General features: G+C 46.1%; 58 protein-coding genes and 1 CRISPR repeat array (1 of these 59 only partly in view). Of the genes, 37 read left to right on the top strand and 21 right to left on the bottom strand.

Annotated elements, in window-relative coordinates; translation table 11 throughout:
- The first annotated feature begins 138 nt into the window (after positions 1 to 138).
- The 5 genes from rpmI to PMG25_RS16995 all read left to right on the top strand — a co-directional run bounded on the left by rpmI (position 139) and on the right by PMG25_RS16995 (position 4,059).
- Entirely contained in the window at positions 139 to 336 is a 198-nt protein-coding gene (gene rpmI / locus PMG25_RS17015) for a 50S ribosomal protein L35 (protein ID WP_283768094.1), read from the top strand.
- A 51-nt stretch (positions 337 to 387) separates the two neighbouring features.
- Positions 388 to 744, top strand: coding sequence for a 50S ribosomal protein L20 (rplT, locus tag PMG25_RS17010; protein ID WP_283768092.1), 357 nt, complete (start codon positions 388 to 390; stop codon positions 742 to 744).
- A gap of 240 nt (positions 745 to 984) precedes the next feature.
- On the top strand, positions 985 to 1,512 hold the full coding sequence (locus PMG25_RS17005; protein ID WP_283768091.1) for a tetratricopeptide repeat protein: 528 nt from the start codon (positions 985 to 987) through the stop codon (positions 1,510 to 1,512).
- A 50-nt stretch (positions 1,513 to 1,562) separates the two neighbouring features.
- The gene (gene dnaA / locus PMG25_RS17000) at positions 1,563 to 2,930 is read left to right on the top strand and encodes a chromosomal replication initiator protein DnaA (RefSeq protein WP_283768090.1); all 1,368 of its coding nucleotides are present in this window, start codon (positions 1,563 to 1,565) and stop codon (positions 2,928 to 2,930) included.
- A 106-nt stretch (positions 2,931 to 3,036) separates the two neighbouring features.
- A complete protein-coding gene (locus PMG25_RS16995; protein WP_283768089.1) occupies positions 3,037 to 4,059 on the top strand; it encodes a hypothetical protein in 1,023 nt (340 codons plus the stop codon).
- Here PMG25_RS16995 and PMG25_RS16990 read toward each other — a convergent pair whose 3' ends face one another.
- Both PMG25_RS16990 and PMG25_RS16985 read right to left on the bottom strand, forming a co-directional pair.
- Positions 4,060 to 5,850, bottom strand: a complete 1,791-nt coding sequence (locus PMG25_RS16990; protein WP_283768088.1) for a peptidoglycan D,D-transpeptidase FtsI family protein — start codon at positions 5,848 to 5,850, stop codon at positions 4,060 to 4,062.
- Positions 5,851 to 6,046: 196 nt separating this feature from the next.
- Positions 6,047 to 6,667: a hypothetical protein gene (locus PMG25_RS16985; RefSeq protein WP_283768087.1), complete on the bottom strand. Its 621-nt coding sequence runs from the start codon at positions 6,665 to 6,667 to the stop codon at positions 6,047 to 6,049.
- 173 nt (positions 6,668 to 6,840) lie between these two features.
- On the opposite strand from PMG25_RS16985, the gene PMG25_RS16980 reads away from it, so the two are divergent.
- Both PMG25_RS16980 and PMG25_RS16975 read left to right on the top strand, forming a co-directional pair.
- On the top strand, positions 6,841 to 7,137 hold the full coding sequence (locus PMG25_RS16980) for a DUF3288 family protein (RefSeq protein WP_347178866.1): 297 nt from the start codon (positions 6,841 to 6,843) through the stop codon (positions 7,135 to 7,137).
- Between the two features lie 89 nt (positions 7,138 to 7,226).
- Positions 7,227 to 8,945, top strand: a complete 1,719-nt coding sequence (locus tag PMG25_RS16975; RefSeq protein ID WP_283768085.1) for an ABC-ATPase domain-containing protein — start codon at positions 7,227 to 7,229, stop codon at positions 8,943 to 8,945.
- 257 nt (positions 8,946 to 9,202) lie between these two features.
- Positions 9,203 to 10,056: direct repeats of the CRISPR family, unit length 37 nt; unit sequence GTTGAAACACCCATAAATCCCTATTAGGGATTGAAAC.
- A gap of 221 nt (positions 10,057 to 10,277) precedes the next feature.
- Here the strand turns inward: PMG25_RS16975 and PMG25_RS16970 are convergent.
- Both PMG25_RS16970 and PMG25_RS16965 read right to left on the bottom strand, forming a co-directional pair.
- On the bottom strand, positions 10,278 to 11,951 hold the full coding sequence (locus PMG25_RS16970; RefSeq protein WP_283768084.1) for an ATP-binding protein: 1,674 nt from the start codon (positions 11,949 to 11,951) through the stop codon (positions 10,278 to 10,280).
- 13 nt (positions 11,952 to 11,964) lie between these two features.
- Complete coding sequence (locus tag PMG25_RS16965; protein WP_283768083.1) at positions 11,965 to 12,996, bottom strand: ABC transporter substrate-binding protein; 1,032 nt, start codon at positions 12,994 to 12,996, stop codon at positions 11,965 to 11,967.
- Positions 12,997 to 13,210: 214 nt separating this feature from the next.
- Between PMG25_RS16965 and PMG25_RS16960 the strand changes: the two genes are divergently transcribed.
- Positions 13,211 to 13,372, top strand: a complete 162-nt coding sequence (locus tag PMG25_RS16960) for a hypothetical protein (RefSeq protein WP_283768082.1) — start codon at positions 13,211 to 13,213, stop codon at positions 13,370 to 13,372.
- 9 nt (positions 13,373 to 13,381) lie between these two features.
- Here PMG25_RS16960 and PMG25_RS16955 read toward each other — a convergent pair whose 3' ends face one another.
- Entirely contained in the window at positions 13,382 to 14,737 is a 1,356-nt protein-coding gene (locus PMG25_RS16955) for an FAD-binding oxidoreductase (RefSeq protein WP_283768081.1), read from the bottom strand.
- A gap of 151 nt (positions 14,738 to 14,888) precedes the next feature.
- Here PMG25_RS16955 and PMG25_RS16950 point away from each other — a divergent pair, with 151 nt between their 5' ends.
- From PMG25_RS16950 to PMG25_RS16940, 3 genes are all read left to right on the top strand, one after another.
- On the top strand, positions 14,889 to 15,173 hold the full coding sequence (locus tag PMG25_RS16950) for a hypothetical protein (RefSeq protein WP_283768080.1): 285 nt from the start codon (positions 14,889 to 14,891) through the stop codon (positions 15,171 to 15,173).
- An 11-nt stretch (positions 15,174 to 15,184) separates the two neighbouring features.
- Positions 15,185 to 16,069: an SPFH domain-containing protein gene (locus PMG25_RS16945; protein ID WP_283768079.1), complete on the top strand. Its 885-nt coding sequence runs from the start codon at positions 15,185 to 15,187 to the stop codon at positions 16,067 to 16,069.
- A 306-nt stretch (positions 16,070 to 16,375) separates the two neighbouring features.
- Entirely contained in the window at positions 16,376 to 18,343 is a 1,968-nt protein-coding gene (locus PMG25_RS16940) for a tetratricopeptide repeat protein (RefSeq protein ID WP_283768078.1), read from the top strand.
- A gap of 108 nt (positions 18,344 to 18,451) precedes the next feature.
- Here PMG25_RS16940 and fba read toward each other — a convergent pair whose 3' ends face one another.
- Positions 18,452 to 19,531: a class II fructose-bisphosphate aldolase gene (gene fba, locus PMG25_RS16935; protein WP_283768077.1), complete on the bottom strand. Its 1,080-nt coding sequence runs from the start codon at positions 19,529 to 19,531 to the stop codon at positions 18,452 to 18,454.
- Between the two features lie 137 nt (positions 19,532 to 19,668).
- Positions 19,669 to 20,109, bottom strand: coding sequence for a hypothetical protein (locus tag PMG25_RS16930; RefSeq protein WP_283761818.1), 441 nt, complete (start codon positions 20,107 to 20,109; stop codon positions 19,669 to 19,671).
- Positions 20,110 to 20,290: 181 nt separating this feature from the next.
- Between PMG25_RS16930 and PMG25_RS16925 the strand changes: the two genes are divergently transcribed.
- The 11 genes from PMG25_RS16925 (at position 20,291) to PMG25_RS16875 (ending at position 28,698) form a co-directional block, all read left to right on the top strand.
- Complete coding sequence (locus PMG25_RS16925; RefSeq protein WP_283768076.1) at positions 20,291 to 20,917, top strand: hypothetical protein; 627 nt, start codon at positions 20,291 to 20,293, stop codon at positions 20,915 to 20,917.
- A gap of 69 nt (positions 20,918 to 20,986) precedes the next feature.
- The gene (locus tag PMG25_RS16920; RefSeq protein ID WP_283768075.1) at positions 20,987 to 21,712 is read left to right on the top strand and encodes a hypothetical protein; all 726 of its coding nucleotides are present in this window, start codon (positions 20,987 to 20,989) and stop codon (positions 21,710 to 21,712) included.
- A 151-nt stretch (positions 21,713 to 21,863) separates the two neighbouring features.
- Entirely contained in the window at positions 21,864 to 22,949 is a 1,086-nt protein-coding gene (locus tag PMG25_RS16915) for an AAA family ATPase (RefSeq protein ID WP_283768074.1), read from the top strand.
- 82 nt (positions 22,950 to 23,031) lie between these two features.
- On the top strand, positions 23,032 to 23,652 hold the full coding sequence (locus PMG25_RS16910; protein ID WP_283768073.1) for a Uma2 family endonuclease: 621 nt from the start codon (positions 23,032 to 23,034) through the stop codon (positions 23,650 to 23,652).
- 337 nt (positions 23,653 to 23,989) lie between these two features.
- Positions 23,990 to 24,985 carry a hypothetical protein gene (locus PMG25_RS16905; protein ID WP_283768072.1) on the top strand — a complete coding sequence of 332 codons (996 nt, stop codon included), beginning with the start codon at positions 23,990 to 23,992 and terminating at the stop codon, positions 24,983 to 24,985.
- A 52-nt stretch (positions 24,986 to 25,037) separates the two neighbouring features.
- Complete coding sequence (locus tag PMG25_RS16900; RefSeq protein ID WP_283752296.1) at positions 25,038 to 25,238, top strand: hypothetical protein; 201 nt, start codon at positions 25,038 to 25,040, stop codon at positions 25,236 to 25,238.
- Between the two features lie 175 nt (positions 25,239 to 25,413).
- The gene (locus tag PMG25_RS16895; protein WP_283768071.1) at positions 25,414 to 26,697 is read left to right on the top strand and encodes a DUF2201 family putative metallopeptidase; all 1,284 of its coding nucleotides are present in this window, start codon (positions 25,414 to 25,416) and stop codon (positions 26,695 to 26,697) included.
- A 438-nt stretch (positions 26,698 to 27,135) separates the two neighbouring features.
- Positions 27,136 to 27,372 (top strand): addiction module protein, encoded by a 237-nt coding sequence (locus tag PMG25_RS16890; protein WP_283768070.1) that lies wholly within the window; start codon positions 27,136 to 27,138, stop codon positions 27,370 to 27,372.
- Entirely contained in the window at positions 27,369 to 27,665 is a 297-nt protein-coding gene (locus tag PMG25_RS16885; protein WP_283768069.1) for a type II toxin-antitoxin system RelE/ParE family toxin, read from the top strand. Before PMG25_RS16890 ends, PMG25_RS16885 begins: the two co-directional genes overlap by 4 nt.
- A gap of 41 nt (positions 27,666 to 27,706) precedes the next feature.
- A complete protein-coding gene (locus PMG25_RS16880; protein WP_283768068.1) occupies positions 27,707 to 27,934 on the top strand; it encodes a DUF433 domain-containing protein in 228 nt (75 codons plus the stop codon).
- Between the two features lie 167 nt (positions 27,935 to 28,101).
- A complete protein-coding gene (locus PMG25_RS16875) occupies positions 28,102 to 28,698 on the top strand; it encodes a Uma2 family endonuclease (RefSeq protein ID WP_283768067.1) in 597 nt (198 codons plus the stop codon).
- A gap of 111 nt (positions 28,699 to 28,809) precedes the next feature.
- On the opposite strand, the gene PMG25_RS16870 is transcribed toward PMG25_RS16875, so the two are convergent.
- Both PMG25_RS16870 and hemJ read right to left on the bottom strand, forming a co-directional pair.
- Positions 28,810 to 29,340 (bottom strand): hypothetical protein, encoded by a 531-nt coding sequence (locus PMG25_RS16870; RefSeq protein ID WP_283768066.1) that lies wholly within the window; start codon positions 29,338 to 29,340, stop codon positions 28,810 to 28,812.
- Between the two features lie 208 nt (positions 29,341 to 29,548).
- Positions 29,549 to 30,139: a protoporphyrinogen oxidase HemJ gene (gene hemJ / locus PMG25_RS16865; protein WP_283768065.1), complete on the bottom strand. Its 591-nt coding sequence runs from the start codon at positions 30,137 to 30,139 to the stop codon at positions 29,549 to 29,551.
- A 190-nt stretch (positions 30,140 to 30,329) separates the two neighbouring features.
- Between hemJ and PMG25_RS16860 the strand changes: the two genes are divergently transcribed.
- The gene (locus tag PMG25_RS16860) at positions 30,330 to 30,896 is read left to right on the top strand and encodes a nucleoside monophosphate kinase (protein ID WP_347178856.1); all 567 of its coding nucleotides are present in this window, start codon (positions 30,330 to 30,332) and stop codon (positions 30,894 to 30,896) included.
- A gap of 8 nt (positions 30,897 to 30,904) precedes the next feature.
- The gene (rph, locus tag PMG25_RS16855; protein ID WP_283768063.1) at positions 30,905 to 31,621 is read left to right on the top strand and encodes a ribonuclease PH; all 717 of its coding nucleotides are present in this window, start codon (positions 30,905 to 30,907) and stop codon (positions 31,619 to 31,621) included.
- Between the two features lie 14 nt (positions 31,622 to 31,635).
- Here the strand turns inward: rph and PMG25_RS16850 are convergent, their stop codons facing one another.
- Positions 31,636 to 32,673: an ABC transporter substrate-binding protein gene (locus tag PMG25_RS16850; protein WP_283768062.1), complete on the bottom strand. Its 1,038-nt coding sequence runs from the start codon at positions 32,671 to 32,673 to the stop codon at positions 31,636 to 31,638.
- Positions 32,674 to 32,798: 125 nt separating this feature from the next.
- Between PMG25_RS16850 and PMG25_RS16845 the strand changes: the two genes are divergently transcribed.
- From PMG25_RS16845 to PMG25_RS16825, 5 genes are all read left to right on the top strand, one after another.
- Positions 32,799 to 33,539: an energy-coupling factor ABC transporter ATP-binding protein gene (locus PMG25_RS16845; protein ID WP_347178865.1), complete on the top strand. Its 741-nt coding sequence runs from the start codon at positions 32,799 to 32,801 to the stop codon at positions 33,537 to 33,539.
- A gap of 158 nt (positions 33,540 to 33,697) precedes the next feature.
- Positions 33,698 to 33,901: a hypothetical protein gene (locus tag PMG25_RS16840; protein WP_283768060.1), complete on the top strand. Its 204-nt coding sequence runs from the start codon at positions 33,698 to 33,700 to the stop codon at positions 33,899 to 33,901.
- A 213-nt stretch (positions 33,902 to 34,114) separates the two neighbouring features.
- A complete protein-coding gene (locus PMG25_RS16835; protein WP_283768059.1) occupies positions 34,115 to 35,809 on the top strand; it encodes a methyl-accepting chemotaxis protein in 1,695 nt (564 codons plus the stop codon).
- Positions 35,810 to 35,889: 80 nt separating this feature from the next.
- The gene (locus tag PMG25_RS16830; protein WP_283768058.1) at positions 35,890 to 37,725 is read left to right on the top strand and encodes a serine/threonine-protein kinase; all 1,836 of its coding nucleotides are present in this window, start codon (positions 35,890 to 35,892) and stop codon (positions 37,723 to 37,725) included.
- Positions 37,726 to 37,818: 93 nt separating this feature from the next.
- Positions 37,819 to 38,853, top strand: a complete 1,035-nt coding sequence (locus PMG25_RS16825; protein ID WP_283768057.1) for an SGNH/GDSL hydrolase family protein — start codon at positions 37,819 to 37,821, stop codon at positions 38,851 to 38,853.
- 132 nt (positions 38,854 to 38,985) lie between these two features.
- On the opposite strand, the gene PMG25_RS16820 is transcribed toward PMG25_RS16825, so the two are convergent.
- The 3 genes from PMG25_RS16820 to PMG25_RS16810 all read right to left on the bottom strand — a co-directional run bounded on the left by PMG25_RS16820 (position 38,986) and on the right by PMG25_RS16810 (position 41,508).
- Positions 38,986 to 40,464, bottom strand: coding sequence for a GAF domain-containing sensor histidine kinase (locus PMG25_RS16820; protein WP_283768056.1), 1,479 nt, complete (start codon positions 40,462 to 40,464; stop codon positions 38,986 to 38,988).
- Between the two features lie 108 nt (positions 40,465 to 40,572).
- Complete coding sequence (gene purN / locus PMG25_RS16815) at positions 40,573 to 41,205, bottom strand: phosphoribosylglycinamide formyltransferase (RefSeq protein WP_283768055.1); 633 nt, start codon at positions 41,203 to 41,205, stop codon at positions 40,573 to 40,575.
- Between the two features lie 126 nt (positions 41,206 to 41,331).
- Complete coding sequence (locus tag PMG25_RS16810; RefSeq protein WP_283768054.1) at positions 41,332 to 41,508, bottom strand: hypothetical protein; 177 nt, start codon at positions 41,506 to 41,508, stop codon at positions 41,332 to 41,334.
- 36 nt (positions 41,509 to 41,544) lie between these two features.
- Here PMG25_RS16810 and PMG25_RS16805 point away from each other — a divergent pair, with 36 nt between their 5' ends.
- From PMG25_RS16805 to PMG25_RS16790, 4 genes are all read left to right on the top strand, one after another.
- Entirely contained in the window at positions 41,545 to 42,063 is a 519-nt protein-coding gene (locus tag PMG25_RS16805; RefSeq protein ID WP_283768053.1) for an NUDIX hydrolase, read from the top strand.
- A 60-nt stretch (positions 42,064 to 42,123) separates the two neighbouring features.
- Positions 42,124 to 42,777, top strand: coding sequence for an HAD-IA family hydrolase (locus tag PMG25_RS16800; RefSeq protein WP_283768052.1), 654 nt, complete (start codon positions 42,124 to 42,126; stop codon positions 42,775 to 42,777).
- A gap of 78 nt (positions 42,778 to 42,855) precedes the next feature.
- Positions 42,856 to 43,623, top strand: coding sequence for a YebC/PmpR family DNA-binding transcriptional regulator (locus PMG25_RS16795; RefSeq protein WP_283768051.1), 768 nt, complete (start codon positions 42,856 to 42,858; stop codon positions 43,621 to 43,623).
- Positions 43,624 to 43,628: 5 nt separating this feature from the next.
- The gene (locus PMG25_RS16790) at positions 43,629 to 43,889 is read left to right on the top strand and encodes a MoaD/ThiS family protein (protein ID WP_283768050.1); all 261 of its coding nucleotides are present in this window, start codon (positions 43,629 to 43,631) and stop codon (positions 43,887 to 43,889) included.
- 43 nt (positions 43,890 to 43,932) lie between these two features.
- Here PMG25_RS16790 and PMG25_RS16785 read toward each other — a convergent pair whose 3' ends face one another.
- The 4 genes from PMG25_RS16785 to PMG25_RS16770 all read right to left on the bottom strand — a co-directional run bounded on the left by PMG25_RS16785 (position 43,933) and on the right by PMG25_RS16770 (position 47,262).
- A complete protein-coding gene (locus tag PMG25_RS16785) occupies positions 43,933 to 45,642 on the bottom strand; it encodes an alpha/beta hydrolase (protein ID WP_283768049.1) in 1,710 nt (569 codons plus the stop codon).
- A 149-nt stretch (positions 45,643 to 45,791) separates the two neighbouring features.
- A complete protein-coding gene (locus PMG25_RS16780; protein ID WP_283768048.1) occupies positions 45,792 to 46,154 on the bottom strand; it encodes a hypothetical protein in 363 nt (120 codons plus the stop codon).
- Positions 46,155 to 46,211: 57 nt separating this feature from the next.
- On the bottom strand, positions 46,212 to 46,400 hold the full coding sequence (gene psb35 / locus PMG25_RS16775) for a photosystem II assembly protein Psb35 (RefSeq protein ID WP_283768047.1): 189 nt from the start codon (positions 46,398 to 46,400) through the stop codon (positions 46,212 to 46,214).
- A 142-nt stretch (positions 46,401 to 46,542) separates the two neighbouring features.
- Complete coding sequence (locus PMG25_RS16770; RefSeq protein ID WP_283768046.1) at positions 46,543 to 47,262, bottom strand: response regulator; 720 nt, start codon at positions 47,260 to 47,262, stop codon at positions 46,543 to 46,545.
- A gap of 81 nt (positions 47,263 to 47,343) precedes the next feature.
- On the opposite strand from PMG25_RS16770, the gene PMG25_RS16765 reads away from it, so the two are divergent.
- On the top strand, positions 47,344 to 48,486 hold the full coding sequence (locus PMG25_RS16765; protein WP_283768045.1) for a hybrid sensor histidine kinase/response regulator: 1,143 nt from the start codon (positions 47,344 to 47,346) through the stop codon (positions 48,484 to 48,486).
- A gap of 41 nt (positions 48,487 to 48,527) precedes the next feature.
- On the opposite strand, the gene PMG25_RS16760 is transcribed toward PMG25_RS16765, so the two are convergent.
- The gene (locus PMG25_RS16760; protein WP_283768044.1) at positions 48,528 to 49,013 is read right to left on the bottom strand and encodes an Hpt domain-containing protein; all 486 of its coding nucleotides are present in this window, start codon (positions 49,011 to 49,013) and stop codon (positions 48,528 to 48,530) included.
- Positions 49,014 to 49,228: 215 nt separating this feature from the next.
- Here PMG25_RS16760 and PMG25_RS16755 point away from each other — a divergent pair, with 215 nt between their 5' ends.
- Positions 49,229 to 49,552 carry a sll1863 family stress response protein gene (locus tag PMG25_RS16755; protein ID WP_283768043.1) on the top strand — a complete coding sequence of 108 codons (324 nt, stop codon included), beginning with the start codon at positions 49,229 to 49,231 and terminating at the stop codon, positions 49,550 to 49,552.
- A 76-nt stretch (positions 49,553 to 49,628) separates the two neighbouring features.
- Here PMG25_RS16755 and PMG25_RS16750 read toward each other — a convergent pair whose 3' ends face one another.
- From PMG25_RS16750 to PMG25_RS16740, 3 genes are read right to left on the bottom strand one after another with little or no spacing between them, the layout of a single operon-like run.
- Positions 49,629 to 51,866, bottom strand: coding sequence for an APC family permease (locus tag PMG25_RS16750; RefSeq protein ID WP_283768042.1), 2,238 nt, complete (start codon positions 51,864 to 51,866; stop codon positions 49,629 to 49,631).
- Positions 51,867 to 51,917: 51 nt separating this feature from the next.
- Positions 51,918 to 53,093, bottom strand: coding sequence for a homocysteine biosynthesis protein (locus tag PMG25_RS16745; protein ID WP_283768041.1), 1,176 nt, complete (start codon positions 53,091 to 53,093; stop codon positions 51,918 to 51,920).
- Positions 53,094 to 53,095: 2 nt separating this feature from the next.
- Complete coding sequence (locus PMG25_RS16740) at positions 53,096 to 53,263, bottom strand: hypothetical protein (RefSeq protein WP_283768040.1); 168 nt, start codon at positions 53,261 to 53,263, stop codon at positions 53,096 to 53,098.
- Positions 53,264 to 53,426: 163 nt separating this feature from the next.
- Here PMG25_RS16740 and PMG25_RS16735 point away from each other — a divergent pair, with 163 nt between their 5' ends.
- Positions 53,427 to 54,785 carry a hypothetical protein gene (locus tag PMG25_RS16735; RefSeq protein ID WP_283768039.1) on the top strand — a complete coding sequence of 453 codons (1,359 nt, stop codon included), beginning with the start codon at positions 53,427 to 53,429 and terminating at the stop codon, positions 54,783 to 54,785.
- A gap of 3 nt (positions 54,786 to 54,788) precedes the next feature.
- Positions 54,789 to 55,108, top strand: partial view of a DUF1822 family protein gene (locus tag PMG25_RS16730; protein WP_283768038.1) — the 5' portion only. The gene runs 1,015 nt beyond the window's last position; 320 of the gene's 1,335 nt are visible here — the first part of the coding sequence; the start codon lies at positions 54,789 to 54,791; its stop codon lies beyond the right edge, outside the window.

Below are 55,108 nucleotides of genomic sequence, written 5' to 3'. Positions count from 1 at the left end.
GCTCGGTGCCAGGTTATTCTTTCTCAAAACCCCTTTTCACACAAAGGGGTTTTGTTTGTAGATTTGATTTGCGTCATATTTGTCATATTTTCTGTTATAATAAAAGGCTGTGTTAATTGGTATGGAGTAAAGGAAACTATGCCGAAACTGAAAACGCGAAAGGCAGCAGCCAAGAGATTTAGAGTTACGGGAGGTGGCAAAATCTTACGCCGTAAAGCGAATAAGAATCACTTGCTTGAGCATAAGAGTGCCACTCGGAAGCGTCGTCTTTCTCAAATAACCACGGTTTGTGAGAGAGATGAGGAAAATGTGCGGTTAATGTTGCCTTATCTTTAAGGTACTGTTCTGTCATTGCATCAGAAGTTGAACATATGAGGATAAACGATTATGCCAAGAGTTAAACGGGGTAATGTTGCTCGAAAACGGCGCAAGAAAATTTTAAAGTTGGCTAAAGGGTTTCGGGGATCTCACTCTAAACTCTTTCGCACGGCAAATCAGCAAGTAATGAAAGCTTTGCGGAATGCGTATCGCGATCGCCGCAAGCGTAAGCGTGATTTTCGTCGCTTGTGGATTGTTCGCGTTAATGCAGCCGCTCGTCAAAATGGGGTGAGCTATAGTAAGCTGATGGGTAACCTGAAAAAAGCGAATATCCAGATCAATCGGAAAATGTTGGCAGAGATGGCGATTCTTGATCCTAAAGGATTTAGCAAAGTTGTGGAATTAGCCACCCAAAAGAGCGCTTAGATCTTGAAGGTAATGGTTGACAGATGACATCGCCATCCCCAACTCAATGATCGTTCAGAAGGGACGGTATGTTTCCCTTTTGGACGTTTATAACGGATATTTCAGACTCTCAAGCTTGAGACTATTGCTAAGGGTCTGATGGCTTCCTAGAAGCAGAATCTGCTTAGAACAGGAGACTAGGTATTAGAAGGTGGTGCTTACCCAGTACAATAAATAGAGAGAAAAACAACACAGAGTCTGATGCAAACTTCACTGCCGATCGCTTATCTTTCTATATTTCTAGTTCTCTTAGCTGTTTCAGCTTGGTTTATCCTTCGTCAAGTCTTAAAAACTCGGCGTTCTGAAGCTCTGTTTTCCCAGTTACAAAAAAAGCTGAAATCCAATCAAGGAACGGCCGAAGAATACTATGAGCTAGGCTGCCTTTACTCGGATAAGAAACTCTACAGCCAAGCTATTCAACTCTTTCAAAAATCTATCAAGTGTGATGATATCCCGGAACAAGAGAGTGCTTTAGTTTATAATGCGCTTGGCTATGCCTATGTAGCGAAAGAACAGTATGATGTAGCCATACGACAATATAAGGAAGCGTTAAAAATTTCCCCTGATTATGTGGTTGCTTGGAACAACTTGGGGTTTGCATATGAGAAAAAGAATTTGACAAAACAAGCTTTAGAAAGCTACGATGAGGCTTTGAAAGTAGATCCAAGCAACAAAACAGCTAACACACGGGCAAGTTCTTTAAGAAAACGGTTAAGTCCATCTACATAGAGACGACTAGGATAGATGATTATCTAGTCCATAAATTGGGAGAGTGAGCTGTGGAAATTTCCCTCGATCGCCTGTGGACTCAAGTCCTTGATCGGCTTGAAGAAAAACTAAGTCAGCCAACATTTGAGACGTGGATTAAAACAGCAAAGGCAATTGACTTACAAGATAATTGTCTGATTCTGGAAACTCCTAATTTCTTTGCTCGGAACTGGCTTCAAGCGAACTATATTAATATTATCAAAACAACAGTAGAAGATCTTTTAGGTCATTCTGTGACTCTTAAAATTACTGTTGCTAATCAAGAAAGTTCATCTGAAAATTCAAGTCCTTTGTGGTCTTCAAATCCAGCTATTCCCAAAACTTACACTTACCCCAAACCAACTGAACTTAACCCTAAATATGTATTCGAGCATTTTGTGGTCGGTTCTAATAATCGTATGGCTCATGCTGCATCTCTGGCAGTTGCTGAATCTCCAGGACGAGAAAACCCTCTGAGTTTTAACCCTTTGTTTCTCTATGGAGGTGTAGGGCTTGGCAAAACTCATCTGATGCAAGCAATTGGACATTATCGACTCAAAATTCGGTCAGATGCTAAAGTGTTTTATGTCTCTACAGAAAAATTCACCAATGATTTAATCACAGCTATTCGTCAAGATAGTCGTCAAGGGTTTCGCGATCATTACCGAACGGCAGATGTTTTATTAGTAGATGATATTCAATTTATTGAAAGTCAGGAATCGACTCAAGAGGAGTTTTTCCATACCTTTAATACGCTCCATGAAGCAGGAAAACAAGTCGTTTTAGCCTCAGATCGTCCTCCCAGTCAAATGCCCCAACTGCAAGAGCGTTTATGTTCGCGGTTTTCGATGGGATTAGTTGCGGATATCCAACCCCCGGACTTAGAAACACGAATGGCAATTTTACAAAAAAAGGCCGAATATGAAAACTTAGATTTACCCCAAGCTGTCATTGAGTATATTGCCACGAACTATACTTCTAATATTCGAGAATTAGAAGGGGCACTAATCCGAACCGTTGCTTATATGTCAATTTCGGGATTATCAATGACGGTCGAAAATATTGCCCCTGTGTTGAATCCCCCAGCAGCTCATGCAGAAGTTTCGGCAGATGTGATTATTGCTGTAGTTGCAGAAGAATTTCAGGTGACTCCAGAGGATTTAAAAGGTAATTCAAGACGCAGGGAAATTAGCCAGGCTCGTCAAGTCGGCATGTACCTGATGCGTCAGCATACAGACTTAAGCTTACCCAAAATTGGAGAGGAATTTGGAGGAAAAGACCATACAACGGTTATGTATAGCTGCGATAAAGTAGGGCAGCGACGGGAACAAGATCCAGACTTGGCCAAGCTTCTGCGACAACTGGGCGATCGCATTACTCTGGTGAGTCGTTCCCAATAGTATGGGAAAAGTTGAGACTTTTGACTGAGACATTGCTATCATTTGTGGAGTTTGACTCTGTGATATTGAAGTCCCCTATAGTCTCTCTCCTTTCCTCTTGGTGATGATGAAAACTGATAGCCTTTCCCAGCAACAACAGTCCCTCTTGCGTCAACTGCTCAAAGCCATCCATAATAATCCAGGCGATCGCCAAGTCATCTACCCCTTGTTAGACCGCAACGCTAACTTACTCAACGCCCAGTTTGCCCAAGAATTAACCACTTGGGCTACGGAAAAAGGCACTGCGTCCAAACCCAGTACCGCCATTAGTTTAGGTCACACCCTCTGCCGTTTTGCCGAACTGATCGCCTCTTGTCCCCAAGGGAATCACCATCTCTATTGTGAAATTGCGATCGCCAGTTACCAAGTTGCCCTGAAGCTCTTCTCAGTAGAACCCCACCACCCCCAATACAGCGAAACCAAAACCTTACTGGCCGAACTCGAAAACCATTATCATACCCTGCCGACTGACTCAACAACCCGCAGATCACAAGCCTTTCCCAACTCACGGGATGGCCTATATCTATCGAGTCGAGTTGAAGAAAAATCCTATCAATTACTGCAATGGGGAGGATATAGTTTACTCCTGCTGACCCTATTCAAAGCAGTAGAATACCTGATTGATCTTAATCCTAGTTCTCTGCTCGATCGCCTGGATCTGGCCCATAACTTAATTGATATCGTCTGGATGCCCCTAATCGGATTAATCTTAGTCTTTTACCGTCAGCAAGGCTACGTTTCTCGGCATCACCTCTATTGGCTACGCTTCCTCTCCTGGGGATCGCTCGTACTTGCGAGTCTCTATGGAGTTCTAACCCTGTTTGGCTTCGGTGCTGCTCTGAGCATTAGTCAAGGCAAAGTTCAACAACAGCCAACTGCCCCAACCAGTAACCCAACCCTAACCCTCCGAACCCAACGCCCCCTAAACGTGAATTCCTCCTCCTCGATCGCCCAATCCTTCCTGAGTGCCCCTCCTATCTCTCAGCCAGAACCTAAACCCCCCCTAGGATTACTTGGAGGCATTTGGGGAGTATTAGGTTTTACCTTTATTTGGCGGATGACGCGCTGGACTCGATCCTTTCGTGGATAATCAGGGATTGCTGGTCGATAGAGTGGACGGGGGAATTTTCTCCATCGGAATCAGGGCTTCCATCACCGATTTGACAATCGGAGCCGATACCGTACCCCCAAAGGCTCCTCCACCTTGGGGTTCATCCACCACCGCTACGACTACATAGGGGCCATCCGGCAAAATACCGACAAAGCTTGTAATTTTAGCAGACTCATAATACCCACCACTGGCAGCCGCCTTCTGAGCGGTTCCCGTCTTACCTGCCACCCTATAATTAGGAATATGGGCCGCCTTGCCGCTCCCTCCATCCACCACCGCTTCCATCATGGCCAACACCGCTTCAGCCGTTTCTTCAGAAAACACCCTACGGGGCGGTTCAAAATTGGGGGTATAGTGCAATTGTCCTTGCACATCCCTGAGTCCTTTAACCACATGGGGAGTAACGAGAAATCCCCCATTGGCCAATGTGGAATGGAGTTGGGCCAACTTGAGGGGAGTCAAAGATAATCCCTGACCAAAAGCAGCCACGGCTGGCTCAATGGCTGAATTCACAAACTGTTCTTTGGGTTTGAGATAACTGGCCGTCTCACCCGGTAAATCGACTCCCGTGAGCGATGAAAGGCCCAGATTTTCCAGCCCGTCATAAAAGACTTCCGGCTTCATCTGCTGGACAATTCTAACCATCGCGACATTACTGGAATATTTGATAATATCAGTCAGATTTGAGACTCCTCTGCCGCCATTATAATCAAAGTCATAATTTTGAATCGGCCATTGACCAATATAAATCTGTCCTGGATCGTAAAATTGATCGTCAAGTTCAATAGCATCAGCTTCTAAGGCGATCGCCACATTAATCGGCTTAAAGGTTGAACCCGGTTCGTATAAATCCGTAATGGCCCAATTTTTTAACAACTCTAAATCCGCTTGCCAATAACTATTAGCATCAAAAGACGGATATTGCACCAAAGCCAAAAGTTCCCCATTGGCTGCATTCATGACAATTACCGTACCGCGCTTGGCATTGTAGTTTTTCATTTGCTCAGAAAGCGCTAACCGAGCCACCCGTTGCAGGCGAGTATCCAGGGTTAACTGTAATTGCAAGGCATCAGCATTCAACAGGGGGGTTGAGTCTTGATTGGGTAAAATATCTCCGCCTCCGGTGCGGGTTACTTCTACCGACTCACTAGAGCGCTCTAGAATATTGCCATAGGCTGCTTCAACGCCGGTTTGGCCCAGACGATCCATATTCACATAACCGACGATTTCCGATACCAGGTCTTCTTGGGGATAGATGCGCTCTTGATAAGCCATTAGATCTAAGCCATCTAATGATAAATATTCAATCCGACGGGCGGCATCTTCGGGGACACTATACTGAATTTGGATACCGGTTTCAGCTTCATAAAAGCGTTGCATGAGTTGATCGACTGGTATACCCAAAATCCCAGAGAGTTGACTGGCAATTTCTGAAGCCGGTTTCTTAAACATGATGGGATGGGCATACAAAGTAAATCGGGGTTGATCGACGGCTAAAAAATGTCCTTGGCGATCGACAATAGAACGGCGGGGTGTGAGTTGGTATTCCTGAGTGCGTTGTTGTTCTTGAGCTTTTTGGCGCAACTGTGAACCCTCAATCACCTGTAACGTTAAGAGTTTCAGGCTTAAACCCAATAAACTCGCAATCAGCACTCCCCAGACAATCACCGATCGCATCTGAGGGACACTGGCCATTTTTCTCCTCGGCTTTCTAGACGAAAAACGAGAAGCAATGACCTGACGTTGGCTTGGCGGAGAAGTTGAAGCCATAATTGTGGCAAAAGATACTGAATTAGAACAGGAAAGAAAGTGAGCCAAGGAAAGCCTACTACTCTAGGTTTAAGGCTTAAAGCGCTTCGCGCTAGGCAAAAGGCAAAAGGCAAGAGGCAAGAGGCAAGAGGTTTTGAGCGTTCAACCCTGTATTCCATAACAGAGCAAAGTGCTGTAAAGTTTCAGATCGCCAGCCTTAATATCCTAGAGGGGTTGACGATAAGGGTTCCGGTGCTACATTGACAGGCAGTTGAGACCCAGTAGAGTGGGGACGTTGTTCAACCGGGTCGAGGAAAATCGTAGTTTCTGGATTTTGAGGCACTAATCCCGTGTCGCTGGTTTCGGCTTGAGAGGCCATACGATTTTTTAAGATTTCACTGGCGGTTACTAATTGACGTTCATAGCGCTGTAGGTTTTGCAGATGATTATATTTTGCCATCCATTCTTGTTGGTTTTGCACCATTAAACTATAGATCCCCAGGGTCGCGGCTCCTAAACCTAGGGTACAGACAAAGACAAGTTTTTCGATCGCCTGTAGAGCGATGACACTTTTCGGTAAGCGGTTGCGCTCTGGATCTAAGCGTTTAACCTGAGCTGGTTCAGGGATTGACCGAGGAGCCGGACTTACCCGACCAGAAGCAGGGCGCTGTGTTTTGTTGATAGGGGGAGCAGCGATAGCAGAGGAGTCACGGCCCGTCGTTGCTGGGGGTTGAGAAGGTTGGGAAGAGACTAACCGCAGTCTGGAACGATTGGGGTTGTGTAAACGGGGTCTCTGGGGACGAGGGGAGGAATGGGGAAAAGATTTGAGAGCAACCATGAATTGAATAGATTTGGGAGGTGTTCAGTAATAACGATCGCCATGCGATCTCAGGAAAATGGGAATGTTGGTATTAACCCATGGGTTAATACTTCCATTTAGTCATATTATGGGCGAAACACAATAGCACTGTCTCGTTTTTAAACATTGATGGAGGGTGAACATAGGGCATGATGGATAGGGACTCTGGCAAGGATCAAAAACATCCTCGTGAGGATCGCGATCGCCTGGTTGTGGATCAATTACTGCAACATTCTGGAGAGCCGACAGATTTTCATTTAGCTGAGTTAGCACGGTTGAGAATTCGTTACCAAGGATTTCCAGGAGCTAGAGAGCTGAAACAGAAGTTAGATCGGGCCTTGCAACAGTGGAACCTGAGCGAGGAAGCCTTATTTGAGCGAACCCGTGCTATTCATAGCCAAGGATTGGTCTATAAACGGGGAGGAGATCAACAAGAAGACTGGAGTTAATCTTACATCTGCGATCGCCTCCAGCCAAAGCAGGATCGGCGGAAGCACTATACAATAAGGGGTGTTTTGCTCTTTTCTTTCACATTTCCATGGCCGATCAACTGCATTTACGTCAACTGCTTCATCAATTGAACGATCGCAGTTATAAAGCGTATAAAGATATTCGCGGTCGCTACCAGTTCCCAGGATTTTTGCTCTGTATTGACCGAGTGCAGGGCGATCCCTTTGCTGCACCGAGTCAGGTACGGGTCTTAGTCTCCTATGAGGTGGCCGGTTTTCCTCTACAAACCTATGAAAACCACAGTCGGGCGATCGCCTTATGCGATTATTTAACTCGTCAATTTGGTCAAGTTTGTCATCAGGTTAGCGATCGCCAGGGGACGGGAAATAGTGGCTTAATTCAGATGGTGCGGGTCGGACAAGAAGTCTTATCTCGCACTTCGATTATTTTAACGCAACAAGGGATTGAAGCCCGCTTTACCGTAGGTTTACCGGCCCAGGGACGGCGAATTTTGGGCTATCAGGCAGGGGAATTGTTGTGTGAAGATTTACCGGAAATTGTGGAACACTCCCTGAGATATGAGAACTTATCGGCGGAGGAATTACAAGCGCATATCGAAACCGTCGAAGATGCGGAAGTGTTGCGATCGCAGTTGAGCCAAAATCAGTTAGTCGCTTTTGTGGCCGATGGGTCGATTTTACCCCGTTGCAGTGGAGTCGATCGACGGCCCTTGGCCGATGGAGCCATTCCCTTTCAGTCTCCGGAGTCCCTACGAGTGACTCTAGAAACTCCGAACTGGGGCAAAATTACGGGTATGGGAATTCCCCAGGGAGTAACGTTGATTGTGGGGGGAGGATACCATGGGAAATCGACCCTGTTGAAGGCGATCGAATTGGGGATTTATAATCATATTCCCGGAGATGGGCGGGAGTTTGTGGTCAGCGATCGCCGCTCGGTTAAGATTAGAGCAGAGGATGGCCGGGCCGTCACCGGGGTGGATATTTCCCCGTTTATTCAGGATTTACCGCAAAATTTGGATACAAAAGCTTTTTCGACCACCAACGCGAGTGGGAGTACGTCCCAAGCGGCCAATATGATGGAAGCGCTGGAAGTCGGGGCGAAGTTGTTTTTAGTGGATGAAGACACGGCTGCCACTAATTTTATGATCCGCGATCGGCGAATGCAAGCCTTAGTTGCCAAAACCTGCGAACCCATTACCCCCCTGATCGATAAAGTGCGTCAACTCTACACGGATTATGGGGTGTCTACCCTGTTGGTGATTGGGGGAAGTGGGGACTATTTTGATGTGGCTGATACCGTGATTGCCATGAATTATTTTGTACCCGAAGACCTGACCGCAGCAGCGAAGGCGATCGCCAAAAAATACCCTACAGAGCGACAAATCGAAGGCGGAGACCATTTTGGGCAAATTTCCGCTCGCATCCTCCTCGGAGCGAGTGTAGACCCCAGTCAGGGACACAAACCAGTGAAGCTCAAGGTTAGGGATGTGAATCAAGTGATTTTTGGCACGGACTCCATTGACTTAGCGGATGTAGAGCAGTTGGTAGAAGTGGGGCAGTTAAAGGCGATCGCCGAAGCCATGGTTTATGCTAAAGAAAAATATCTCGATGGTCAACACACCCTCGCCGAAACCCTAGACGGCATTTTCGCCGATATTGACCAGGGAGGGTTAGACGCACTCACCCGGTTTCGGGAAGGCAACCTAGTCGAATTTCGCCCCTTCGAGTTAGCAGCAGCACTCAATCGACTGCGTTCCCTATCGGTCAAGACCATCGGTCATCAGTAATGATGTCCATCTCCATCTGCGCCCCCCAATTTCCGACGCGAGGGGGGTGTGGAAAATGCCCTCGGCAGTCAAATCGCTCTATTCCTTATCCAGTATGGGGTCTAGCCATTGTCAACCTTGAAGCAGCGTCGGCCCTTACAGAGCAAGGGTTTCAGGGATTTGGGGTTGTTTTTTCAGTCGCTCTCTGCTATGATTACTCTTGTGCGTCGGAAATGTACCTTGAAAAGCAAATACAATAAGGGTCTCAGAAGCAAGCGGTTGAAACACCCATAAATCCCTATTAGGGATTGAAACTTGGCGATGGCCAGCAAAAGCTTGGATGCCTCAGGTTGAAACACCCATAAATCCCTATTAGGGATTGAAACAGGACAGCAGTAAATGCAGCCAAAACCACAGTAGTCAAAGTTGAAACACCCATAAATCCCTATTAGGGATTGAAACTTTTCTCTATTACTATCATTCAATCTGTACTTACGTTGAAACACCCATAAATCCCTATTAGGGATTGAAACATCTTCCTCCCAACTATGGGCATTTGCCGGATAAGAGTTGAAACACCCATAAATCCCTATTAGGGATTGAAACATCTTTGAGATGGTTTAAGCGGGCGGTTGTCCGGTTTTTGGTTGAAACACCCATAAATCCCTATTAGGGATTGAAACTCTCAATAATGGCACAATTCCCGTCATAGGGGGGCGTGAGGTTGAAACACCCATAAATCCCTATTAGGGATTGAAACTCACGCAAAGGGCCAAAGCGAGAAGGATTAGGATTGTTGAAACACCCATAAATCCCTATTAGGGATTGAAACGAACAAGGCAAACGCAAGGATAAACCCCCAACACCGTTGAAACACCCATAAATCCCTATTAGGGATTGAAACTGTTCGTGCCTATGAGTGGTCAGCCATTCCTAAAACCCAGTTGAAACACCCATAAATCCCTATTAGGGATTGAAACTCCGTAATAGGGGATGTACTCCACGCGATCGCCATGGTTGAAACACCCATAAATCCCTATTAGGGATTGAAACAGCTCCGAATATAGCTTCTATCGCGAGCCGACCGATCAGGATGTTGAAACACCCATAAATCCCTATTAGGGATTGAAACTTGCCCTAGTCTAGGTCAAGGCCATAAGCAATTTCCTCTATTATATTCATGTCCGCGAAGCGGAAACACCATAATTAAAAGTCTAGGGAGCGAGACGCTCCCACTCCAATAATATCAACGGATTTCAGGAGTGCGGGCATCTTGCCCGCTTGTCTTTTCCCATTCACCGGACTTGATATTACCTATTACCCATTACCCAACCCATTACCGCGCAAAGCACTTTAAGAGACTGGAATCTCAATCTCGAACTCTGTGCCCTTGTTCAGTTCAGAATGACACACTAAACGACCCTTATGGCGATCGACCACAATTTTATAGCTAATCGAAAGACCCAAACCCGTTCCTTCTCCCACCGGCTTAGTCGTAAAAAATGGGTCAAACAAGCGCTGTTGATGAGATTCAGAGATTCCCGCACCATTATCAGCAATATAAATCAGCACTGATTTCAATCTATCCGCAGAATAACGAGCCTCTGTGCGAATCGTAATCATCGGCACAAACTGTTTATCTTTTTCCGCTTCCTCCTTCAAAGCATCAATAGCATTCGCTAACAAATTCATAAACACTTGATTTAGCTCGCTGGGATAGCAATTAATCAGAGGCAGTTTCCCATAATCCTTAATCAGTTCAATCGGGACAGAATGGGAGAATTCCTTAAATCGATGTTGTAAAATCAGCAGCGTACTTTCAATTCCTTGATGAATATCCGCCTCCTTCATATCCGCTTCATCTAACCGGGAAAAGTTCCGCATTGAGATAATAATATCGCGGATGCGATCCGTTCCATGTTTCATTGATCTTAATATATTTTGAGCATCTTCCAGGATAAAATCAATTTCTAACTCTTCCCTTAATTCCTCAATTTCTGATGCTGGATTAGGGTATTGTCTTTGATAGGCCTCTAATAAATGCACAAAATCTTGGAAATAGTGGTCAATAGGAACCAGATTCCCAGCAATAAAACTGACTGGATTGTTAATTTCATGGGCAATCCCAGCCACCAATTGACCTAAGCTGGACATTTTCTCTGTTTGAATCAGTTGAATTTGAGTTTGTTTCAACTCCACAATTAACTTTTCCAACTCATCAGATTTTTTTCGCAGATCATCCTCAGCTTGGCGACGTTCAATAATTTCTGTTTGTAACTGATTGTAGGCATCTGAAAACGTTTGCGCTAGATGAGTAAATTCTTGAGAATTAAACCGATTTGCAATCACACAATTCTGATTATTTTGGCTCTCTTCTATGGCCTGATTGATTTTTTTAAGAGGCTGTAATACTGTGTGCTGAATCGCCCATCCCAGTACCAGAAGAATCACGATCAGAGCAGAAAGGAGGATAACAGTAGAGAAGATAAATGTCTGTAGCGATCGTCTTTCCATTTCCGCCCGATCGATAAATAGCATGACTGCACCACTCGAAGAACTAAAAATCGAGCTATAAAATGGAACCTTAAAAATCAGAATCGATTTTTGGTCTAAAACCACTTCTGTATGAACAGGCTGTTCCATTCGCAGCGAAGGTTCTAAGGCTTGGATATCCGATTGCAAACGAAAGTATAAACTTCTCGGAAAAATAGTATTGCTATGGGCAACGATCTGCTGATTAGAGCCAAGAATGACAACTTCCAAAACTGCCGGTAAAGTGGCATAGTTTTGTACCGTCCGGTTCAGACTCGCCCGATAACTGCCTTCAACAATCCCTTCTACTGAAAAAATCAAGCTCTTGGCTAAAGCTTCAGCCCGACTTTCAACCTGTTCTGCCAAGTTTCTTCGCAACCACCAAGATTCTACAATCAATGCAATTGAACCCACGGCTAAAAAGGCAATGATAAACGTGCTAAGAAGTCTTTGAGATACTGTCCATTGAGAATGTTCCTTACGCAGAAATTTCATTAGTTGTAGTGTTTTACTGGTTTTGTTCGTCTTCCCAAATGGCGATCGCCGACATCACCTGTGTTGGGTCAATCTTAACATCTTCCACAATCGTGCGGTTATGACGGGGGTCTTCCTGCAATAATTGAGCAATTTCTCCTACTGCTTCTTCTAACCGTCCATTGGCAGAAAACATGCGACGATTCATCTCAATATCTCCTTTTTTCAACCCCGAATAATCACTGGCAAAAGAGTCTCCACTTTGTTGCAGTAATTCTCCGACGACATTAAAGACGACTTGGGGCTGGGTTTCAATCTCCTGCATTAAATCAAACCAAGCTAAAATAAATTGAGTTAGTTCTTCTGGATGACTTTGCACATAACTGGCACGAGACACGAAACCATCAATGACTAAACTATCCACATCTGCGGTGGTGAAGGGAATGCTGCCATTAATGGCTTGTGCTGTTTCACTTAAATCTGGCTCCCACAATACTGCTCCCTTGATGTTCCCTTGCTGGATGGATTCAATCGCTACTGGATTAGAAATATCTCGAATATTGACATCTTCTGGATTGAGTCCATTATTTTTTAAGGCTTCGAGTAAAATTAAATGGCTCACGGTTCCTAATTTTGCTCCAATGGTATTACCTTTCAAGTCTGAAACCGATGCGATATCTTCCGTCACTACTAATCCATCGGAACCGTGAGACACATTGGTAACCATGAGATAAACCAGAGGATCGTCCCCTGGTTCCACCTGCATTAATTCCCAGAGGGAGACGAAGGCAGCATCTAAATTGCCAGCGAGCAAACTGCGAATGGTATCTTGAGCCACATCAAATCGGGAAAATTCGACTTCTAAGCCTCGTTTTTCAAAGAGTCCTGCCTCTTGTGCGTAGAGCGCGACATCATATCCTGGCCAGGTATTTGTTCCTATTTGTAAGGTCGTGAGGCGATCGCTGTTGACATTACATCCTTTTAACAATAAGCTGGTTATTAAAGTGAACAAGGCGAGGGTAACCCATAACGGTTTAAGATAGACGTTTGAGAATGGCTTAAACATCAGCAGATTCCCAGTCAGTTTCAGAAATTGATCTGTTCATTCTAACAGTTTCGCTTAAATATTCTCAGAACTGACCCGAATTCTTAAACTTTCTATAAATTGCGATCGATTTCAGCACCTAGCACGTAAGGTGGGCAGGAGAATCAGCTATACAGCATGTTGCTCTGTTATAGAATACAGGGTTGAACGCTCAAAACCTTTTTCAACAATACTATTGCCTATTGCCTATTGCCTTTTGTCTTTTGCCTTTTGCCTCTTGCCTTTTGCCTTTTGCCTCTTGCCTTTTGCCTATTGCCTTTTACCTTTTGCCTATTGCCTATTGCCTATTGCCTATTGCCTTTTGCCTTTTGCCTATTGCCTATTGCCTATTGCCTAGCGCGAAGCGCTATAGATTCATTGGCTCTAACCAACCGCGCATTTTACCCGGATTCAACAAACCATAGGGATCGACTTGTTTCTTAAAATTCACTTGCAGAGGATTAATCATGCCACTGCCCCCATCCTCTAAAATATAGGTATGGGGATTAAAGATCATCACTCCATGATTCTCGTGATCCTCCATAATTTCCTGTAACCGTTCCGCACTCGTAAACCGCACCACCTGCAACCCACAGGGAGACACTTGCCCTTGATAACGTACAATTTCTAAATGCATCATTACTTCGTCCCCATACCGCTCATAAAACTGCTGCACCAATTGCAATTTCGGATCGTAGGGAAAGCGACTTTGTAAATAGGTCAAATTGGGGTCGGCTCCGCGAGCATGGAGGGTGGTATGATTCCAGGTAAACTCTCCTAAATGCAGCAATTTTTCTGCTATAGAAGCAACATAAGTCATTTCCCCTTGAAACTCTCGCACCAAAGATTCTAAACCGGCTAAACCAGTGGAATCAAAAATGAGTAAAACGGCGTGCTTGCCATCGGGTAAATAGGGCTGAAGAGCGGTAAAATAGGAGGGAATGGGCCAAGCGTGAACACTGATTAATTTAGCAATTAAACCATCGGATTCGCCTAACTGTTGGCTAAACCTGGCTGCTGCCATAAAGTCTGAGAAAACAATGATACCTTCAGCCCAGGGATAACTCGGCGCTAAGGGCATCTGTAGCTCAATGATAATGCCATTGGTTCCATAGGCGTGATTGACTTGTTGAACTTCATCGCCTTGTAATTGCAGCACTTGGGGTTCTTCTTCGACGGTGACGACTTTGGCAGCGAGGAAATTGCCGCGATCGCCCAACCATCCGTATAAAATAGATCCAATGCCCCCACTTCCCCCCGCAATAAACCCCCCCAGGGTTGCCGTGCGATAGGTAGAAGGAAGCAGTCGCAACTCCCAACCTATTTCCGAGGCTAACTTATTAATTTGGGCTAACTTTGTTCCCGGTTGCGCTCTCACCCATCCGGGTTCAATCTCCAGGATCTGATTCATACGAGTTAAATCTAAAACGACTCCCCCTTCTAAGGGAACGCATTGGCCATAATTTCCCGTCCCTGCACCCCGAACCGTAACCGGAATTTTATACTCTACACAGGCCTTAACCACCCGTAAAACATCCGACTCATGGCGGGGAAACACCACCACATCCGCCCGTTTTTCCGATAGCAACGGCTGTAAAATGGGGCTAAAATGAAAATAATCCTGGGATAACTTCGCCACCTGATTCGGTTGCGTCGTCCACTCTATCCCTTCAAGAGCCGACACCCATTCATCCCAGTGGTTTTTGAGCTGTAGTGAAATCATCCCATCCCTTCATAAACCGCTCTCTAAGCTTACCATAGCCCCTGTGAATCTTCGTACACAATCAACGGGTGTGTAAGTTTAACTTGCCAGAATAGACACTAAGCGATGGGTGTTGAACCCATTCCTTATTCCCTATTACCGATTACCCATCATGAACACCATCAAGAAATGGATTATTTTAGGCAGCATTGAACTGATCTTCTGTTTTTGGCTCTTAGGCAATTCCGCCAATTTAGTCAGCGCTCCGAGTACCTTAAAAGTGTGGTTAGGCATATTGGGATACTTTTCCAGTTTAATCTTCATTCCTGCCCTATCAATTATTCATATCCAAAGTGAACTTTCCGACGCAAAACGTCGCCAACAGCAACTAAAAGCTGCCTTTCCCTACGACTCTTTTTCCTTATTGGAATTACTCGATCGTAAATCGACTATTTAGGAGTAAGTTTAATGAAATTCCGTCCTTTGATCCTGTCGAGTTTTCTGGTTACCGTACTCGGTTCTCTAGTCTCCTCCTGTGGCGTATTGCCGGGAACCAGTGTTAAACGAATTCCTCCCGGTTATGTGGGCTTAAAAGTGGAATTATATGGCGATAATCGGGGCGTGCAAAATGCCACGATTAGCACCGGAAAAGTCTGGTATAACGGCTATAGTCAAGAAATTATTGTTTTTCCCGATCATGTGCAGTATTATATTCTGACGGCTTCCGTTGATGAAGGGTCGCCCAAGGATGAAAGTATTACGTTTGGCGTTGGTGGCACTACGGTTAACGCGGATGTGTCTCTTTCCTATTTCTTTAATACCAATCAAATCAAGGATTTTTATGGTAAATACCTGAAAGATCCAGATCAGTTTAAGGGGACGTTAGTCCGCAGTGAAACTCGTAACTGTTTTAATCAGTCGGCAACGAATTATAAACCGGAAGAAATTCTGGGTAGTCAGCAATCGAAACTACTCAAAGAAGTGCAAACTTGCTTAACGGATAAATTTGGCCCGGTGGGGGTTAATTTTGAGTCGGTGGGATTTGTGAGTAAACCCCGCTTTGATGAATCCATTGAGGCACAAATTACGGCTCGCTTTCAAGCGGAACAACGGGCGATCGCCGCTCAAGCGCAGTTAGAGGTTGCCCAAGCGGAAGCCAAGCAAAAGGCAGTGGAAGCGCGAGGAGACGCAGAAGTAGCGAAAATTCAAGCTTCTAGCATTACCCCCATGACGTTGCAATTGCGGCAAATTGAACTACAAGAGCAAATGATCGAGAAATGGAACGGTGTTTTACCCATTTATCAAGGTACACCTGCACCGTTTCCGTCCTTTAATGTGGAGACAGCGCAGTAGGGGAATGGGGAGAAATCCTGAATTGGGGGTGAATTCCTTGGAGGATAGAAGTATATAGCACTGTGCAATGAGTTATCAACATTTTGCCCTCATCCCCCTACCCCCTTCTCCCAAGGGAGAAGGGGAGCAGAAGTCCCTCTCGGAGTGGGAGAGGGATATAGGGAGAGGGCATTTCCAGTTGCACAACTCATTGAGACTAGCTATATAGCACTGTGCAATGAGTTCTCAACATTTTGCCCTCATCCCCCTACCCCCTTCTCCCAAGGGAGAAGGGGGATAAAAGTCCCTCTCCCTTGGGAGAGGGATATGGGGAGAGGGCAAGCTCTGGTCGATTCACATTTACTCATTATTCCCTATTCCCTATTCCCTATGATTCTGCAAGATAAAAATTGGCAAACCTATCGCGACTTAAAAGAAGCCCTAAATTTAAACCTGCGTCGCCAACTATTTTTAGCCGTGTGTGACGATCCGAATTTTTGCCAGTATTTGGTTAATCAACTGGATATGGAGAGTCGATGTAATGGCACGCCTCTAGATTCTCAGATTCCGCGATGGGTAACTCTAGAATTAGAAGCCGACGATCCGAACCTGGTTCACCAAATCGATCGCTGGTATGATACGGTCAATCATCACACAATCCAAAACGCTCTGGCTTCAACCCCAAATTCACCCCCCAGACGACGCAAAGATGACTGGATGAAGGTTTCGCCTTTAGATCTTGCTCCTCATGTTCCCCGCGAGTTGTCCCCTGGGTTCCAGTTTTTTGGGGTGCAGCGTCTTACCCAAAAGTCGCCAACCCAACAATGGTCTTTTTTACAAAATTTGGAATATATTGCCCAGCGTTATCTGGATTTAGCTTGGGAGTGGAATCTGTTAATCTGGATACCTCGCCCTTGGTTATTTTCGATTCAACAGTCGGTTCCTCGATTTTGGCATTGCCATACAGCATTGTTTGAGTTTTCCTCTGAACCCCTTCCGGCTAATTCACGGGGGGGAGTGGGTTTAAATGAGCGGGTAAAGGTGTTAGCTGGGTTACCTGAGCAAGAGAAAGACACAGAGGAGCAAGAGCAGAAACTGGGGGGAGCAGTAGGGGAAAAGCCGCGTCCTCTCGTGGTAAAAACCGATACTGTTGAAGAGGTGCAAGCAGCGATCGCCTCGCAAAAGGAAGCGCTAGAGGCGTTAGAAGACGATGCGATCGCCCGGTTAGACTTGCTCAATGATTTAGGCAATCTCTACTGGATTTTATCGCGGAAAATGGCGAACCGGGAAGAGGGGTTAGAAGCGCTCAAACAAGCCATTCACACCTATGAACAAGCCCTAAACCATCCGCAAATCCAATCCCAACCCCAAGGCTATGCTCGCCTACAGAATAACCTGGGGATTGCCTACGGGGAATTATCGCGCCATGAAAACCCGGTAGAAGGCTTAGAAAAGGCGATCGCCGCGTATCAGGCTGCCTTATCCTATCGAGAGCAACCTGGAGATCAATCCTATGAGCAAATGTCCGAGCCAGACTTACAGCACTATGCTTCGACTCAAAATAACCTGGGAACCGCCTATTGGAATCTGGCGCAACACCAAGAGGCGGCTAAGAATTTGAAACAGGCGATCGCCGCCTATCAAGAATCCCTAAAATATTATCATCCCGATCGCGATGCTCTCAGTTATGGCATGATTCAAAATAACTTAGGGACTGCCTATTGGAATTTATCCCGATATCAGAATCCTAAAGACTATTTGCAATTAGCCATTTGGTCATATCAACTGGCGCTTCAATATCGTACTGTAGAGAAAAATCCCAGTGGCTATACGGCGACGCAAAACAATCTGGGAACCACCTATTGGCATTTAGCCAATCAACCCGATGCACCCATTGAGCAGAGACGCGAACACTTAAAAGAGTGTATTGGTGCATATCAAAGGGTGATTGAAACCATGGAAAATCCTGAAAATCAAGACTCTTTATCTCTCAGCTTCGATCCCGTTTCGACCCATAATAACCTCGGTGTCGCCCTCTATCAATTGGCCATGACTGCCCATCAAGTCGGTTCTCAGGATCAATCCGATCGCTTAGAACCCCTGGAATTATCCCTCAAACATCATATCGAAGCCTGGACAAGATGGCAAAATCACCCGCAAATGGCGCATACGGCGCTTAACTATCTCCTGCAAGCGTTGCGATCGCTCTATAATGAAGGTGGTATTGACGCTCAAAACCGCGCCCTAGCCCAAGTTCCCAGCAATTTATTACCCGAAATTCTTAATCGACTCTAACTCAACAACCATCAACAAAAGAAAGGGATGAATTCCAAGATTCATCCCCATCAAAAACAATATCAGTGAACAGTTAGGAACAAACGAAGAGCGAACGCTCAGGTGCGATTAAACAGCAGCCGCTTGTTTAGTGGTAGCGTTTAACTCACCTTTGCCATATTTAACGGCATAAACATCTAAAGTTTGTTGCTTGATCTTGCTGGCATTACCGGCAGTCCAGAACTGTTGATAGCGATCCAAGCAAACTTGTTTCATGTACTTGATAGAAGGCTTCATGAAGTGGCGAGGATCGAAGTTAGAGGGATCTTTAGCAGCCGCTTCGCGGATAGCAGCCGTAATCGCTAACCGGTTATCGGTGTCGATATTAACTTTACGCACACCGCTCCTGATTCCTTTTTGAATTTCTTCAACGGGTACACCGTAGGTTTCAGGGATGCTACCACCGTACTGGTTGATGATGGCAATTAAATCTTCAGGTACAGAAGAAGAACCATGCATCACCAAGTGGGTGTTAGGCAGACGCTTGTTGATTTCTTCAATGCGGCTAATGGCTAGGATTTCGCCAGTAGGTTTACGGGTAAATTTGTACGCACCATGGCTGGTTCCAATGGCTACAGCTAAAGCGTCTACTTGAGTTTGTTCTACAAATTGAACCGCTTCGTCAGGATCGGTTAACAATTGATCGTGAGAAAGAGTTCCTTCAAACCCATGACCATCTTCTTTGTCACCTTTTCCAGTTTCCAGAGAACCTAAGCAACCAAGTTCTCCTTCAACACTAACCCCAATGGAGTGAGCGACTTTAACCACTTCAGCCGTAACATTAACGTTGTACTCAAAGCTGGCAGGGGTTTTGGCATCCGCTTCTAAGGAACCATCCATCATAACGCTGGTGAAACCATAGCGCATGGCGGTATAGCAGGTATCAGGAGCATTCCCATGGTCTTGGTGCATAGCAATGGGAATATGGGGATAGCTTTCCACTGCGGCTTGAATCAGGTGACGGAGGAAGTTTTCACCGGCATATTTTCTAGCACCACGGGAAGCTTGCAGAATTACAGGGCTATCGGCTTCATCAGCAGCTTGCATGATGGCCAGAATTTGCTCCATGTTGTTTACGTTGTATGCAGGGATACCGTAGTTGTTCTCGGCTGCGTGATCGAGCAGAAGTCGCATGGGTACGAGGGCCATACTATACTTGTCCTCCTAAGATGGTTGTGGTTTTCAGCAAATTGTCTAATGACAAATCCAGTCTTGAAACAATATTAAGATATTTTTGGGATTTTAGGAAATCAAACCGGATCTTGCTACGATTGTCAGTTTTTATTTTATGCTGGGCGATCGCCCCGATCTCGATTGAACAGCTCTAGGGTTTGGCGGCAAAAGTGCTTTAGCTTGTTCTCGATATCTCGATTGGGTTGGGTTTCCCCCTCAAAGCGCCAATTCTCCACCGTTGAGAATCGCCATTGTTGTCCTTTGTGGCTGTATCCAGTTGCCTCAATCCCAATAGCGCGAAGTTCCTGTTCTAGGGGATCGCGATGAAAACGAATTTGGAGCAGCACAGAACGACTTTGGAACGAGCGGCTAAATCCGGGAAAATGGAAACCCAGATCAATCGAGTCCGGATCGACCAATTCTTGGGTACAGGGGTCATTCATCCAAGGCTTCATATCCACCCGCACATCGGGAAACTGAGCTTTGAATAAATTTACTGTACTGGCAATTTGGCTGGCCATTTCAAAGTTAGTTGCTTGTTCGGCTGCATTCACAGGCAATCCTCCTTGAATCGTGATGACAATTATTCACTGATGAGCAGTTGTTCTGTTGTATCCGCAGTTACGGCAAATTCCCTTAAGGTTAAGGATTTGTAAAGGTTTATGAAGTTGACAAGATAATCAACATTTTTGTAAAATTCAGGGACAACGTTGAAGCTGCTGGAGTAAAGCAATCGTGAAACCTTCAATTCTTGATCCTGCCGCAAGTTACAGCTTTAGCCAATATGCCGCCCTACCCTTTGACACCGCCGATATCCTAGCTGAATTTGGGGTGGCGTTCCAATCGACTTCTCTCCAACTGCCAGAACAGCAACCTCTAGACCCGACCCCACTAATCCATGAATTGACAGAAAACTTGGCATTAGTCAATCCCACCTCAGAAATTGCCCGTCGAGAATCGCTCATTTTTCCCGTACTGAAAACGGTCTGCAAGTTTATCCAGTCACCCCTCAAGATTGAGTATTCGATCCAGGTGAGTAACCAATTGAAGGGAAATGTGGATTATTTTATTCCCGCGCATCAAAACGTTGTCATTATTGAAGCGAAAAATGCCGATCTGGGGAAAGGATTTACCCAGCTTGCGGTAGAACTGATTGCCCTAGACCAGTGGGTTGATACTCCTGTAGATTGTCTCTACGGAGCAGTTACAACAGGAGATACTTGGAAATTTGGTCTGTTTTATCGCCAGCAAAAGTTGATTCAAAAAGATATCAATACCTACGGTGTACCGAATGATTTGGCCAAAGTTATCGCTATTCTATTTGGCATTACGCTGCAAACACCAGGAGCGATCGCCAGTTGATATCATTAAGGGTGGGTTGGTGAAGAACGCAATCTTACCGAATGTCAGCTAAGGAAGGTCGTTGAGATTATGTCCATCACATTACGGAGTATGCAAAAGCTCCTGCGGGAGAATATATCAGGGGAAAACCCCCTCACTGTTGACCCCGAACAGGCCCAAGCGCTGGCGGAAGACTTTTTAGCGCGAGTTGAGCCTCTCCCTGGGGTCAAGCGCCATGATACCTGTTATGATTTCCGTCGTTCTCAAACTGGGTCAAGTGCAGAGCAAACCCCCAGCCATAGGGTCTGTTGTTGTATTCTGCTCGAACAATCAAAAGAGCGCTGGTATCACAACCATACCCATTTACATCTGCTTGTGAGTCCGGAGCAACAGCTCTGGGTAGACTTAGGATATCAGCGATCGCCGGCCCCCGTTTCCGATATCAGTGAAGTCGTCTCCCTAGTGAAAGCCTTTTTACAGCGAGTTGACCGGCAAAAAGCCCAAGCTGCCAAGCGCAAAAAACAGAAAGACTTGAAAGTGCAAGCCATCTTAGCTCAGGTGCGGAAAATTGCCAAAGAAGATAAATTTGACTTTGCCACCGAAGTCGATACAGTTAAGCTCAAGCTCATGATTCGTCTGTCTGACCAAGACTACTTTGCCATTCTGATTCCCTTTAACCAGTTCAAAGAAGTATTACCCAAATTACGACCCGCCATTCAAACTCTTCGCGAGACTTACAATAGTGGTGTTCGCTTTACCACCCGTCTCAAGCGTCGTTATGGCTGGTCTGGCTGGATTCGTCATGAGGATTTGTAACAAAAGTAGAAAGCCCTCTCCCTTTCATGTCCGTAGGAAAATCCCTCTCCCGTGGGAGAGGGACTTCTTACTCCCCTTCTCCCGTGGGAGAAGGGGTTGGGGGATGAGGGCAACATGCTGATAACTGATTATAAAAATGCTATAGAAGAACATGATTCGTATTGATGCTCGCGAACTCTATCAAGTGCTGGAACTCACCCCACCGGAGCAAAATATTCTTCTGGTGGGAAAGCATGGTATTGGCAAATCCGAAATTATCAGCCATTTCTACAGTCAGCGCCAAAATCTGCCTGTTATCCCCTTCTTTTTGGGTCAGATGAGCGATCCGGGGGATTTGATTGGCTTGTTGCATAAAGACGAGAAAACCGGGCGATCGGTGTTTTTACCTCCGTACTGGTGGCCAGAAGCCGATCGCCCCGTGGTACTCTTCCTAGACGAACTGAACCGAGCGCGACCGGAGATTTTGCAGGCGGTTCAAGACCTTACCCTGAACAAAACCTTGGCCGGTAGAGCGCTGCCCCCTGGCAGTATTGTGATCGCTGCGGTGAATGGAGGGGAAGAATATCAACTAACCGAACTCGATCCGGCCCTGGTATCCCGGTTTAACCTCTACGAGTTTGCGCCGACGGTGGAAGATTGGCTGATCTGGGCTGCCGATCGCGATATTGATTCGCGGGTGCTAACCTTTATCCAACAGCATCCAGATTATCTTGATGGTGATAATCTGGATGCGGATACGGCGATCGCCACTGCCGGTCTCGTCAAAACCCCTGATCGCCGCGCTTGGGTAAAAGTTGCGGATTTTGTTGGCAAGCATAAAGATCTCGAAGATATTCATTTCAAACTGATCGCCGGTATGGTGGGGACTCATGCTAGTCTCGCATTTCGCCAAAGCTTGGCTAACCAACGGGGTTTGGAACCGGAGCAACTGTTGTTACAATTTTCTAAGTATTCCAAGCAGCTCAAAGACCTGGAAATTCAGGACTTTGCGAGTTTAAATGAACGGGTTTTACTTTGGCTGAATGCCGGACATTGCCCGGAAAATAAAGCCGATCAGGCCCGCAAGAATCTGTTGAAATACCTCCAGCATCTCGCCAAAGCCAAACAACAGGAGGCGATCGCCCATTTTTCCTCCCTGGTTCAAAGCCCCAAATTTAGCGATGCCATGGGTTTTGTCGCTGAATCGATGGATCTGATTGACTTCTTGTCCGAGTATTTGGAGGCGATTCAGGTTTGAACCCCAATCCTTCGCCAGAAACCCGGTTTCTCCAAGAAACCGGGTTTCTTCAACCTCTTTTAATCTCTCGTGCTGAATAACTATGATTGCAACTCTAACCACACCCGTATCATTCGATCAATTTATAGACTGGTATCCAGAAAACTCGATTGATAAATACGAGCTACGCAATGGAGCGATCGTTAAAATTCCTTTAGGAACCGGGGAACATTCTATGGTTATCGGTTTTTTAATCGGAGAACTGGGAATTCACATCGACCATTACAAATTAACTTGTGCCATTCCCGGTGATTGCTTGCTGAAAGCGATCGATGGCAAATCCGGTTATCAACCCGATCTTATTGTCCTCAATAAAGCGCAACTAGCCGAGGAACCCCGTTGGCAGAAAAAATCAATTATTACCAAGGGAGATTCCGTGCGACTGGCGATCGAGGTTGTAAGTACAAACTGGCAAGATGATTATCTGAGGAAAGTCGGGGACTACGAACTGATGGGTATTTCTGAATACTGGATTGTCGATTATCTGGGTTTAGGCGGTAGGCGGTTTATCGGCAATCCCAAACAACCGACTCTCTCTGTTTACCAACTGGTGGATGGGGAGTATCAGGTAACGCTGTTTACCGGAAACGAGAAAATTGAGTCTTTGGCGTTCCCGGAATTACAACTGAGTGCCGCAGAGATTTTTGCCGCCAAAATTATTTAGATAAAGGTATAGAAGCGGTAGGGTGGGCAGGGTATAGTTGTAAAATTTCAATAATGTCCTTTCTCCTCCTGCCCACCTTACGATTGATTTGTCCGAGTATTTGGAGGCGATTCAGGTATCATATCAAGTTCGCTTATTCATGTCCGCGAAGCGGAAATACCCTAATTAAAAATCCAGGGAGCAAGATGCTCCCACTCCAGTCATATCAAAGAATTCGAGGAGTGCGGGCATCTTGCCCGCTTCTTAACAAATTTTCATGTCCGCTTGCGGAAACCGGACTTGATATCAACCACCGATGACCCCTTACCCATTCCTGCTGTATTACGAGGAGACGAAAATGGTTCAACCGAAACAAGAACTCCAAGGAAAAAAGACTTACGACTTTACCGTTAATATTCTTTCAGGGTCGTTAGCAGGCCGTCAATTTACCGGATTTTTTACCTACGACCCCTCAACCCTACAAGGGGAGGGAGAAGAGACTATTCTGGCTGAAGAAGTTCAATTTAATTATTTGAGCCAATATACTCGTCAGAAGCAACACGCTCGCCTTGCGTTCAAAAATGGAACATTTCAGAGAATGATTTGGGTAGATGGGAAAAAAACTGAACGATTTGGCTTTAATGCAGGGTTTAATCGATGGCAGTTTGGCCGCCCTAGTGAGAATTTTATCAGACAAGGACAAGACTATTTTGGCTATTTGAATCCTAGAACTTTGGTTGATGGGGCAGGAAGGGTCAGCTATACATTACGAGAGCAAGTTTTATCGAGGGATTCTCATTCCGAGGGGTTGCGCGATCGCAAGGCTCCAAAATCACCCGAACAAACAGAAGAATTGGAAACTGTAACAGAAGCCAGCAGTGGGGTTTTATTACGCTGTGAGAAGATTTCAAGAAAATTGCGAATCCGGGTAATTTCTGAGGGATATAATCCAGAATTAAATGTGCAGTTTCCTCGCAGTTGGCGGGAAGAGGAGGCGACGTATGTAGTCGATGAAGTGGAATTAGTCAGCGATCGCAAATTTTACCGTCCTTTGGGCAACATTCGCCGCCTTGTGTCACCAAAAAAGCTGCCCCTGGTCAAAGCAACGGGATCTTGGCAGGATTTAGAAACCACGAATACAGTGGGAAAAGGGGTATTAATTCAATGTATTTCCAAGGGGAAAAAATTACGGGCGCAAGTGGTATCTGAGGGCTACAATCAGGACTATAATGTGCGCTTTCCGCAGAGCATTCGGGCTGAGGGAATTTTTTATGTGGTAGACCAAGTAGAGGAGGCCAGTCAGGGAGGATATTATCTTGCTTATGGGCAGGTCAGGCGCTTAGTTGACAGTTGATGAAGTAAAATAGTGAAATCATCTCAATAGAAATTTAGCTTTTGCACTAATTATGAGTACATTGAAAGAAGCTGAACAAGTTGTTAGTCAATTACCTGCGGAAGACTTAGCTGCTTTTAGAGCTTGGTTTGCAGAGTTTGATGCAGAGATCTGGGATCGTCAGTTTGAAGAAGATGTAGCGGCAGGTAAGCTTGATGGACTCGCTGAGAAAGCATTGCAACATCTACAGGAAGGGCGTTGTACCGATCTATGAAATATCGTGCAACTCCTGACTTTTGGTATCACTATCGGCAGTGAAGCGGTAGGGTGGGCAGGGTATAGTTGTACAATTTAAATGATGTCGTTTCTCCTCCTGCCCACCTGACAATGATTGGAAATCATAGCCGAAATTTTAATTTTTAATTTTTAATTTTTAATTTTTAATTGATATGAAGATCGCCCGTCACCGTATTGCTCGAATAGTCGAAAAGTGGCTGCTGGTTGAGCCACTATTCTTGGCTGTCTGGACGAGTCACGCTTTGGTCTCTGAGCCGCGCATTCAAACGATTCGCGTGCAACGGGGTAGAATTGAGTATAATCCGGAGTTTATCGCGCAATTGAGCGATCGCCACTTAGAAGCTACCCTGCGCTTTGAAGCCCTACGGATTCTGCTCAAACACCCCTACAGTCGCCGCCAAGCGCACTCGGCAATTAGCTATGCTGCCAGCAATATAACGCTCCAGGAATATCTGCAAACCGAGCTACCCTTTCCTAGGGCGCGGGATGTCTTTGGCGACTCCAGTTCTGACAAACAATTCTTCGAGTTCTACTACCACAAGCTGCTCGATCTCGTTCCCCCCTTTTTAAGGGGGGCTAGGGGGGATCAACAGTCCCCCAATCCGGAAGAGGCAGCCTCTGGAGCGTCGGGAGCAGGGATGGGAGAAGCTGAAGCTGAAACTGCCCTCGCATCCGGCTCTTCTAACTCTTCAACTTCAGATCTCCTAGAAGTCTATACCGACGCAGACCTGAGCGGTGTGGAAAATACTGACCAGTGGGATCGAGATGAATTATTAAGCGATCGCCTAGACGATCTGGTAAGAATGGCACAAGCGAATGATAGTTGGGGCAGCATTGGCGGCAAATTGCGCGAACGGATTTTAGCGAATCTGCACCCAAAGCTGGACTATCGGGCAGTTTTACGCAAGTTTCGCACCTCCATCCTCAGCCAACAGCGCAGGCTCACCCGCATGAAGCCCAATCGCCGTTATGGGTTCGCCTATATGGGCAGTCGTCGTGAGTTTAGCACCCGTTTACTCTTTGCCATTGATGTCAGTGGCTCCATGGGAACCAAAGAGCTACAGCAGGGGTTTTCGGTGGTGAACCGCTTTTTTAACTATGGCGTTCCGGCGATCGATGTGATTCAATTTGATACTGAGATTACCAGCGATGTGATGACCTTCCGTTGCGCCAAAAGGGAGGTTCAGTTAACAGGACGAGGCGGGACAAATTTTGGCCCAGTTTTAGCCTATCTGGAAGAACATCGAGATTACGATGGCCTAATTATTTACACCGATGGTTATGCTCCCTGCCCCGAACCGCCCCAGAATCGGCGGACTCGCATTCTGTGGTTGTTTGTGAGCGAGGAGCATTACCGCAGTTGTTATCCCCAGTTACAGCATTTGGGGCAAGGGGCCTATATTAAGGCTAGTGCTGCGATCAGTGCATCAGCATAGTGGACTGTTTCAGTTAAAATGAGGCAATAAGTAGGTTGGGTTGAACGAGGTGAAACCCAATACCCAAATACACCTTCCTTACAGCGCGAAGTGCTGTATATTCTTCACTTGATTTTTGAAACATTAAAAGTCACGTTTATTCTTTTAAGTTGCTTGTAAGAGTCACGGCAGTAGGGTGCGTTAGCAGGGGAGCAATCTATTAATAAATCGAGAATCTCTGCTCCTGCGTAACGCACCAAAACCCTCCCGAAAAATCGTACCTACTACCAACCTTATCAGAGTGTGAGGTATTTAGCTGGTGCGATCGCCGATATTTTGCGAGTGCGATCGCTTGCTATAGAAAGGGCGATCGCAACCTGCTTTTGAAGCACTGCTCAACACCACAACCGCCTCTCAATGTAAAATACAGATAATTGTTTTTATGACAGGAGTATAGCTATGGAGCGATCGACAGCCCTACTACAAGCCAAAACATTGAGTGTTAGCGATCGCATCTGGTTAGTTCAAGCCATCTGGGACAGCATCAGTGCCGAACCAGAGCAGCTTGAGTTAACAGAAGCACAGCAGCAAGAACTATCCCGTCGTCTCGCGGATCATCAAATTAATCCTCAATCAGTGGTTTCTTGGGAAGACATTAGAGCTTCAGCACTTTCTAGAGCAGAAATACAGCAATGAGCTTACCAATTGTATTTCGGGTTGAGGCACAGACTGAATTCGATCTAGCATTTGATTGGTACGAGCAACAGCAAAGAGGACTTGGAGTTGAGTTTCTCACCCGTGTTACTGAAGTATTAGAGCGTATTCAGTCATTTCCAGAAGCCTGTGAGATTGTTTTTGAGGATGCTCGCCGTGCCATTGTCCCTAAGTTTCCATATTTAATTCTGTACAAGGTTGAACCTGATCGTATTGTCATATTGGCAGTATTTCACAGTAAGCGCGACCCACAGGTATGGAGCGATCGGGTATAGCACCATCAATGCAGCCGAACAAGTAACTACTGTAGCATAATATGAACTACCGAGACATCATTACAATTGAGCCTGAAAAACGTGGTGGTAAGCCTTGCGTCCGTGGCTTGCGTATTACAGTCTATGAAGTGCTTGAGTACCTCGCTTCCGAGATGAGCGAAGCAGAAATTCTCGACGATTTTCCCGATCTGACGCGAGAAGATTTAAAAGCCTGCATTGCTTATGCTGCCGATCGCTACTGGATGGTTTCATCTAAAATGATGCAATAGATATAGTGCGAGCATCTTGCTCGCTGCCTTCCTCTAGCGAGCAAGATGCTCGCATTACCCAACATCTAAAGTATCCAATTAGCTGAAACAGTCCACTACTCTGTTCCGCCAACGCACTCTATTGGCTAATTTATGTCATAGTTAAAGTCTAAGATAACATTCTTTTTATGACTGCAACACCGATTCAATCTTTAACTCTCGAAGCCTTCCTCAAACTTCCCTATATTGAGGAATCACCAGCATGGGAATACACGCCAGCAGGAGAGCATACCGGACAAGCAAGACAAAAATCAATGCCTCAAACCCAACACAGTCGATTACAATTCAAGCTGTGCGAAGCAATTAATCAAATTAGCGAAGATCGAGAGATTGCTTGTGCTTTTCCCGAATTACGATGCACTTTTGGCGATCGCTCCCTCGTCCCCGATATTTCTGTATTGCGTTGGAATCGGATTCCCATGACACCAGAAGGCGATCTCATCAACAAGTTCAATTCATTTCCCGATTGGACTATTGAAATTCTCTCACCCGACCAATCTTCTAACCGCGTTGCAGCTAATATTTTACATGGTTTAAAACATGGGAGTGAATTGGGGTGGTTGCTCGATCCGAGCGATCGCTCTATTCTTGTTTTTCGACCCAAACAAGAACCTGTTATTTTTGCTCGAAGCGATCGCTTACCCGTCCTAGCCGGTATCGATCTCGAAATGAGTCCTACCCAAATATTTGATTGGTTAAAAATGAAGCGGATCGCAACCCACTAAAAGATTGAGGCGATCGCTGGCTATACTTTAATGTCAAAGTCGGTTAACCTCTAATGTTAGGTAAGAAGGCGATCTCGGAAACTTTGGCTTTCGCGATCGCCTTCTTATCGCTTATGGTGCGCGATCGATCGTGAAGGCATCAAATTCGCCACCCTCAAATTCACCCGAAATCGTCAATTCATCGCCCACAGAGATATGCGCGGGCGTGCTGTCACCGTAGAGATCCCAAGTATCAACCCGCAAAGTGCGATCGCCTGTATTTAAGCTCAGTCCGTCTTCCCATACCGATTGAACAGTACCCGTGTAAACGTTAGAGCCGGGAGAACGAGAAGCCGGGACACCGACACCTTCAGAAACAGCAGTAGATCCCCCCTCAATACTGAAGGCATCAAATTCGCCACCCTCAAATTCACCCGAAATTGTCAATTCATCCCCCACAGAAATATGCGCGGGCGTGCTGTCACCGTAGAGATCCCAAGTATCAACCCGCAAAGTGCGATCGCCTGTATTTAAGCTCAGACCGTCTTCCCAAACCCGTTCGACGGTTCCCGTATGAACGGTTTGAGCGCGACTGATGTAGGGAAAAGCCACCGCTACAGCAAGACCACTGGCAACTAAGACAGACGCAACAATGCGATTCATGGTGAGACTCCTTGAGTATTGAGAAGAGACTCTTTCGACTTTAGGGACTAAAGATGACGGAAAAATGACAAGGTGGTTTATGGTTTCGATTCGGCGGTAGTCAATGAAAATCTATTGGAATATTCAATGATACATTCTTGTAGGGGCGAGCGGCCGCTCGCCCCTACATATACCGACTCTACAGGATTGCGCGTAATCCAAGATGATGTTAACCTGCTGATGAAGCTGAGGTTTGTTGTTCAATACGTTCCAACATTTTCTCCTTATCTTGGCGGCGTTTCTTCGCATAAAGTTGAATTGCAGCTACCATGGAAACAACTAGCCCAAAAATTAGCCACGTTGTTAAATCTAAAGGTAAACTTCCCTTAAAGACTGCCAAGAGAACAATAACAACTAACAGCACTGTCGGGGCTTCATTTAATGCGCGAAATTGTTGACCTGTCCAGTTGCATTCACCGGATGCTAACCGTCTCATTATTCGTCCACAATAGAAATGATAGCCCAGTAATATAGCAACCAGACCCAGTTTAATATGTAGCCAGCCTGATTTTAATATTTCCGGTTCTGTAGAAATCAAACCGATCGCCATTGCCACTGTAACTACCATTCCGGGCATGGTAATAATATGATAGAGGCGCTTTTCCATAATTTCGTATTGCGCTTTGAGAATGGTTTGTGCGGGTTCCTCTCGTTCTGAGGCTTCAGCATGGTAAACGAAGAGACGAACTAAATAAAACAACCCGGCAAACCAGACCACAACACCAATCAGGTGGAACGCTTTAAACCAAAAATAAGCCATATAGTGTTTTCGTATCGAGCAACTCATCAAGGCGAGTTTAAAATTTCTCTTGGGTCAACAGTGCGATCGCGTAACAAAAGTTAATATAGTCTGAAGGAGTAGTAGGGTGCGATCGCATGGGGAAGAGCGCAAAACACTAAGGTTATTTGGTACTCTGGTTTACAACACTGAGTAGGTGAGGAGAGGAGCCTTGAGATTGGTAATTTTGGGTGGGCCGGGTTCAGGGAAAAGCACGCAAGCGAGGAGTTTGTGCGATCGCCTCCAGATCCCATTAGTCTCTATGGGAGGGATTCTGAAAAAGGCGATCGCCGAACAAACCGAATTAGGATTGCAATGCCAGACTTATGTAGAACGGGGGGAATTTGTACCTGACCCGATTTTAATCACCTTTATCCGCGATCGCCTCCTGCAAGCCGATACAACTAGCGGATGGCTCCTCGAAGGCTATCCTCGCACCGCATTCCAAGCCGAAGAACTCGACTTCTTACTCGATGAACTCCACCAACACCTAAACTGGGCCATTTTCCTCGACACCTCAGAATCAGTGATGATCGAAAGACGGTTAGCCATGGGTGAGGCAGAAGATCTCCCCCACTTAATCAAACGACGGATTGAACTCTTTCAGACCCGAACTGTCCCCATTCTGGATTATTATGACAAACGTCAGCGCCTACTCACCATTGATGGGAATCAATCCCAAGAGCAAGTGCTGGCCAAACTCCAAACTCAACTGATGGCAAACCCCAGCGAAACTTAACCTCAATTATGGCTCTACCCCGTCCCGATGGTCGTCAACCCGATCAACTCCGTCCCATTCGCTTCGAGCGTGGTTTCACCAAGTTTGCTTGGGGTTCTGTCCTCACCAGTTTTGGCGATACCCAAGTGTTGTGTACGGTCTCCGTGCAAGAGAGCGTACCCAAATTTTTAGAAGGTACGGGGAAAGGATGGCTCACGGCAGAATATCGGATGCTTCCCAACGCTACCCCCCAGCGCCACCCTAGAGAGGTATTAAAGTTATCCGGACGCACCCAGGAAATTCAACGGTTAATCGGACGGAGTTTACGAGCTTCTTTAGACTTAGAGCAGTTGGGAGAGCGTACCTTAACGGTGGATGCGGATGTGTTGCAAGCGGATGCCGGTACTCGTACTGCCTCGATTACGGGGGGATATGTGGCCATGGTGGATGCCATTAATCAATTGTTAGCCGAAGGAAAATTAACCCAGTCTCCTTTACGTCATCGAGTTGCGGCTGTATCCGTAGGATTACTGGAAAATGAGCCTTATTTAGATTTGTGCTACGAAGAAGACGTAATGGCCCAAGTCGATTTTAATGTGGTGATGAACGATCGCCTAGAGGCGATCGAAGTCCAAGGCACTGCCGAACACGGCAGTTTTAATCGTCAGCAACTCAATCAGATGCTGGATATGGCAGAAGTGGGCATTCAGCAACTGGTAGACGCTCAACAGCAAGCCCTATCCTGAGAGCGATCGCCGGTTTACTCTGGATTGGTAGGAGGGGCTTCAGATGTAACCACCGTATCCGCTCGATCGAGAACGGACTGGGGAAGCGTTACGCCCATGGCTTGGGCAGATTCAGGGTTAACATACAGTTGTAGGGTATCGACGGTTTCTACAGAGATCTCACCAGGAGATTCTCCTTGCAACACCCGGATCACTTGTTTACCCGTTTGTCGCCCCACATCATAATAATCAAATCCTAAACTGGCGATCGTTCCCCGCTCTACCGAAGCCGTATCCCCAGAATAAATCCCAATCTGATTATCAATACCCACTTGAATCACCGATTCTAAAGCAGAAACCACTGTATTATCCGTCGGCACATAAATGACATCCGCTTTCCCGACCAAACTTTGGGCAGCCGTAGCCACACCACTGGAGTTGGCAACGGTGGCTTCTACAACCGATAATCCCTTGGTTTGGGCCTGTTCTTTGAGTAAATTAACTAAGGAGACGGCATTGGCTTCCCCAGCATTATAAATTACACCAATGGTCTGGAGATTGGGGTTAATTTCTTGCATTAACGACACATGGCTATTAATGGGAGATAAATCACTGACTCCCGTGACTAAACCACCGGGTTGATCGAGTTTTTCGACTAATTTGGCTCCCACCGGATCGGTGACGGCGCTAAAAATAACCGGAATATCCGAACTGGCGGAAACGGCAGCTTGGGCAGAAGGGGTGGCGATCGCCACAATCACATCCGGCTGCTGCGCCACGAAACTAGAGGCAATTTGGGCCGCAGTGGCGGGCGATCCTTGGGCACTCTCCCATGTCCAAGTTAGGGTTTCTCCAGCCGTATACCCGGCCGCTTTTAACTCATCCTGTATCCCGTCACGGGTGGCATCGAGGGCAGGATGCTCGACGATCTGAGTCACCGCCACAGAGGGCATGGTTTCGGCCGTCGGAGATGCAGAGGAGTCTTGAGGCGTTTGGGGTGTGCATCCCCAATTCAGGGCAACCAAGAGGGTTGTACTCAGTAAACTAGAAAAGGAATTCCACCGTAGAGTCATAGGCTGGGTTAGGGTATGATTTGCAAGAGGATGTGACGATCATAGATCAGATGGGGAGATGGGGAGATGGGGGGATGGGGAATGGGGAATATAATGACCCAGAACCGAACTCTTTTAATTGGATCATGATGCCACCCTTGGAGACTGATAAGCCGATCGCGATCGCCGTTTCTAATCTGAATTTTTCTTATCCTGACCAACCCAACGTTCTGCACAACCTCGATTTTACCATTCAGGAAGGGGAACGGGTGGGGTTAATTGGCCCCAATGGAGCCGGAAAAACCACCTTATTTTTTTGTTTGTGTGGAGTCTTATCGCCAACGAGTGGAGAGATTCAACTTTGGGGTGAACCGGTTGAAGTAGGACGGTTTCGCCCGGAAATTGGCTTAGTGTTCCAAAATCCTAGCGATCAGCTTTTTTCGGCTTCTGTATGGGATGATGTGGCCTTTGGGCCGGAAAATATGGGCCTGTCTCCTGATGAGGTGAAATCACGCACCCAGAAGGCTTTGAACTTAACCGGAGTGTGCGACTTAGCCGATCGCCCTCCCCATCATCTATCGGGAGGACAAAAGCGGATGGTGGCGATCGCCTCTGTCCTAGCCATGCATCCCCAAGCGATCGTTTATGATGAACCCAGCGCTAATCTAGATTTGCGATCGCGACGACGTTTAATTAATTTCCTGCAAGCTTCTCCAGAAACCCTGCTCATCGCTTCCCATGACCTCGACTTAATCCTGGAAGTCACCTCCCGCACCCTCCTCCTCGACTCTGGCGAACTGATCGCCGACGGTTCCCCTAAAGAAGTCATGGGAAATCGGCAAATGATGCTCAACCATGGGTTAGAGGTTCCCTACCCACTCCAGTAAATTTCCTGAGAACTCTCAATTGAGCGATCTCGATCACCCTTCCCCAGTTAGTTCATCACCCTGAAGATCCCTGAGTATCACCCCAGCTCAGAGAAGCCTATCACGGCGAGAAACAGGTTATCGGCAGACAATAGGACTATTGAATTCAACATTATCCCATGCCTGCTGAAGCCATTTTTTCCGAGTTCACCATCGAGCAAGTCCTCGCCCAAATCTTTGCCCGTGGCCGAATTTCACGGTTAGATCAGCAACTGCTTATCCGTACTCTTCAAGGGGAACAGATGTTAACAAAAGAACAACACACCGTAATTCAACGTATTTTTGAAGCACTGCAAAATGGATGGCTGAAAGTGGTTGATTAGCGATCGCCCCCAAAAGCACCTCACTTTCTTAAGAGCAAGTTAAACTCATTTTCAGTTTCCCATCAAATATATTTAATTAAAATTTGTTAATCTTTAAAGATTAGAACTGTTCAATACAAACAAACTTATTTATTGATGTCTAATACAATAGGGCACACCTTAACCATGCACCATAAATAGAAAAAATATCTGGTTGAAGAATAAAGTATATCTATGTCATTCACTTATAGTAACTATAAAGTTCCTTCCCAGATTACCTGGATAGTTGTTATTATTTGTATCCTTCCTTTTGGCTTCAATCTTTTCGGAATTGACTTTGGCACAACCGGCCAACCCTTCGATCTCCAAGATGCCCTAAATTGGGAAAACAGCGAAGTAGTTGATGCCATGCACTATGCTTTAGCAGGCAGCTTTGTGCATACAATTTTAGAATGGAGTGCCTGTTGTGCAGCTCTTTTAATTGTTCTGTTAAGTTTTCTCAATTATAGTATCACAGGAAATCCCATTACCCCCACATTAGGAATTGCTTTATTTTTTGCAGGCGTGATGGATGCCTTCCATACTTTAGCCTCCGATCGCTTAATTGATGCCGTCGCCGATCATCATAACTTAATCCCATTCACTTGGGCAATTTGTCGTTTATTTCATGCCCTAATTATGATTGGAGGCGTTTTAATTCTTCTGGTGCATCCTTCGATTAATTATAGTCCGACAAATCCCCACAACACCAAGCAATTTAACTTAATATTTGTGATTAGCATTGTCTTTGGTTTTATAGCCTATGCAATTATTTATTTCTCTGCAACCAGTTACAATCTACCAGAAACCATGTTTCCCAATTCACTGATTACGCGCCCTTGGGATGTGATTCCGTTAATTTTATTTCTGTTGACTGGATGGGTATTATATCCCATGTTCTACAGGAAACAACCGAGTATTTTTGCCGACTCCTTAATTATTAGTGCAATTCCCAATGTAGCCACACAAGTTTACATGGCTTTTGGCTCAACCACTTTATTTGATAACAATTTTAATATTGCCCATTTTCTCAAAATCATTGCCTACCTGGTTCCTTTAACTGGACTCTGTTTAGAATATATACAAATTTATCAAACCAAAACTCGATATCTATCTGACGATCTGAAAAAGAGTATTAATTTATTAAAGTCATTGGGCACTAAAGTGCTAGATGCAACTCAAGTTACACAGATCGTTCGAGACTCTAGTAATGAACTCAAAGGGATGATCGACAACCAAGTGATCGGAACGCAAGAAGTTGTTGAAAATACACGAAAAATATCAAAAAATGCTGACTCATTGTTAATTAAAATCGAGAATTTTGAAACCACATTTAATGCGCTCCAAGGCTCGGTTGATATTGTCTCAAGCCAATTAAGTAAAATTGATGATGATTCTAGAAATGTTAAGAGAATTGTTGATAAAATAACAGGAATTGCTACTCAAACCAAAATGTTGTCCCTAAATGCTTCTATTGAAGCCTCTAGAGTCAACACCCATGGTAATGGTCAAGAATTTACGGTAATTGCCAGAGAGATCGGTCATTTAGCCACTGAAGCCTCGATGGTGGCTAAAACCATTCAACCGATTGTCCAAGATATGCAATCTTCGGTGAAATATGGAGTAGATCAAATGAAAACATTTACCCAAGAATATATGGAGGCATTAATTCCTGAAATTGAGTTGATGCGCGACCATATAAAAGAGCAAAAGGAAGGTGCGAATCAGATTAGTCAAGGAGTAAATGCACTCAATTCAGATTCTGAACATACAGCGAGTTATCTGAAAGAAACCTTTGAACAAACGAATTTTGCCCTAGAGAACCTTGAGCAAGCTGTCGAAGATTTGCAATTAGAAATTACTCGATTTTCCGGTGCAAAGGAAGATTGAGGCGAAATATAATAAAATCAAAGCACTGCGATCGCCAGATGCTCCAGATGCTGTTGAGTTGTTAAGTGGGAAAATCTGCCATGTCATCACCCTTGGGCTTGATTCTACAACGTCGCTATCGGTTAGTGAAACTCTTAGGTCAAGGAGGGTTTGGCTGTACCTACTTGGCGGAAGATTTGGGGCGCTTTAATGAACTGTGCGCCATTAAGGAGTTTGTCCCTAGTGCCAGAAATACCCAAGGGTTAGAGAAGGCGCAGGAATTATTTCAACGGGAAGCCACCATTCTCTACAAACTGCAACATCCCCAAGTGCCTAAGTTTCAAGCCAATTTTGAGGAAGAAGGGCGCTTGTTTTTGGTTCAAGATTATGTAGAAGGCAAGTCCTATCGCACCCTCCTCGATGAACGCAAAGCACAGGGACAGGTGTTTTCGGAAGCTGAAGTTAAGGTTTTTCTCACCCAAGTCTTGCCGGTTTTGGGCTATCTCCATTCCCAAGGGGTGATTCACCGCGATATTGCCCCGGATAATATGATGTGGCGACAACGGGATGGGTTGCCGGTGTTGATTGATTTTGGTGTCGTTAAGGAACTGGCTACCCAGTTATGCAGTGAACCGACAAGTTTGCCGACAACAGTGGGTAAGGTGGGATATGCTCCCAGGGAACAGATACAGATGGGTTTAGCTTATCCCAGTAGTGATTTTTATGCCCTAGGGGTGACGGTGTTGGTGCTGTTGACGGGGAAGGAACCGGGGGAGTTGTTCGATCCGCAAACCCTGAGTTGGAGCATCCCCAGTTCTGCTCTGAGTGCCCCGTTTACCCAGGTTTTGCAGCGCATGTTGACGGAACAACCGGGCGATCGCCCACAAAGTGCCGATCAAATTTTACAAGCTCTCAGTAGTGCAACCGTTCCCCCTCCCCTGTCTCAGTTGCAAACCCAATCTCTGAGTCCCCCATCTCCCCATCCCCCCATCTCCCCAGAACCAGATTCTTATACCAAAATCTGGATCATTGGGGCGATCGTGGCTTTGGTTGCTGGGATAACCTCTTGGATGGTGGTGAGTGCTTGGTTAAGTCAGGATAGGGTAGAAACGGTTAATCCTGGGGTAGAATCTCCCTTACCCTCTCCCTCTCCGTCTCCGTCTCCCTCTCCTTCTCTATCTCCATCCCCCTCTCCATCCCCTTCACCCTCTCCCTCTCCAACCCCGATCCAAACCCCTCAACCGCCTAGTTTACCCACGACTTATCAGGAACGGTTAACGGTTGAACCGGGGGAAGTGACGAGAGTAGAAGGATCGCTCAAAGCTGATGAAGTGCAATATTATCTGATTTCTGCCGAAGCTGGCGATCGCTTTTCGATGTTTATTTCTGGGGATGGAGTGTTAATGACGCTGATGACTCCCGAAGGAGAGGCGATCGACGATCGCGCCACAGATATTTCATTATGGGAAGGAGAGTTTCCCCTCTCTGGAGAATATGCCATTATCGTAACGCCCCTGCGAGGCTTACAGGAAACCGATTATCAACTAGATATTGAACAGTTGAATCTCCCTGTAGAACCGGAACCCACTCCAGAACCCACTCCAGAACCCACTCCAGAACCTGAACCCGAACCAGAAATCAACAGCCAAACCGTTCAGTTTGCACCGGGAACCACAGGCGTAGAAATCAACAGTCAGAGCGATCGCCAACAAATTCAGCGTTATTTAGTTAGAGTGAGAAAAGACCAGATCATGCAAGTCAAAGTCATTGAAGGCAATGTCAGCCTGGATATTCGCTATCCCACAGGAGAGCTAATCGAAGAAGCCTATGATGTCTTGTTCTGGGAATCTCAAATTCCCGAAAGCGGAGTTTATCAAATTGATGTTGTCCCTACCGAGTCCACTAACTTTAGCATCGATATTCAGGTCACCGATTGAATGGGGACTCTAGTGCGAAAAATGGTTTTCCTATGACCCATCACCCATGACCCATGACCGTGTTATCCTGATATCGGCATTTTTTACAACGGAATGAGAATCAAAAAGATCGCCCAAACTTTCGCTAACCTTTCCTTAATTCTCTTGATCTCCCTCGGATTGACCGAAATTATCTTTCGAGTCTATAACTATTTCCAACCCAGTTTCATCTTTCACGACAACTCTTATAATCGCTTTCGAGGAAAACCCTTAGCCCCAGAGTACAACTTCACCCTCAACTCTCAGGGATTCAAAGACGTAGAATTTCAAATTGAAAAAGACCCCGACACCTTCAGAATCTTGGGATTAGGAGACTCTTTTGCCTATGGTGTCGTTCCTTACGATTACAATTATTATACTCGCTTAGAAGAAAAACTCAAACAACGGGATTACCAGCTAGAAATCATAAATATGGGAATTCCTAACCTTTCCCCGAAAGATTATCTCGCTCTATTTGTCACTGAAGGATTAGCCTTAAATCCAGATCAAGTCATCCTCAGTTTTTTTATCGGCAATGATTTTGACGATTCCCAGCGCAGTATTTTTTCTTATTCTTATGTTTGCTCCTTTTTCAAATTTCTGATCGATCTTCAGAATAGCTATGAAGGCAAAGTCATTCATGGAAACCTCGATTATCAAGACGATCAACCGACGCTCACGGATGAAAAATATTTGCAAATCGAAATCGGCAGAAGTGATTTATTTTGGGTTGAAAATTCTGACTTAGAATCGCAAGTACAGGGAGCAATGGAGTATTTAAGAGCAATCCAAGAACTCTGCGATCGCCAAGATATCGATCTCTTAGTCATTCTGATTCCCGATGAGCTACAAGTTAACCCCAATTTGCAAGCAAAAGTGATCGATGCTCAACAGATGAACATAGAAGATTTTGACTTTAGCTTACCCAATCAATACCTACAAGAAGAACTAACGGAAGCAGAGATTGATTTTCTCGATTTGCTCCCTTACTTCAAAGGCTATTCAGAACTTGAACAACTCTACAAACCCAATGATAGCCACTGGAATATCGCTGGTAATGAACTAGCGGCGGAGCTAATTTTTCAATATTTACAACGGACACCGCAATAGCACTGAAGCTTAGTAGAGTGGGCAGTAGACTAGCTTGTTGCCGTTCTCTAGCGAGCAAGATGCTCGCATTCCTTACAAAGCAAGGGGGCGGGTTTACGGAATTATAGTCAATTGCAATAACAACGAGACATTTTACCCAGAACCGAGCGAAGGGCTATCTTCTTTCAACCTTACGATATACCGATAATTAGCAGCATGGTTGCCTTGAAGTTCCAACCTTCCGCCATGAAGTTGAGCCAGGCTTAAACTCAGCTCCAAGCGCAGAAACTGCATTTTCGTTTTTAAGCTGCTAGAAGTCTCTAGGGTAGGTTGGGCATTGCTTGAGTTTGAAGGAAAATCAGTCACATTATCAGATTCAGAAAACCATCTTTGAGGATCTGGGGTTTCTCTGCTAGGCTGAGAGGAACTCATTTTTTGCTTAAACCAGTGTTTAACTTCATCAGGGTTAGGAATACCTTCTCCCAACCAGGGATGGGTAATCCAAACGGAAAAGAGTAATTCATTTTGCTTATGAGAAGCATGAAGGCGAATCGTACTTTCTTCGGCAGCTCCTTCAATCACACTCGCTATCAAATGGTAAAGAATTTGTTGGACTAAAACTTTATCAACATGCCAGATGCGGATTCCGGGTTCAAGAGAGAGACGAATTTGTTGATTTTGACGTTCAGCTAAGGATTCTAAATGATTGGTGGCTTGCTGACAGAGCATTTCCACATCGACAGGTTTAATTTTGAGCGGTGGAGCGACTTCATCGAGAACGGCTAATTCTAAAATTTGATTGATCAAGGACAGTAAATTTTGGCCACTATTATAAATAATGGTCATGTATTCTTTCTGTTTTGGCGTTAGGGGGCCGTAGGTTTCCGTGTTGAGCATTTTGGCCATCCCTAGGACGGAGGTGAGGGGAGTACGCAGTTCTTGAGTGAGTTGATTGAGGAGTTTATTTTTACTGGCTAGGGCAGAATTGATTCCGGAGGGCGCTGGGGTAGGGTCTAAGGAGCGATTGCTGTGTGGGGAAACAGAAACGCCTACTAATCCAGTTTGGTTTGAGGGAATTTTGAGCATGTGGGCCCGTTCAAATTCACTCAAACTCCAACGAGCTGTCATTTCTAAATAGGAAATTTCTTGGGGGGTGAAGGTATGGGGTTGGAGGTCGAGGACAGCTAAGGCTCCGATGCAGTCGCCTTCAGAGATAATTAGGGGAATGCCGACATAGGAGCGAATGCCATATTCCTGATGGAGAAAGCTTTGACTGAGTTCGGGGTCATCGGCTAAATCGGGAATGAGCCATTTTTTACGGGTTTCAACAATTTGACGATTGAGGGAGTGTGGCAGAGGAAGGGAGCGTTGAGCGGCTAGGTCGTTCATTAGGCCGAGACGGGAGAGGCCAAAGGCGGCTTTGAGCCATTCTACTTCACGGTCTATAATGCCTAGAATGCAGATGGGAACTTGGAGATAATGGGCGACGGTTTGGGTGGCTTCTTCAAAGATGGGAACACTACTGTTGTCGAGTAAGCCCAATTGTTCTAAGAGGTTGAGTCGCTGTTGTTCTCGTTGTCGATCGCCACTTACAGCAAATCCGAATTGATTTTCACGCTCATCTATGGTCATATTTACGCAGATAGGGGGGAGGTTGAGGGACTAGGAGGGGTAACACGATCGTCATTCTCTCCAATTATACGGATCGTTGCGGTGGCTCTTCTGTGATATCGCTCAGTCTCATTGAGGATATTTCTGGGCCGCTAGGGCGATCGCCTGGGGTAAGATGCGGTGTTCTTGTACCTGAATTCTGGCATGGAGGGTTTCGGGAGTATCGTCCGGTAGCACGGGGACGGCAGCTTGCACTAAAATCGGCCCCGTATCCACCTCTAAATCCGCTAGATGTACGGTACATCCGGTGATTTTCACCCTGGCTTCTAAGGCATCTTCCACCCCACGAATTCCGCGAAAACTCGGTAATAAACTGGGATGAATATTAATGACACGGTTGGGGAACGCACTGAGCAGCACTGCCGTTACAATCCGCATCCATCCCGCCATAATCACCCATTCTACCCCCTGTTCTTTGAGGATTTCGACAATGGCGGCATCAAATTCTTGACGACGCTTTTTATAGTCTCGGTGGTTTATTAAGACGGCAGGAATTCCCCAGCGTTGAGCGCGAGCGGCCACTTTTGCTCCTGGGTTATTGTAGATGAGAACCTTAACATGGGCCTGGAGTTTCCCGGCCGCGATCGCCTCTAATAAGCTCTCAAAGTTACTGCCACTCCCCGATGCCAGCACCCCTAATTGCAGAGGTTGGGTAAACTGAGGGTAGCGATCGCACTCTGGAGAGATTAAACTCTGGTTCATGGCTGAAGATTCCATTCTGTCTGTCCCTGGGTCACCCGACAACACACTTGAATCAGTAGTTTAACATAGGTCGTCTCTCTGAAAACAGTCTACTGCCCCGGTTAGAGACCCTTTCTGAAAAAAACCTTAATCTTCACTGATTTTCAAAATTTCGTGGGTTAAATAGTCCTGTTTTGTGATTTCAAATCCCGCAAAAGAAGGAAGTAACAGAGAAGTACAATAAGAGAAGAAGGGGAATTGAAGACCAGAACTGGGTAAGAGGCGATCGCTCAACCTCGATCCATGCTGCTCTGATTCACTCATTATTCGGGAGTTTAGCCATACAGCGAGGTTACAATCATGCAAAGAACGATATCCCAACTCCAACAAGAGATTCAATCAGGAGAATCGGTGATCCAAGAAGGTATCCGGTATATTCAAGTCGCTTGCGTGCGCGTCACGTATCCACCAGACGAGCTACAGCTCTTTGAAGCCTATCAGATCCTCGATAACGGTGAGACCAGAGAACGACATCTGTCGGGAGTCTCCGAAAAACTCAAATCAGGCGAGAGAGCCATTCAAGCGGCAATACGGGGTATTCAGGAAGAGTTGGATTTAAAGCTCTCCGGCGATCGCTTTTTATCTCTAGGAACAGAATTATCCCAAAGGATATCGAAAGGTTATAATCTCCCCACTTGCTATACCTTACATAAGTTTTCTCTAGAATTGACCCAAGAAGAATTTCAGCCGTTGTATCCCATTTATATCTCCCAAGAATCCGATAAAACAACCGTCTTTAAGTGGATGGCAAGTACCCCTATTGTTATCAGCCCCGCTTCCCTCCGTCCAATCACGGCAACCGCTCGGAACAAAGGTTAATTTGGATCTCTTTTTATGTTATGCTCATGGACAAGCCAAAAATAAGGTTTAACAATCCGAGTGCCCGTTTCATACCTAATCTTTGATTTTGACGGTACATTAGCCCAATCTTTAGATACGGTCGTGGACATTAGCAACCGTCTCGCTCCTGAATTTGGTTATCAATCGAGTTCTCCTGAAGAACTTGACCGCTTCAGAACCTACCGCACTCAAGACACCCTCAAAAAATTGGGGGTTTCCTGGTATAAACTCCCTTTTTTGATGCTACGGCTCAGAAAAGAAATGAATAAGGTTATTCATACGCTCAACTTAGTGGAAGGAATGGCTGAAGTCTTACAAACCCTGAAGAATAAAGGTTGTAGCTTGGGGATCATCACCTCGAATGACCGCAAGAATGTCAAAATTTTCTTGGAAAATCACCAGTTGGCACAAACCTTTGACTTTATCGAATCGGAATTAAATCTATTCGGTAAAGGGCGAGTGATTAAAAAGATGATGAGAAAACAAGGATGGTCTCCCCAACAGGTATACTATGTGGGGGATGAAGTGCGCGATATTGAAGCAGCTCAGAAAATAGGAGTGAACGCGATCGCCGTGAGCTGGGGCTTCCAATTTCCAGAGGTGCTATGCCAATATCATCCCGATTTTTTGCTATCAGAACCGAGGGAGTTAATTACAGTGGTTGAATCGATCGACCTTGAGGAAGGGAGATAAGCAAGTTGCCCTTAAGATAACCATCCTTTAGAATAAAAGGTTGAGAAAACGTAACTTATTCAATCCCTAAACCGGATCATGGCAGGACATAGTAAATGGGCAAATATCAAGCGTCAGAAAGCCAGGGTAGATGCCAAAAGAGGACAGGTATTTACGAAAGTATCGCGAGAAATTATTGTAGCGGCTCGCAGTGGCTCCGATCCGGCAGGGAATTTTCAACTGCGGACGGCCATTGAGAAGGCAAAGGCAGCCGGAATTCCCAATGATAATATAGAACGGGCGATCGCCAAAGGAGCCGGCACTTGGGAAGCCGATAATAACCAATATGAGTTTATCCGGTATGAGGGATACGGGCCCGGTGGAGTCGCTATCCTGATCGAAGCCCTCACCGATAATCGTAACCGTACCGCCGCCGATGTGCGGGAAGCCTTTAATAAAAATGGCGGAAACTTAGGGGAAACCGGATGTGTAAGTTGGATGTTTGCCCAAAAAGGAGTCGTGCGACTCACGGGTAAAGTAGACGAGGATCGGTTATTAGAAGTCTCCGTAGAAGCAGGAGCAGAAACCTATGACTGGGTGGACGATCCCGATGATGAGGCAACCGCAGAAGTGTTTACTGAAGTCGGAAATTTGCAAAACTTGACCCAAACCCTACAAGAAGCAAACTTAGAGATAGTCACCTCAGAGTTGCGCTGGATACCGAATATGACGGTAGAGGTGAAAGAAGAAGACTTAGCGCGATCGCTGCTTAAATTATTAGACGCTCTCGAAGAGTTAGACGATATTCAAAATGTAACCCCCAACTTTGAAATGAGCGATCAATTCATGTCTTTAAGTGTCGTTTAGCAATCATGAATCCATCCTCCATTGCCATCACCATTAAACTCTTTGCCGTTTATCAAGAAGTCTATGGTGTCCCCGAACTCTCCTGGGAATTCCCCCCCCAAACCCCCGTGTCTGCCATACTCCATCGCATGATTGCCGAACATCCCCACTTAGCTCCATGGCAACCCCTCACCCGGTTTGGGGTAAATTTGCAGTTTGTAGAGGCCGATCGCATCTTGCAATCTGGCGATGAAGTGGTCTTAATTCCTCCTGTTAGTGGAGGATGAGCGATCGAAGGATTATAAGGGTTATATAGTATAACTTAAAACCCTAAAATCCTGGAGAAATTTGTGGCAATTGCTCAAGTTCCAGTTGAGTGACTAAACTCATAGGCATGGGGTCTTGACTAATAGATTGGATATAGGCAGGAGTTAAATAGGGTTTGTATTCTGGATTTTGAGCGACATAAGTTTGGAAAAAGGCTAATCCTAATTCTAGGGTATAGAGACGGGCTAAATCTGGATCTTCACCAATGACCAAGCTAGGTAAAGCAAGGTCATCTTCACCGGATTGTAAAGTAGAAAAATGGGTTCCTCCTTCCTGTAAGACGAGATATTTTTCTGGGCTATGGGTTAGCCAAACAAAGGGTAAAATCTGTTCGGGGAATGAAGGAGCAATCGTGTCTTTGCTCCCAGCAACAATCATGGCCGGAATGTTAACCTTATTGAGACTCGATTCTCCTAAAACCCGGCTACTGATGGGATTAATAGCAATGATAGATTGAATGCGGGAGTCCTGAAGATTGAGGGTGCGATCGCCGTCCCCTAGCTCTAGAGCGCGACATTGGAGCAGCAGGGAAACGTTCCAGGAAGGACTTCCAGGATTACAATCTTCTTGTAATTGGTCAAAGTTAATCTCAGCTCCGGCGAGAGCTAACACGGTATAACCCCCAAAAGATTGCCCGATCGCCCCCACTCGATCCAAATTCACCCGTCCTTCCAGAGGGCCACCCGGTTGGATTTGGCGGCTCAGTTCATCGAGCATAAAAGTAATATCGAGGGGACGGTTAATAAACTCGCTCGGTTCTGCCACTTCATTCGCTTTTCCTTGCAGCATCGCTTCCCGTTGGCGATCGCTACTTTCCAAATGCTCAGGAACCGCCACCGCAAACCCCCTGGAGGCTAAATGAGTCGCTAAATAGACAAACGTTTCTCGATTCGAGCCTAACCCATGAGAAATCACCACCAAAGGAGCGGGTTGATCCGAAGGGTTAGGAAGATACAGATCCACCGGATAAGTGCGATTTCGCTCCCGATCTTGGAGCATAAACGAGCTTTTTTTCCAGGGAAAATAACCCGGAGTAAATAAATCAGGCAGTTCAGAAACCGGAATTTCTCCTTCCGGAACAGAAAAAGGAAACGCCGAATTCCATTGAATTCCTTCCGGTACAGTTGCCACTTGAGATTGAAAAGCAACCTCGATCGCCGACTGTTGAGTAACCACCTCATGAGCTTCATGGGTTTGGCGCACTAAGGTATACAAATCCAGGGCAATATCCAGAGCCGATCCTAAATCTATGCGTAATCCTTGGGTGGGAAATTTTTTCATAATATTCAGCAACGTCATCCCCTCCGGTTCCGCCGCCGCTAAAATTAAAGCCGCTCGAATAGCATAAAATCCCTGTTGTCGTCCTCCCGTTTTCACCACTCGTCCCAGGCGCTGTAATAATACTTCTCCTTGGGGAGAATACAGAAATTGTGCAATGCCTAAAGGCGTGACATCAATCGGTTTTTCAAGACTCTCTTTAAACCGGTTCAGTTGGGCCTCATTCAGATAGCGGGTATAGGCTGATAACTTCGGGCTGATTTTTCCTTCGTTGACAAAGTTTTCTAAGTCTCGTACCGGAATAGAGCGCTCGACTAAAGAAAAGGAAACATAGACTCGTTCGGCTGCCCAAACCGGTTGTAGGGGAAGGGAAAAACCGGCAAGCATCGCCACTGCCATCAGCCATTGCCATTGAAAATACCGTTGTAAGACCATCGATCTCACCTCTCACACCATCTTCTAGGGTAACTTAAGAAGCGGGCAAGATGCCCACATTCCTAGAAGAAAACCATTCAACCCATGAGAAAAAAGGAGCGATCGCCTATCGCTCCCTTCGATCTTATTCAGTTTACACACAGTAGGCATTAGATGATGCCAACTCCTTTGCCTCGGTTATCGTCTTTCATCGACAATTTCCCGTCTTCATCCGTTTCTTTCACCTCTTGATAGGTTCCCTGACGTTGGGATTCTAACTGTGCATCTTTATGATCTAGATCTCCGGGAGTTTCCACATACATTTGTGGCTCAACCGCAAAGTTATTCAACTTCCCTTCCCGATCCATGGTATATCCGCCTGTGGTATCGATGCCTCCGTCAGCATCAGGGGTTTGTTTAAAGTTTTCCCCTTCTCGTTCCTGACGACTAGCGGTTTCCGTCGGGGGAATGGCGCGATCGTATTGGGGTTCAAAGCGGTTTTTGGCAGTTTCTTGATTATTAATCGTAGACATAGATTGTATTCTCCAATTCAACAAATTTAACCCGAATAATTGAGAGATAGATCGGTTTTAGCGATCGATATCGGGAACAATATCCGGACGGTCTTTATCCTTCCAGCCGACTAAGCGAGTGGAGTTATACCAAGCGATCGATCCTAAGATGACGGCCGCTAAAAAGCCTCCAGCATAGACAAGTAGTACCGATAAAGGAATGGATAAACTATTAGAGCTGGCTTGAATTTCTGAGAGTACAAACATAAGTTAGTTAAGTTGACCTCTGTTCTTAACGTCATCTACAGACTATCAAGATCGAGTAAGATTACTCATCCTTCACCCGATAGAGATCCCCTCTACCGATGGAAAGATTACCTTTGTGTGTCTTTCGGTAGAGGGGAGGCCTTTAACCGACTAAACCGGAGCGGAGAGCGCGAACAGCCGCTTGAGTGCGGTCATCGACACAGAGTTTATAAAGGATGTTGCGAACATGGGTTTTAACGGTTCCCACCGTAATATAGAGTTGTTCGGCGATCGCCGCATTATTGCATCCAGCCACAATTAATTCTAAAACTTCCAGCTCGCGATCGGTCAGGGGTTCCGACTCTAGCACCTGTCGATATTCGGGATCGACTGACCGAATTGTGGTTTGTTCTGACTCCTCTGAATCAGGAGCAACGGAACGAGGTTTTTGTACCTGATGCAGAACAATACGGGCGATCGCCGGATCGATCCAAGAATTCCCCTCATAGGTGGTCGCAATCGCCTCTAGCAACTGCTCAATACTGGCATCTTTCAAGCTATAGGAATCTGCACCGGCTGCAAACGCCGCTAACACCGTATCTCGATCGTCATGCATCGTCAAAATCAAAACCTTAATCGGCGCTAGAGACGCAAACTCTTCGGACTCTCGGATGTGTTGCATTAATTCAATGCCATCATAATCTGGCAGGCCAATATCAATTAATGCCACATCAGGAGCCGTTTCTTTCAGCACCTCTAATCCCTGCTTGCCATTGGCCGCTTCACCGACCATTTCAATCATTTCCTGTTGTTTCAGAGCCGTACCCAGCCCCATACGAGTCAGATCGTGGTCTTCAATTAATACAACACGGATAACGCTCATGGTAGTCTAGACTCCGAATCAAAAAAAACTGGGCGATCCCCTTGACCAGTCACCTCAACCCTATTGATCTTGGTTACTATCATGGCAACTGATCCCACTGCAAACCGCCGCCCTGCTCGAATTTTAGCGGTTGATGATGCTCCCGACAACTTAATGTTAATTGAGAATATTTTGGGCGAAGAAGGATACGAAATTAATTGTCAATCCGATAGTCAACAAGCGCTTCAAGAATTGGAGCAGTTTGTTCCCGATTTAATTTTACTCGATGTGGTTATGCCGGACTTAGATGGGTATGCATTTACGCGGCGCATTCGGGACAACCCCTATTTACCCTTTATCCCCATTTTATTGATTACCGCCCACGATCAATCGAGCGTCGTCGAAGGGTTAGATGCTGGAGCGGATGATTTTATTCGCAAACCGGTTAATGTGAATGAACTCTTAGCACGGGTGCGATCGCTCTTACGCCTCAAACAAACCTTAGATGAACGGGAAGATTTCGTTTCCCGTCTCACCCATGATTTACGAACTCCCTTAGTGGCAGCCGATCGCATGTTTTCCCTGTTTCGGCAAGATACCTTTGGCCCCTTAACCCCGGAGATGGAAGAAGCCTTATCTACCATGCAGCGCAGTAACCAAAATTTGCTCAATATGGTTAATACGTTGCTTGAAGTGTATCGCTATGCAGGAGGTAGAAAATCCTTAACCTTTTCTAAGTTTGATTATGGGAAATTAGTGCAAGAAGTTGTTGATGAACTGAGTCCCTTGGCTGAAGAGAAAGGCTTGCAATTAAACTTTCACACCCTCGATGGCGCTCCTATTCCCCATCCCTTTCAAGCGATGGGCGATCCCTTAGAATTGCGTCGAGTGGTGATTAACCTAGTGGGAAATGCGATTAAATTTACTCAACAAGGTTCAATTGATATTCGCCTAGAATTAATTCGTTCTTCGGAAGAAAAGATGATTCGCTTACAAGTCCAGGATACCGGCAACGGAATTATTCCTGAAGAACAAAGCCGAATTTTTGAACGATTTCGGCAAAGTAAATCCTGGGCGATCGCCGGTAAATCCAAACGGTTAAGTAGCGGTTTAGGTTTGTATCTCAGTCGCCGCATTGTTGAAGCCCATCACGGAACCCTTACCCTAGAATCTGAACCAGGAAAAGGCAGTATTTTTACGGTTGACATTCCCCAGAAGATGAGCAGGCCGTCTTCTCATTTTTGAGCCTGAGCTGTGCCTGGGGATGCAGCACTTTTGGAGGTTTATTACCCATTACCCCGCGAAGCATGGTAATGTTGCCCAATAAATTGATCGAGTTCCACTAACTTTTCTTTCAAAAGAGTCAGGGTATCTTCACATTGTCTCTTGTTCTGGGCCTGAGCGCCAGCTTCTAGATCGGTGGCGACTTGATGAACGGCGATCGCCCCGACATTGGCACTCGATCCCTTTAACCGATGAGCGGTGATCTCAATCACGGGCCAGTTTTGATTGTCCAATTCAGTCACAAGTTTATGTTGATCTTGATGAGCCATGGCCAAAACTTTCTGGAGTAAACGTCTTTGAAAGCGTCTATTGCGACGAGAAATAGAGTTTAAGCGCTGAAAATCTAACAAGTTGATAGCAAAATCAGGGACTCGGTAGGAATCGATCGGCTCACTATAATCGCTATAATCGCTGGTGGGGGAGCGATTGATCGGGGAGTTTCTTGATATCTCTGCACGGCAGGACGAGATAGAGTCAGGTGGAATCATGGTGTAGACAATAACCAAAAAACAGGTCAATCAAAACAATTCGCTTTGAGTCTAACAGCATTCTTACTTATCTTCCTCTGTCTGCGGGTAGAGAGAAGTCAACCCATAGGTAGAGACATTCCTCTCAGTTAATCTAGCTACAGATAGATGTGTACAGCCCTTAGATTTGTTTAAATGGGATACAGAAGCGATTTAGGAAAACAAACACAAACATTATGGCTACTCAAACCCCTAACCCAACCACTCAATCTCATGAATCTAGAAAAGAATATCAAGAGAAGATTAACGCGCAATTAAATCGTTTAAATGCGAAAATTGATGAATTTGAGGCGAAAGCCAAACAAGCTCAGTCTGAGGCTTCAGTCGAATACCATAATACATTAGAAGAGTTGTATGCCAAGCGAGATGCAGCGAAACTCAAACTTGATGAATTATCGAATGCCAGTGAAGATGCTTGGTCAGAGTTAAGATCGGGATTCGAGAGTGCTTGGCAAAACTTAACTGAATCCGTCAACAAGGCGGTCAAAAAGTTTGAATAGATTCGTTTAATTCTGGTTGAGTAGGGGTGAAAGATTTTTCGCCCCTATTTTTTTGACCCTACTGTTGTCAATCGATTTAATTTTCGGTCAACACCTCTTCAAAATCGAAATCGGGAGCCGCTAAGACATAAACCAACGTGGGCAGATTAGCGGTTTTATCATGCAAGGTTTCATAATAGTGGGTATATTGGTGAGGCGGAATTAAATCCGGTTTTGCCAATCCCAAGAAGATTAAGTCAGCATTTTGGGAGCTTTCGTGGAGAATATCTTCAAATAAACGGCCTTCAGATACAATCACTTGGGCGATCGCCCCCAAACGCAATTGACCCATAAACTGTTCCAGATTCAGCCGGGCTGATTCGGCCGCCGCTTCATCCGTCACAATAATTTTGACAAAAATTTGCGCCTGATGCCAATCGATATCGGTACGCAACAGATAAGCCAACAACAGCATTAATCCGCCATTCGCCTGCATTCCCCGCCACCAAATATCAATCCGCCGCCGCCTGCCAAACCCCCGTTCTGCATTTTCCCGAAACACAATGATACTGCGCTTGGCTTGGTGTAATTGGGCAATCATTTGACAATATTGATCCCGTCGTTCAGGTGATTCACTATCGCCTAATAACACCGTATTGGGAACTAACGGCCCTAAGCCATAGGTTTCCACCAAGCGCACAGCCCCCTCAAAGGGATCGGGAGCCGTAATCACCCGTACCAAGGCTTGTACCCCTCGTTTTTCCACATATTCGCGAATCGTAATCTCTAATTCTCCTTGCTGGGAGAGATCCCGATAGCCCTCTGGAAGCACGCTAGAAATAGTAATTAACCCTCGGTTATGGGTCAGGCTATCAGCCAACTCAATCAGGGGCCAGCGTTTGCGGGGAATTCCCGATAAGACTAATAAATGGGGCCGCCAGTTTTTGGGATCTTCGGCATGATCGAGTTGCAGGAGTCCCTCGCGCAGAATGGCCATCCAAAGGCCCCGCCGAGTATCTCCCCAAGTGGCTTCGAGTTCTCGCCGTTGTAACCAGAGGAAAATGCCCAAAACGATGATCGCCGCCATTACAGTCGCTAGAGCATCAATGAGGAACATAACCGCTAAACAGCCGATCGCCCCCAAAATAGAGAGATACCAGGGAACCCGAAAGGCGGGGCGATAGGAGGGACTTTGCAAAAAGGCTTCGATACCCGCCGCAATATTGAGAACCATGTAGGTGGTGAGGAAAAACATGGTCAGAATGGGAGCGATCAGATCCAATTCGCCTAAACAGACTAAGGCGACGGCTAACCCCAAGGTAATTATGGTTCCGATCCGGGGTTCATCTTCTGGGCCGCTTCCCGTTCCCAAAAAGCTCAACCAGTCGGGAAGTACCCCATCTCTGGCTAAGGCTTGCAAGACTCTAGGAGCGCCTAAAATACTGCCCAAGGCACTTGATAGGGTGGCTCCCCAAACCCCTAACAAGATGGCTGGCCCCCACCAAGCCATCTGTTGCATAATCAGAGGATCGGCAATTAAACTGGCTGCATCCGATCGCAGGGACAAGATTACCGGCAAAATCATATAGATCACATATCCGGTGGCCACGGCTGCTAGAGTGCCATCGGGAATGGAGCGAACTGGGTTTTTCAGGTCTCCGGACATGCTCACCCCGGACATGATCCCGGTAACTGCGGGGAAGAAGACGGCAAAGACAGTCCAGAAGGGGGCGCTACTATCTGGAGGCGCTCCGAACCATCCCATAGGCGTGACATCAGGCAGTCCTGAACCCCAGGCAAAAGAGGCCAGGGAGAGTAAAATTGCCGCCATAATGAAATACTGGGCTTTAATGGCCACACTGGCGGAGGTGAGGGCTACCACTCCCACCAAAATTGTGGTGATAATCCCTACATAAAGCTGATTGAGGGCGGGAAAGGTTTTGGCGACGCTTTCGGCAAAACCGATGGTATAGAGGGCAATCGAAAGACTCTGGGCAAAATATAAGGGAATGCCCACGGCTCCTCCGGTTTCAATGCCCAGGGAGCGACTAATCATATAGTATGCGCCACCTGTGCGGACGACGCGATCGGTGGAGATGGCAGAGATCGATAGGGCTGTGAGGAAGGTAATGGAGGTAGATAGGGTAACGATCGCCAGGGTAGAAAATAGCCCCACACTGCCCACCACCCATCCAAACCGGAGATACATGATCACTCCTAGGATAGTCAAAATCGAAGGGGTGTAGACTCCACCAAAGGTTCCCAAGCCCGTTTTTACTGGCTCTTCTGAGGCAGATATCTGTGGCACTTCGGCACTTGAGCTGGTTTTTTTCATAGAAATTAGGGTAATGGGTAATGGGGAATGGGGAATTAATTGGCTCTCTCCCTAATTAATCGATTCCAGAAGCCGATCTTGGGGGAGGAAGGAGCGATCGCTAGAAATCGGTGCTACGGGTTCGGTGAGGGTAAACTTGCCGCTATTAATCCAGTTTTTCAGGGCGATCGCCACTTGGCGCGATCGCTGGAGACTGGCTAAGGGAGCGGTGCGTACCGGTGTCCCTTCGATGGTAATTTTACCGCTTTTGAGTTGGGCATAGCTGACTAGCCCAAAAGTGGGGCGGTTGCGTCGGGGAATGGAGAAATCCACAATGGGAGCTACCAGGTTTTGGTCTTGCACGGCGCAGCATTTAACCACTTCTTCATTCAATACGGGAAAGGGAATTCCCACGCCTAACATTAGGGAGGGGCCATAATTTTTGAAGTAACAGCCTCTGACCCATTCTCGGCTCATCTGTTTTGCATCTCCGATCAGGGAGAGGGTGGCAGCCGGGCCGATGGGGGTACGGTTCGGAAGGCGTTTTTGTAGGGGAAAGTGTTGGGTTCCTTCCCAGGTAATATAGCCGATCGCTCCGCCTATAAATATCCTTGTACCAATGCCAATCCAGTTTAAGTCCGGGTCATTGAGCAGGGGAGAGAGGGCCCCGGTATTGGCATATACGGCATTACCGAGACGGGGCAGTAGGGGCCCTAGGTAGGTATAGAGGGTGCGATCGCCCCCATTGACTCCGACGATAAAGTTTTGGTAGAGATTGCGAGGATTATAAAGATAAAATTGATTAATGCTTTCCTTGCTAATGGTCGTTTCAAAGGATTCTCTAGGGTAGCAATCTGTACCTTGTCCCAGGGCCCGTAGGGGTAAGGATTTTCCGGCAATTAAGTCTTCGATGACCTGGCCACCCCCCCGATCTTTGAGGGGTTCTCCTTCTCGTGCTTCTGCCATTTGAGTTGCGCCTAAATAGAGGTCTACGGCTCCAAATCCAGAGTAGGCAGGCACACTATCAATCCAACATTGACGAATTTTCATGGGGGGATCGGTTTGTCCCAGGTTGATGATGGCTCCGGAAGATTCCATGGTCTCAAAGGTTCCGGTGGTAATCACATCGACCTGTTGGGCGACTTCAGAAACCGTACTTTCTGCCACCCTAGCTTTCAGTTCTTCTACGGTAACAACCACCGCTTCTTGGCGGCGAATTTTATCATTGATTTCGGCAACGGTACGCATGATCAAGAGATATCCAGAATCGCGATCGAGGGGGCATACTGGGTAGAGAGGGGAGGTGCAGGAACCATTTCCCCTCGGAAATCTAGCAGTTGTACCAGAATCAGATAGGCGATCGCCAAAAGTAAGGAAATGGCTCCCGTGAGAATCGCCACAAATTTAGAACGGTTCATAAGGATAGAAGGGGAAGAGGGTAGGCAAGCTATGAAAATGATATAACATAACCTTTCAACCCTTGCAGATAAAACCTCACGAGATAAATTATTCAGAGAGGATCGTTAATAATGGACAAGAACCCTCTTGTGAGCTAGAGGAACACCAGGTTGGATGAGACCGATGAGTAATGTATCCCCCTATTGGATGTGGGTAAGAGTGAATGCGTTTGGTACAGGGCAACGGATTGAAGACCGAGTAGCCCAGGATTTTTTTCAGGATCGGTTTTCGGCACTCCTATCCCAAACTCCTTTTCCGCACCCACAGATCCAACAGCAACTCCAACAATGGAATCGGGCTTCAGACCCGTCTGTAAGCCCTGCCGAGCGCTGTTTGCGCTGTTTTATTTCTAATCAGATCAAACAGATTTGTGTGGACTTAGAGCAGCGTTTTGGGGCGACTCATGATTTTACCCATCAGGAACTGTTGCCGTTTGTTCTCTCTGAGTCTCCGAGTCCGGTTGCCCATGGCTCTCATCCGGGGTTGGTCGATCGCATTTTAGAAACGTTTGACCCCAGTAAAAGCACCCTTTCGGCTTGGAGTTCGAGGTTGTTTAAGAGCGATCGCCTAGTGAAGCGTTTTTTGCTCGATCATGGCATTGAACAGGTGACGGATTGGTTAATTCTCAACCGCACGTCGTTAGGGAAACTGACGGCAGTTTTGCAGCAACAACAGGCAACCCAGAGGGAGATCGAAGAAGCGACGGAGCTGTTAGAGCAGTATCACCAAGTGTATCGCCAAGACTTGTTAAAACAGCGCTCTGAGGGGACTAAGCGCCGGTTTCCAGAGCCAACAGACGCTCAATTGGAGGAAATTGCGGCTGCGGTAAACGGTTCCCCCCAAACCGTCTTAAAGCAGCTCAAATATTTGGCGGGAGTGATGCGGGTGGCGCGTATTCAAGCTAGGGGGGGGACTTTACCGCCTTCTGTGCAACCGCCAGCCATAGACTTGACTCCTGCGGACGATCCTCCAGAGCAGTCGGAATTTCTCGATCGCTATTATCAAGAATTCCAAGAAGCTTTGCAAGGGGCGATCGCTAAAGTGATTAATACTCGTTTACAAAGCTATGAAACGGGGACAACTGCAAAACAAAAGCTCAAAGCTGAACAAAAACAAGCGCTCTTTCTGAAAGGGTTGCATTTATTCCACTGTCAGGGAATATCCATGGGTGAGATTGCTCAACAATTGGAGTTAGGAGATCAACCCAGAGTGAGTCGCCTGCTTCAGCTTAAACGACTGCGAGCGGATATTGGTCGATGGACATTACAGTTACTGGGCGATCGGGTTTTCAACCTCGCTCAAGCCTATGTCGATCCCGAACAATTGTCTCAAGTAGCAGCTAAAATTTACGCCATTTTAGATGAAGAAGTGCAATCGACTTTAGAGGAAGCCATCCGCGAAGCCAGTTGTAACCAGCGTCCTGCGGTTCCCAGTCAACTTACCCAGTCTATTTGTCATTATGTTAAAACTCAACTGGAGTGAACTATGACCAACTCTACTCTTTCTCCCCTGGAATTTTCTGAGGATTGGGTTGAACTTTCCCCAACTTTAGAATCGTTTGGGTTCGCGGAAGCGGACTATAAAGCGGCTGCACCGTTTGCCGATCGCTGGTCAGATTATACTCAGGCTTTGGCGATTTTAGGATTGTATGGTTGGTTGGGCGATCGCGAACCCACCTTAATCTTAGATCCCGATCCGTTATCTGTGCTGAATCCCCTCTATAGTCAGCATCTCAACGCCATCTTTCATCTAACCGTTAATGGGTTTCAGGTCTGTATTTTGCCCACTTTATCCTGGAGCGAGGA

Origin of the sequence: Roseofilum capinflatum BLCC-M114, assembly GCF_030068505.1 — a bacterium.
Taxonomy (GTDB): domain Bacteria; phylum Cyanobacteriota; class Cyanobacteriia; order Cyanobacteriales; family Desertifilaceae; genus Roseofilum; species Roseofilum capinflatum.
The sequence above is the reverse complement of the archived record's forward strand: the minus strand, read 5'-3'. Positions and strand labels throughout refer to the sequence as shown.

Coding starts and splice junctions, on each gene's coding strand:
- PMG25_RS16745 (WP_283768041.1), bottom strand. CDS start 53,093: ATGCGTACCGTTGCCGAAATCAATGATAAAATTCGCCGCCAAGAAGCG.
- PMG25_RS16975 (WP_283768085.1), top strand. CDS start 7,227: ATGGCCGATCAACTGCATTTACGTCAACTGCTTCATCAATTGAACGAT.
- PMG25_RS16910 (WP_283768073.1), top strand. CDS start 23,032: ATGATTGCAACTCTAACCACACCCGTATCATTCGATCAATTTATAGAC.
- PMG25_RS16945 (WP_283768079.1), top strand. CDS start 15,185: ATGAAATTCCGTCCTTTGATCCTGTCGAGTTTTCTGGTTACCGTACTC.
- rpmI (WP_283768094.1), top strand. CDS start 139: ATGCCGAAACTGAAAACGCGAAAGGCAGCAGCCAAGAGATTTAGAGTT.
- PMG25_RS16920 (WP_283768075.1), top strand. CDS start 20,987: ATGTCCATCACATTACGGAGTATGCAAAAGCTCCTGCGGGAGAATATA.
- PMG25_RS16900 (WP_283752296.1), top strand. CDS start 25,038: ATGAGTACATTGAAAGAAGCTGAACAAGTTGTTAGTCAATTACCTGCG.
- PMG25_RS16890 (WP_283768070.1), top strand. CDS start 27,136: ATGGAGCGATCGACAGCCCTACTACAAGCCAAAACATTGAGTGTTAGC.
- PMG25_RS16835 (WP_283768059.1), top strand. CDS start 34,115: ATGTCATTCACTTATAGTAACTATAAAGTTCCTTCCCAGATTACCTGG.
- PMG25_RS16915 (WP_283768074.1), top strand. CDS start 21,864: ATGATTCGTATTGATGCTCGCGAACTCTATCAAGTGCTGGAACTCACC.
- fba (WP_283768077.1), bottom strand. CDS start 19,531: ATGGCCCTCGTACCCATGCGACTTCTGCTCGATCACGCAGCCGAGAAC.
- PMG25_RS16995 (WP_283768089.1), top strand. CDS start 3,037: ATGAAAACTGATAGCCTTTCCCAGCAACAACAGTCCCTCTTGCGTCAA.
- PMG25_RS16825 (WP_283768057.1), top strand. CDS start 37,819: ATGAGAATCAAAAAGATCGCCCAAACTTTCGCTAACCTTTCCTTAATT.
- PMG25_RS16805 (WP_283768053.1), top strand. CDS start 41,545: ATGCAAAGAACGATATCCCAACTCCAACAAGAGATTCAATCAGGAGAA.
- PMG25_RS16895 (WP_283768071.1), top strand. CDS start 25,414: ATGAAGATCGCCCGTCACCGTATTGCTCGAATAGTCGAAAAGTGGCTG.
- PMG25_RS16840 (WP_283768060.1), top strand. CDS start 33,698: ATGCCTGCTGAAGCCATTTTTTCCGAGTTCACCATCGAGCAAGTCCTC.
- PMG25_RS16735 (WP_283768039.1), top strand. CDS start 53,427: ATGAGTAATGTATCCCCCTATTGGATGTGGGTAAGAGTGAATGCGTTT.
- PMG25_RS16790 (WP_283768050.1), top strand. CDS start 43,629: ATGAATCCATCCTCCATTGCCATCACCATTAAACTCTTTGCCGTTTAT.
- PMG25_RS16785 (WP_283768049.1), bottom strand. CDS start 45,642: ATGGTCTTACAACGGTATTTTCAATGGCAATGGCTGATGGCAGTGGCG.
- PMG25_RS16760 (WP_283768044.1), bottom strand. CDS start 49,013: ATGATTCCACCTGACTCTATCTCGTCCTGCCGTGCAGAGATATCAAGA.
- PMG25_RS16820 (WP_283768056.1), bottom strand. CDS start 40,464: ATGACCATAGATGAGCGTGAAAATCAATTCGGATTTGCTGTAAGTGGC.
- PMG25_RS16990 (WP_283768088.1), bottom strand. CDS start 5,850: ATGGCTTCAACTTCTCCGCCAAGCCAACGTCAGGTCATTGCTTCTCGT.
- PMG25_RS16970 (WP_283768084.1), bottom strand. CDS start 11,951: ATGAAATTTCTGCGTAAGGAACATTCTCAATGGACAGTATCTCAAAGA.
- PMG25_RS16850 (WP_283768062.1), bottom strand. CDS start 32,673: ATGACTCTACGGTGGAATTCCTTTTCTAGTTTACTGAGTACAACCCTC.
- purN (WP_283768055.1), bottom strand. CDS start 41,205: ATGAACCAGAGTTTAATCTCTCCAGAGTGCGATCGCTACCCTCAGTTT.
- PMG25_RS16875 (WP_283768067.1), top strand. CDS start 28,102: ATGACTGCAACACCGATTCAATCTTTAACTCTCGAAGCCTTCCTCAAA.
- PMG25_RS16740 (WP_283768040.1), bottom strand. CDS start 53,263: ATGAACCGTTCTAAATTTGTGGCGATTCTCACGGGAGCCATTTCCTTA.
- PMG25_RS16765 (WP_283768045.1), top strand. CDS start 47,344: ATGGCAACTGATCCCACTGCAAACCGCCGCCCTGCTCGAATTTTAGCG.
- PMG25_RS17005 (WP_283768091.1), top strand. CDS start 985: ATGCAAACTTCACTGCCGATCGCTTATCTTTCTATATTTCTAGTTCTC.
- PMG25_RS16770 (WP_283768046.1), bottom strand. CDS start 47,262: ATGAGCGTTATCCGTGTTGTATTAATTGAAGACCACGATCTGACTCGT.
- PMG25_RS16940 (WP_283768078.1), top strand. CDS start 16,376: ATGGGGAGAGGGCAAGCTCTGGTCGATTCACATTTACTCATTATTCCC.
- PMG25_RS16870 (WP_283768066.1), bottom strand. CDS start 29,340: ATGAATCGCATTGTTGCGTCTGTCTTAGTTGCCAGTGGTCTTGCTGTA.
- PMG25_RS16810 (WP_283768054.1), bottom strand. CDS start 41,508: ATGAGTGAATCAGAGCAGCATGGATCGAGGTTGAGCGATCGCCTCTTA.
- PMG25_RS16750 (WP_283768042.1), bottom strand. CDS start 51,866: ATGAAAAAAACCAGCTCAAGTGCCGAAGTGCCACAGATATCTGCCTCA.
- PMG25_RS16880 (WP_283768068.1), top strand. CDS start 27,707: ATGAACTACCGAGACATCATTACAATTGAGCCTGAAAAACGTGGTGGT.
- PMG25_RS16950 (WP_283768080.1), top strand. CDS start 14,889: ATGAACACCATCAAGAAATGGATTATTTTAGGCAGCATTGAACTGATC.
- PMG25_RS16845 (WP_347178865.1), top strand. CDS start 32,799: ATGATGCCACCCTTGGAGACTGATAAGCCGATCGCGATCGCCGTTTCT.
- PMG25_RS16755 (WP_283768043.1), top strand. CDS start 49,229: ATGGCTACTCAAACCCCTAACCCAACCACTCAATCTCATGAATCTAGA.
- psb35 (WP_283768047.1), bottom strand. CDS start 46,400: ATGTTTGTACTCTCAGAAATTCAAGCCAGCTCTAATAGTTTATCCATT.
- PMG25_RS16795 (WP_283768051.1), top strand. CDS start 42,856: ATGGCAGGACATAGTAAATGGGCAAATATCAAGCGTCAGAAAGCCAGG.
- PMG25_RS16980 (WP_347178866.1), top strand. CDS start 6,841: ATGGATAGGGACTCTGGCAAGGATCAAAAACATCCTCGTGAGGATCGC.
- PMG25_RS16955 (WP_283768081.1), bottom strand. CDS start 14,737: ATGATTTCACTACAGCTCAAAAACCACTGGGATGAATGGGTGTCGGCT.
- rph (WP_283768063.1), top strand. CDS start 30,905: ATGGCTCTACCCCGTCCCGATGGTCGTCAACCCGATCAACTCCGTCCC.
- PMG25_RS16985 (WP_283768087.1), bottom strand. CDS start 6,667: ATGGTTGCTCTCAAATCTTTTCCCCATTCCTCCCCTCGTCCCCAGAGA.
- PMG25_RS16905 (WP_283768072.1), top strand. CDS start 23,990: ATGGTTCAACCGAAACAAGAACTCCAAGGAAAAAAGACTTACGACTTT.
- PMG25_RS16780 (WP_283768048.1), bottom strand. CDS start 46,154: ATGTCTACGATTAATAATCAAGAAACTGCCAAAAACCGCTTTGAACCC.
- PMG25_RS16830 (WP_283768058.1), top strand. CDS start 35,890: ATGTCATCACCCTTGGGCTTGATTCTACAACGTCGCTATCGGTTAGTG.
- PMG25_RS16885 (WP_283768069.1), top strand. CDS start 27,369: ATGAGCTTACCAATTGTATTTCGGGTTGAGGCACAGACTGAATTCGAT.
- hemJ (WP_283768065.1), bottom strand. CDS start 30,139: ATGGCTTATTTTTGGTTTAAAGCGTTCCACCTGATTGGTGTTGTGGTC.
- PMG25_RS16965 (WP_283768083.1), bottom strand. CDS start 12,996: ATGTTTAAGCCATTCTCAAACGTCTATCTTAAACCGTTATGGGTTACC.
- rplT (WP_283768092.1), top strand. CDS start 388: ATGCCAAGAGTTAAACGGGGTAATGTTGCTCGAAAACGGCGCAAGAAA.